The 57,671-nt window shown below is 69.3% G+C and carries 41 protein-coding genes (2 of these 41 only partly in view); 10 read left to right on the top strand and 31 right to left on the bottom strand.

Annotated elements, in window-relative coordinates; translation table 11 throughout:
- Both ABZW60_RS39040 and ABZW60_RS39035 read right to left on the bottom strand, forming a co-directional pair.
- Nucleotides 1–955 carry the 5' portion of a LacI family DNA-binding transcriptional regulator gene (locus ABZW60_RS39040; protein WP_355485715.1) on the bottom strand. 20 nt of this gene lie to the left of the window's left edge, so the window shows 955 of its 975 coding nt (coding positions 1–955); it begins with the start codon at nucleotides 953–955; the stop codon falls past the left edge of the window.
- A gap of 46 nt (nucleotides 956–1,001) precedes the next feature.
- A complete protein-coding gene (locus ABZW60_RS39035; RefSeq protein WP_355485699.1) occupies nucleotides 1,002–2,390 on the bottom strand; it encodes a glycoside hydrolase family 28 protein in 1,389 nt (462 codons plus the stop codon).
- A gap of 147 nt (nucleotides 2,391–2,537) precedes the next feature.
- Here ABZW60_RS39035 and ABZW60_RS39030 point away from each other — a divergent pair, with 147 nt between their 5' ends.
- Genes ABZW60_RS39030 through ABZW60_RS39020 form a run of 3 tightly spaced genes read left to right on the top strand, consistent with a single transcriptional unit; the run spans nucleotide 2,538 to nucleotide 6,744 of the window.
- On the top strand, nucleotides 2,538–3,965 hold the full coding sequence (locus ABZW60_RS39030; protein ID WP_355485698.1) for a glycoside hydrolase family 28 protein: 1,428 nt from the start codon (nucleotides 2,538–2,540) through the stop codon (nucleotides 3,963–3,965).
- Between the two features lie 11 nt (nucleotides 3,966–3,976).
- A complete protein-coding gene (locus tag ABZW60_RS39025) occupies nucleotides 3,977–5,452 on the top strand; it encodes a glycoside hydrolase family 28 protein (protein WP_355485697.1) in 1,476 nt (491 codons plus the stop codon).
- Nucleotides 5,449–6,744 carry a glycoside hydrolase family 28 protein gene (locus ABZW60_RS39020; RefSeq protein ID WP_355485696.1) on the top strand — a complete coding sequence of 432 codons (1,296 nt, stop codon included), beginning with the start codon at nucleotides 5,449–5,451 and terminating at the stop codon, nucleotides 6,742–6,744. The genes ABZW60_RS39025 and ABZW60_RS39020 overlap by 4 nt, the downstream gene beginning before the upstream one ends.
- 3 nt (nucleotides 6,745–6,747) lie before the next feature.
- Here the strand turns inward: ABZW60_RS39020 and ABZW60_RS39015 are convergent, their stop codons facing one another.
- A complete protein-coding gene (locus ABZW60_RS39015) occupies nucleotides 6,748–7,935 on the bottom strand; it encodes a hypothetical protein (protein ID WP_355485695.1) in 1,188 nt (395 codons plus the stop codon).
- 51 nt (nucleotides 7,936–7,986) lie between these two features.
- Entirely contained in the window at nucleotides 7,987–10,416 is a 2,430-nt protein-coding gene (locus ABZW60_RS39010; protein WP_355485694.1) for a pectinesterase family protein, read from the bottom strand.
- 180 nt (nucleotides 10,417–10,596) lie between these two features.
- Here ABZW60_RS39010 and ABZW60_RS39005 point away from each other — a divergent pair, with 180 nt between their 5' ends.
- Nucleotides 10,597–11,616 (top strand): LacI family DNA-binding transcriptional regulator, encoded by a 1,020-nt coding sequence (locus tag ABZW60_RS39005; RefSeq protein ID WP_355485693.1) that lies wholly within the window; start codon nucleotides 10,597–10,599, stop codon nucleotides 11,614–11,616.
- Between the two features lie 12 nt (nucleotides 11,617–11,628).
- Here ABZW60_RS39005 and ABZW60_RS39000 read toward each other — a convergent pair whose 3' ends face one another.
- Both ABZW60_RS39000 and ABZW60_RS38995 read right to left on the bottom strand, forming a co-directional pair.
- Nucleotides 11,629–14,352, bottom strand: coding sequence for a glycoside hydrolase family 78 protein (locus tag ABZW60_RS39000; RefSeq protein WP_355485692.1), 2,724 nt, complete (start codon nucleotides 14,350–14,352; stop codon nucleotides 11,629–11,631).
- On the bottom strand, nucleotides 14,349–16,061 hold the full coding sequence (locus tag ABZW60_RS38995; protein ID WP_355485691.1) for a hypothetical protein: 1,713 nt from the start codon (nucleotides 16,059–16,061) through the stop codon (nucleotides 14,349–14,351). The genes ABZW60_RS39000 and ABZW60_RS38995 overlap by 4 nt, the downstream gene beginning before the upstream one ends.
- 124 nt (nucleotides 16,062–16,185) lie before the next feature.
- On the opposite strand from ABZW60_RS38995, the gene ABZW60_RS38990 reads away from it, so the two are divergent.
- The 3 genes from ABZW60_RS38990 to ABZW60_RS38980 are packed head-to-tail and all read left to right on the top strand — an operon-like array spanning nucleotide 16,186 to nucleotide 20,139.
- The gene (locus tag ABZW60_RS38990; RefSeq protein WP_355485690.1) at nucleotides 16,186–17,193 is read left to right on the top strand and encodes an alcohol dehydrogenase catalytic domain-containing protein; all 1,008 of its coding nucleotides are present in this window, start codon (nucleotides 16,186–16,188) and stop codon (nucleotides 17,191–17,193) included.
- Nucleotides 17,190–18,479: a RuBisCO large subunit C-terminal-like domain-containing protein gene (locus ABZW60_RS38985; RefSeq protein WP_355485689.1), complete on the top strand. Its 1,290-nt coding sequence runs from the start codon at nucleotides 17,190–17,192 to the stop codon at nucleotides 18,477–18,479. Before ABZW60_RS38990 ends, ABZW60_RS38985 begins: the two co-directional genes overlap by 4 nt.
- Nucleotides 18,472–20,139 (top strand): four-carbon acid sugar kinase family protein, encoded by a 1,668-nt coding sequence (locus ABZW60_RS38980; RefSeq protein ID WP_355485688.1) that lies wholly within the window; start codon nucleotides 18,472–18,474, stop codon nucleotides 20,137–20,139. The genes ABZW60_RS38985 and ABZW60_RS38980 overlap by 8 nt, the downstream gene beginning before the upstream one ends.
- A 926-nt stretch (nucleotides 20,140–21,065) precedes the next feature.
- Here ABZW60_RS38980 and ABZW60_RS38975 read toward each other — a convergent pair.
- From ABZW60_RS38975 to ABZW60_RS38920, 12 genes are read right to left on the bottom strand one after another with little or no spacing between them, the layout of a single operon-like run.
- A complete protein-coding gene (locus ABZW60_RS38975) occupies nucleotides 21,066–22,193 on the bottom strand; it encodes a glycoside hydrolase family 28 protein (protein ID WP_355485687.1) in 1,128 nt (375 codons plus the stop codon).
- Complete coding sequence (locus ABZW60_RS38970) at nucleotides 22,186–24,285, bottom strand: hypothetical protein (protein WP_355485686.1); 2,100 nt, start codon at nucleotides 24,283–24,285, stop codon at nucleotides 22,186–22,188. Before ABZW60_RS38970 ends, ABZW60_RS38975 begins: the two co-directional genes overlap by 8 nt.
- Nucleotides 24,285–25,571: a DUF5605 domain-containing protein gene (locus ABZW60_RS38965; RefSeq protein ID WP_355485685.1), complete on the bottom strand. Its 1,287-nt coding sequence runs from the start codon at nucleotides 25,569–25,571 to the stop codon at nucleotides 24,285–24,287. The genes ABZW60_RS38970 and ABZW60_RS38965 overlap by 1 nt, the downstream gene beginning before the upstream one ends.
- Nucleotides 25,568–26,965, bottom strand: a complete 1,398-nt coding sequence (locus tag ABZW60_RS38960) for a DUF5060 domain-containing protein (protein WP_355485684.1) — start codon at nucleotides 26,963–26,965, stop codon at nucleotides 25,568–25,570. Before ABZW60_RS38960 ends, ABZW60_RS38965 begins: the two co-directional genes overlap by 4 nt.
- On the bottom strand, nucleotides 26,962–28,026 hold the full coding sequence (locus ABZW60_RS38955) for a sialidase family protein (RefSeq protein WP_355485683.1): 1,065 nt from the start codon (nucleotides 28,024–28,026) through the stop codon (nucleotides 26,962–26,964). The genes ABZW60_RS38960 and ABZW60_RS38955 overlap by 4 nt, the downstream gene beginning before the upstream one ends.
- Entirely contained in the window at nucleotides 28,023–29,537 is a 1,515-nt protein-coding gene (locus ABZW60_RS38950) for an extracellular solute-binding protein (RefSeq protein ID WP_355485682.1), read from the bottom strand. Before ABZW60_RS38950 ends, ABZW60_RS38955 begins: the two co-directional genes overlap by 4 nt.
- A gap of 14 nt (nucleotides 29,538–29,551) precedes the next feature.
- A complete protein-coding gene (locus tag ABZW60_RS38945) occupies nucleotides 29,552–30,559 on the bottom strand; it encodes an oligopeptide/dipeptide ABC transporter ATP-binding protein (protein WP_355485681.1) in 1,008 nt (335 codons plus the stop codon).
- Complete coding sequence (locus tag ABZW60_RS38940) at nucleotides 30,556–31,554, bottom strand: ABC transporter ATP-binding protein (protein WP_355485680.1); 999 nt, start codon at nucleotides 31,552–31,554, stop codon at nucleotides 30,556–30,558. The genes ABZW60_RS38945 and ABZW60_RS38940 overlap by 4 nt, the downstream gene beginning before the upstream one ends.
- Nucleotides 31,555–31,564: 10 nt before the next feature.
- Nucleotides 31,565–32,707 (bottom strand): ABC transporter permease, encoded by a 1,143-nt coding sequence (locus ABZW60_RS38935; RefSeq protein WP_355485679.1) that lies wholly within the window; start codon nucleotides 32,705–32,707, stop codon nucleotides 31,565–31,567.
- 6 nt (nucleotides 32,708–32,713) lie between these two features.
- Nucleotides 32,714–33,712: an ABC transporter permease gene (locus ABZW60_RS38930; RefSeq protein ID WP_355485678.1), complete on the bottom strand. Its 999-nt coding sequence runs from the start codon at nucleotides 33,710–33,712 to the stop codon at nucleotides 32,714–32,716.
- Complete coding sequence (locus ABZW60_RS38925; RefSeq protein WP_355485677.1) at nucleotides 33,712–35,694, bottom strand: ABC transporter substrate-binding protein; 1,983 nt, start codon at nucleotides 35,692–35,694, stop codon at nucleotides 33,712–33,714. The genes ABZW60_RS38930 and ABZW60_RS38925 overlap by 1 nt, the downstream gene beginning before the upstream one ends.
- Nucleotides 35,695–35,703: 9 nt before the next feature.
- The gene (locus ABZW60_RS38920) at nucleotides 35,704–38,082 is read right to left on the bottom strand and encodes an Ig-like domain-containing protein (protein ID WP_355485676.1); all 2,379 of its coding nucleotides are present in this window, start codon (nucleotides 38,080–38,082) and stop codon (nucleotides 35,704–35,706) included.
- A 212-nt stretch (nucleotides 38,083–38,294) separates the two neighbouring features.
- Between ABZW60_RS38920 and ABZW60_RS38915 the strand changes: the two genes are divergently transcribed.
- Together ABZW60_RS38915 and ABZW60_RS38910 are read left to right on the top strand one after the other, a co-directional pair.
- Complete coding sequence (locus ABZW60_RS38915; RefSeq protein WP_355485675.1) at nucleotides 38,295–40,073, top strand: beta-L-arabinofuranosidase domain-containing protein; 1,779 nt, start codon at nucleotides 38,295–38,297, stop codon at nucleotides 40,071–40,073.
- The gene (locus tag ABZW60_RS38910) at nucleotides 40,070–42,934 is read left to right on the top strand and encodes a glycoside hydrolase family 2 TIM barrel-domain containing protein (RefSeq protein WP_355485674.1); all 2,865 of its coding nucleotides are present in this window, start codon (nucleotides 40,070–40,072) and stop codon (nucleotides 42,932–42,934) included. The genes ABZW60_RS38915 and ABZW60_RS38910 overlap by 4 nt, the downstream gene beginning before the upstream one ends.
- Nucleotides 42,935–43,004: 70 nt before the next feature.
- Here the strand turns inward: ABZW60_RS38910 and ABZW60_RS38905 are convergent, their stop codons facing one another.
- From ABZW60_RS38905 to ABZW60_RS38890, 4 genes are all read right to left on the bottom strand, one after another.
- Entirely contained in the window at nucleotides 43,005–45,110 is a 2,106-nt protein-coding gene (locus ABZW60_RS38905; protein WP_355485673.1) for a DUF6351 family protein, read from the bottom strand.
- 130 nt (nucleotides 45,111–45,240) lie between these two features.
- Complete coding sequence (locus ABZW60_RS38900) at nucleotides 45,241–46,794, bottom strand: FAD-dependent oxidoreductase (protein WP_355485672.1); 1,554 nt, start codon at nucleotides 46,792–46,794, stop codon at nucleotides 45,241–45,243.
- A 4-nt stretch (nucleotides 46,795–46,798) separates the two neighbouring features.
- A complete protein-coding gene (locus ABZW60_RS38895) occupies nucleotides 46,799–47,833 on the bottom strand; it encodes a LacI family DNA-binding transcriptional regulator (protein ID WP_355485671.1) in 1,035 nt (344 codons plus the stop codon).
- 36 nt (nucleotides 47,834–47,869) lie between these two features.
- Nucleotides 47,870–48,856: a methyltransferase domain-containing protein gene (locus ABZW60_RS38890; RefSeq protein ID WP_355485670.1), complete on the bottom strand. Its 987-nt coding sequence runs from the start codon at nucleotides 48,854–48,856 to the stop codon at nucleotides 47,870–47,872.
- 298 nt (nucleotides 48,857–49,154) lie between these two features.
- On the opposite strand from ABZW60_RS38890, the gene ABZW60_RS38885 reads away from it, so the two are divergent.
- Nucleotides 49,155–50,171, top strand: a complete 1,017-nt coding sequence (locus ABZW60_RS38885; protein ID WP_355485669.1) for an alpha/beta hydrolase family protein — start codon at nucleotides 49,155–49,157, stop codon at nucleotides 50,169–50,171.
- Here the strand turns inward: ABZW60_RS38885 and ABZW60_RS38880 are convergent.
- From ABZW60_RS38880 to atpB, 9 genes are all read right to left on the bottom strand, one after another.
- The gene (locus ABZW60_RS38880) at nucleotides 50,162–50,593 is read right to left on the bottom strand and encodes a DUF2550 domain-containing protein (protein WP_355485668.1); all 432 of its coding nucleotides are present in this window, start codon (nucleotides 50,591–50,593) and stop codon (nucleotides 50,162–50,164) included. The genes ABZW60_RS38885 and ABZW60_RS38880 overlap by 10 nt on opposite strands.
- An 88-nt stretch (nucleotides 50,594–50,681) precedes the next feature.
- Nucleotides 50,682–51,083 carry a F0F1 ATP synthase subunit epsilon gene (locus tag ABZW60_RS38875; RefSeq protein ID WP_355485667.1) on the bottom strand — a complete coding sequence of 134 codons (402 nt, stop codon included), beginning with the start codon at nucleotides 51,081–51,083 and terminating at the stop codon, nucleotides 50,682–50,684.
- A 1-nt stretch (nucleotide 51,084) separates the two neighbouring features.
- Complete coding sequence (atpD, locus tag ABZW60_RS38870) at nucleotides 51,085–52,539, bottom strand: F0F1 ATP synthase subunit beta (protein WP_355485666.1); 1,455 nt, start codon at nucleotides 52,537–52,539, stop codon at nucleotides 51,085–51,087.
- Between the two features lie 5 nt (nucleotides 52,540–52,544).
- Nucleotides 52,545–53,456 (bottom strand): F0F1 ATP synthase subunit gamma, encoded by a 912-nt coding sequence (locus ABZW60_RS38865; RefSeq protein ID WP_355485665.1) that lies wholly within the window; start codon nucleotides 53,454–53,456, stop codon nucleotides 52,545–52,547.
- A gap of 6 nt (nucleotides 53,457–53,462) precedes the next feature.
- Nucleotides 53,463–55,100: a F0F1 ATP synthase subunit alpha gene (gene atpA, locus ABZW60_RS38860; protein ID WP_355485664.1), complete on the bottom strand. Its 1,638-nt coding sequence runs from the start codon at nucleotides 55,098–55,100 to the stop codon at nucleotides 53,463–53,465.
- Nucleotides 55,101–55,190: 90 nt separating this feature from the next.
- Entirely contained in the window at nucleotides 55,191–55,988 is a 798-nt protein-coding gene (locus ABZW60_RS38855; protein WP_355485663.1) for a F0F1 ATP synthase subunit delta, read from the bottom strand.
- Entirely contained in the window at nucleotides 55,988–56,560 is a 573-nt protein-coding gene (locus ABZW60_RS38850; protein ID WP_355485662.1) for a F0F1 ATP synthase subunit B, read from the bottom strand. The genes ABZW60_RS38855 and ABZW60_RS38850 overlap by 1 nt, the downstream gene beginning before the upstream one ends.
- Before the next feature lie 34 nt (nucleotides 56,561–56,594).
- On the bottom strand, nucleotides 56,595–56,819 hold the full coding sequence (atpE, locus tag ABZW60_RS38845) for an ATP synthase F0 subunit C (protein WP_130448646.1): 225 nt from the start codon (nucleotides 56,817–56,819) through the stop codon (nucleotides 56,595–56,597).
- Nucleotides 56,820–56,904: 85 nt separating this feature from the next.
- On the bottom strand, nucleotides 56,905–57,671 hold the 3' portion of the coding sequence (atpB, locus tag ABZW60_RS38840; protein WP_355485661.1) for a F0F1 ATP synthase subunit A. The gene runs 16 nt beyond the window's last position; 767 of the gene's 783 nt are visible here — the last part of the coding sequence; its start codon lies beyond the right edge, outside the window; it ends in the stop codon at nucleotides 56,905–56,907.

Below are 57,671 nucleotides of genomic sequence, written 5' to 3'. Positions count from 1 at the left end.
GCCGGGCGGTCCCGGTGCTGGCCCGCATCACGAGCTCGGGCGTCAGGAGATCCGGTGCCGGCCAGGCGTCGCCGCCGAGCCGCTTGGTGAGCTGCTGCCAGGCCAGCTCGCCCAGCCTGGCCCGCTCGTTGCGCAGCGAGGTCAACGGCGGCCGCGAGTACGCCGCGATCGGAATGTCGTCGTACGACGCGACCGACAGCTCCGACGGGACCTCGACGCCGTTGTCGTACATCCAGCTCAGCAGCCCGATACCGACCAGGTCGTTGAACGTGATGACCGCGGTCGCCCGGCTGTGCAGGACAGCGGGACCGGCGTCGTACCCGTGGTTGCCGGACCAGCCACCGTCGACCTCGTCCAGCGTCACGTCGAGAGCCCGCGCCGTACGACGCAGCGTGCGGCGCCGCTCGCCGTCGGACCAGGACGACGCGGGGCCGCCGACGTACAGCACGCGGCGGTGACCCAGGCCGGTGAGGTGCTCGAGCAGCAGCCGGGAGGCGACGCGGTAGTCGATCGCGACCACGCCCGCGTTCTTGACGTTGCGGTTGATGCAGACCACCGGCACCGGTTGCGCCAGCGCCTTCTCCAGCCCGGCGCGGGTGAGCCGCGAACTGCAGAGCACCAGTGCGCCGGAGTAGTCGACCAGCTCGTCGACGAGTCGCAACTCCTCGGCCGGGTCCTCGCCGCTCTCACCGATCAGCAGGCGGTAGCCGCCCGCCCGCGCCGCGGCGTTCAGCCCCTTCAGCACCTCGGAGAAGAACGGGTTCGCCAGGTCGGGCACCGTCACGCCGACCGTCAGCGGGCGGCCGAGCTTGAACTCCTGCGCCCGCTTGTCGGCGCGGTACCCCAGCTGGCCGGCGACGGCGCGCACATGGGCGACCACCTCGGGCGAGATCAGGTCGGAACCGTTCAGCGCGCGCGACACCGTCGAGACCGAGGTACCGGCCTCGCGTGCCACATCGATCAAGCGAACCCGTTCCGCCACTGTCTGTCCCCTGATTCCGCTATGAACCGCCGATCCGAACGTTCCGGATCGTCACGTCGTCGGCGTACTGTACGACAGCGTCCGCCGCGACCTCGTCGAACCGGCTGTCGGTGATCACCACCGAGGAGATGTGCTTCGTCTCCGCCCCCACGATGCGGTACGCGCGCTCGGCGCGGGCCACCCGGACCCGGTCGAAGCGGATGCCGCGCACGTCGGGGAACAACGACTGGTCGCCACCTCCCTGGTAGCTGAAAGTGATTTCCAAAGGACGATACATCCAGGCCCGCGAATCCACGTCGCTGACATCGACATTGTGGACGTACCCGCCGCGGGTCGAGGTGGACTTCACGCACAGCAGCCATTGCAGGTAGGCCTCGTCCGCCGCCGGGTCGCCCGGCGCGCGCAGCCGGCGGACGAACACGTCCTCGACGCCGCCGCTCATCTCGCTACCGACAGCGACCGCGGCGCCACCGCTGAGGAACGTGCAGTCCTCGACGATGATCCCGCGCGACGGCAGGCCGAGCCGGCGGCCGTCGGCGTCCCGGCCGGACTTGATCGCGATGCAGTCGTCATGGGTCGCGAACGTGCTGTCGCGGATCAGGACGTCGGTGCAGGACTCCGGGTTGCAGCCGTCGCCGTTCGGACCGAGGTTGTTCACGGTGACGCCGCGGACGGTGACGTTGCGGCACTCCAGCGGGTGGATCGTCCACATCGGCGAGTCCTTCACCGTCACGCCCTCGATCAGCACGTTCGTGCAGCGGAACGGCTGGATGAAGCTCGGGCGGAGATAGTGCCCCTCGCCGAAGACGCGCTGCTCGACCGGGACCTGCTCGTTGTTCATCCGCTCGAGCTCGGCCCAGTCGGCGCGCTGGTTCGGCAGGCCGGTGTGCCAGCCGTACTGCCCGCTGCCGATCAGGTACCACCAGTGCTCGTTGTCACCGGCCCCGTCGAGCACACCCTTGCCGGTGATGCCGATGTCGGTCTGCCCCTCGGCGCGGATCAGCGACGAGTAGTTGTACACCTCGACGCTCTGCCACCGGGTCCGCACCACCGGCAGGTACGCCGCCGGGTCCGTGCTGAAGCGCAGCGTCGCCCCTTCCTCGAGGTGCAGGTCGACGTGACTGAGCAGGTTGATCGCACCGGTCTGCCACACGCCGGGCGGTACGACGACGTGCCCGCCGCCCGCCTGATGACACGCGGAGACGGCAGCGGCGATCCCGGCCGTCGCGTCGTCCGGCGTGGCGCCGTACGCGGTGATCGGGAACCAGGCATCGCGGAACCGCGGCGGCCGGATCCGCGACCGGATCAGGCCTTCGGTGCTCAGATCGGCGGCCGCGGGAAGTCCGATGCCTGCGGCAACGACTCCTCCCAGGGACAGGCCGAGCAGCTGACGACGGGTGGGGCGCATGGGCGGAACCTTCCTCAGGGGCGGGGTGAGGTAAAGCTTTGCCCGCAAGTATCCAAGAGATTCCGCCACGGTCAAGCCCAGGCGTTGACACCCTCGCGGTCTCCGGGCACGATCGGTTGCAATCGTTTGCATTCTAGGAGGCCGCGGATGACCGCCCCTGTTCGTCGCCGTACCGTCCTGTTCGCCGGCGGAGCCGCTCTGACCGGCGGATCCGTGGTCGGCGGATCCCTGATCGGCGGCGGCACCGCCCCGGCCGCCGCCGCGCTCGCCCCGGAGGCGGCCGCCGACGCGCAGATCGCCGCCATCCTCGGCCGGATCCGCCCGCCGCGGTTCCCCGACCGCCGGTACGACGTGACCGACTTCGGCGCCGTCGGCGACGACGCCACCGACTGCACGGCCGCGATCCGGACAGCGATCGAGACCTGCCACCGCGACGGCGGCGGCCACGTCGTCGTGCCGGCCGGCGACTACCGCACCGGCGCCGTCCACCTGCTGAGTCGCGTCGACCTGCATCTGGCGGCCGGTGCACGCCTGGCGTTCAGCCAGGACCCGGCCGCGTACCTCCCGGTCGTGCCGACGCGTTACGAGGGGACGGAGTGCTACAACTACTCCGCCTTCGTCTACGCCTACGGTCAGCGCGACATCGCGGTCACCGGCGCCGGCGTGCTGGACGGCCGCGCCGACGCGACGCACTGGTGGGACTGGACCGGCGGTCCGCCGCCTAACGAGGGACCGGACAAGACACTGCTGATCCAGATGGCCGAGGCCGGTGTCCCGGTCGAGCAGCGGGTGTTCGGCGCCGGCCACAACCTGCGGCCGAACCTGCTGCAGTTCAACCGCTGCGAGAACGTGCTGCTCGAGGGCATCACGGTCAAGGACTCGCCGATGTGGAACCTGCACCCGGTGCTCTGCCGCAACGTGACGATCCGCGGCGTGACCGTCGACAGCCCGGACGGGCCGAACAACGACGGCATCGACCCGGAGTCCTGCACCGACGTGCTGATCGAGAACTGCACGATCTCCACCGGCGACGACTGCATCGCGTTCAAGTCCGGTAAGGACGCCGACGGCCGGCGCGTGAACGTCCCGGCCCGGTACGCCGTCGTCCGGAACTGCGAGATGGCCGACGGGAACGGCGGCGTGACGGCCGGCAGTGAGACCAGCGGCGGCGTGCTGGACCTCTTCGTCCGGGACTGCCGGATGAGCAGCCCGCACCTCGAACGCGCGATCCGGATCAAGAGCAACCCGAACCGCGGCGGCACGATCGCGAACATCGACGTCCGCCGGGTCGAGGTCGGCCAGGCCGCCGACTCGGCCATCGAGATCGTGCTCAACTACGCCAACGTGACCACCGGCGGCTATCCGCCGGACGTGCACGGCATCACGATCAGCCGGCTCACCGTGGCGTCCGCGCCGCGCGCCCTGAACCTGCTCGGCCTCACCGACGACCCGCTGCGCGACATCCGCCTGCACCAGTGCCGCTTCGACGCGATCACCGAGGACAACGTGATCGAGAACGTCGAAGGCCTGCGCCTGGACCAGGTCTGGATCAACGGCACCCGCGTCGACAACTGAAGGAGCCTCCCATGAACGATCTGAACCGAAAAACCTTCCTCCGCCTCGGCGCCGCCGCGGCGGCATCAGCCGCCGCCGTCGCCGCAGGCGCCGCGCCCGCGGCGGCCACCGCCGGTAGTGGCATGGGGAGCGGTGCCGGCGCAGCCGGGAGTGTGGGGGCGCTCGACGCGTCCGGCATCGCCGCCGACCCCGGCCCCGGCTGGGGCCAGGTCGGAGAGATCCTGCGCAACACCAAGCCACCACGATTCCCGGCGCGCGACTTCTCCATCACCAGCTTCGGCGCCGTTCCGGGCGGTGTCACGCTCGCTACGGACGCCATCGCGAAGGCGATCGACGCCTGTCACCGAGCCGGCGGCGGCCGCGTCGTCGTACCGGCCGGCACCTTCCTCACCGGCGCGATCCACCTGAAGTCCAACGTCAACCTGCACGTCTCCGCCGGTGCCACGCTGCTCTTCAGCACCGACCCCGGCGACTACCTGCCCGTCGTCCTGACCCGCTTCGAGGGTCAGGAGTGCATGAACTACTCGCCGTTCATCTACGCCCGCGACTGCGAGAACATCGCCGTCACCGGCAGCGGCACCCTCGACGGCGGCGCGACCTGGGACAACTGGTGGTCCTGGGTCACGCCTTCCGGCCCGGACGCCCAGGCGCTGCAGCAGATGGCGGCGGACGGCGTACCGGTCGCGGACCGCGTGTTCGGCGACGGTCACCACCTGCGCGCCGCGTTCATCGAGACGCAGTCCTGCCGCAACGTGCTGATCGAGGGCCTGACGATCCTGCGGTCGCCGTTCTGGGAGATCCACCCGGTGCTGTCCCGCAACGTCACCGTCCGCGGCCTGACCATCGACAGCCGCGGCCCGAACAACGACGGCGTCAACCCGGAGAGTTCGCAGTACGTCCACATCCAGGACTGCACGCTGAACTGCGGCGACGACTGCATCGCGATCAAGTCCGGCAAGGGCGCCGACGGCCTACGGATCAACGTGCCGTCGGAGAACATCCTGATCGAGAACTGCACGCTGAACATCCGGTACGGCGCGATCACGATCGGCAGCGAGATGACCGGCGGCGTCCGGAACGTGTTCGTCCGCAACTGCACGATCGGCAGCCCGAACCTGTACTTCGGGCTCTACATCAAGACCAACTCGGTGCGCGGCGGCTTCGCCGAGAACATCTACCTGCGCGACCTGGAGATCTCGAACCTGACCAAGGAAGTCGTGTCCTGCAACTTCTACCGCAGCGAGGGCGACGTCGGCCCGCTGACGCCGCGGGTGCGCAACGTCGAGCTGCGCAACGTGAACGTCGGCCACGCCCGGAACGCGTTCTCGATCTTCGGGTACCCGCGCTCGCCGATCCAGGACTTCCGGCTGATCGACTGCACGTACACCAGCATCGACGCCGCCAGCTCGATCCAGGACACGGAGCTCACGTTCCAGAACTTCACTGTCAACGGTCAGCTGATCACCGATCCGGCCCAGCTCACGTGACCGCTCCGGACACCGTTCACCCGGCCGGCTGGCCGGACGCCGACCGCATTCTGGCCGGCGTCCGGCCGCCGGCCTTTCCCGCCGTCGACTTCCCGATCACCTCGTACGGCGCGGTCGAGGCGAACGCCGGCCCCGGGATCACTGCCGCGATCGCCGCCTGCCACGCGTCCGGCGGTGGGCGCGTCGTCGTACCGCCCGGCCGCTGGCACACCACCGGGATCCGCCTGCTGTCGTCCGTCGAGCTGCACGTCAGCGACGGCGCCACGCTGTTGTTCAGCACCGACCCGGCCGACTACCTCCCGCTCGTCGAGACGCGGTACGAAGGTCTCGACGTCCTCAACCACGCGCCGATGATCTACGCGAACGGCTGCACCGACATCGCGATCACCGGCACCGGCACGCTCGACGGCCAGGGCTCGTGGGACAGCTGGTGGCAATGGTTCCACGAGTGTGACGACGAGTTCCGGACACTCCGCGAACAGAGCTGGTACGGCGTACCGCTCGAGGACAGGGTGCGCGGCACCCGCCTGCGGTCGTCGTTCGTGCAGCCTTACGACTGCACCAACGTGCTGATCGAGGGCGTGACCGTGGTGCGCTCACCGTTCTGGCAGATCCACCCGGTGCTCTGCCGCAACGTGACGATCCGCGACCTGGTGATCGACTCGCAAGGGCCGAACAACGACGGTATCGACCTCGAGTCGTGCCGCTCGGTGGTCGTCTCAGGCTGCGTGATCGACGCCGGCGACGACTGCATCGCGCTCAAGTCCGGGCGCGAGGCGGACGGGCTGCGCGTGGACGTGCCGACCGAGGACGTGCTGATCGAGGACTGCGAGCTGCGGGTCAAGTACGGCGCGATCACGCTCGGGTCCGACCTGACCGGCGGCGTCCGCAACGTCTACGTCCGTAACTGCCGGATCGGCGGACCGTACTTCGCGCTGTACATCAAGACCAACGCGGTCCGCGGCGGCTTCGTGGAGAACGTCTACCTGCGCGACATCACCGTCACCGACGTCGCGAAGGAAGTCGTCCAGTGCAACTTCCATCGCGGCGAGGGAGAGGCCGGTCCACTCACGCCGTCGGTGAGGAACGTCGAGCTCCGCGGCGTGCAGGTGGAGCACGCGCGCAACGCGCTGCTGCTGCGCGGCTACCGGCACGCGCGGATCGAGGACTTCCGGCTGGTGGACTGCGCGTTCACCGTCGACCAGCCCAGCACCGTGCAGCACACGGCGCTGAGCTTCGACAACGTCACGGTCAACGGCCGTCCGGTGAAGGACGTCCACCAGATCCGCTGACCGCTACGGCAGGTGCGCGCAGTGGACGTCCAGGTCCCACAGGATCACCGACAACGCGTACGGGCTGATCGTGTGGTCGCCGTGGGTCGCGTCCTCCAGCAGCTCCCAGTGGCCGTTGGACTCGTTGCTCACCGCATCGGTCCCGATCACGGCGATCCGCTGCCGCACCGCCGCCTCGTACGACCGGTGGCCGACGCCGTTGAAGCAGCACTCGTCGAACCGGTTGAGGATCTGCATCTGCCGCCGGTGCGGCCCGACGGCGGCGAGCGCGTAGAAGTCGGGGAAGTCGGCCAGCCCGTAGAACCCGGGCTGCATGTCCAGCCGCTGCTCCCAGTCGCCGCGGGTCGGGCTCGGCTTCGGCGACCCCGGCCGGACGAAGAACGGCAGCGAGCCGGCCGTCGGGTACGACCGGGTGATCCGCGTGTCCAGCGCCGGGTACACGCTCGTCGCCCAGCCGCCGCCGGACAGCCCGATCATCTGCACCGACGACGGCCGGTACGTCGCCTGCACGTAGTTCATCGCGACCGCCGGCGGCGTGAGGAACAGCGCGAGCGGTGAGTAGGTGGCCGAGGCCCACTGCGGCAGGTCGTTGTGCGACGGCTGCAGTTGCTTGGTCGGGTCGGCCGGGTCCTGCAGGGTCTTCGGGTTCCAGTGGTAGAACGGCATCGCGAACAGCAGTACGGTGTACCCGTGGTCGAGCAGACCCTGCGCGACCCGCTGCATCGTGTCCAGGCCCTCACCGTGGCCGTTGTGGTAGAACGCGACCCGCCGGTGCGTGCTCTGCGTCGGCTCGAGCAGGAACACGGTCGCGACGTACCCGAACTCCATCGCCACGTCGAGCTTGTCGTAGCGCCGCACGCCGGTGAACGCCGGCAGCTCGGGCGGGACGCCGACGTCGCGCCGTACAGCCGGCAGCCCGGTCGGCAGGACGCCGGTGTCCTTCCACACCTGCGCGACCAGCCGCGGCCGCAGCGCGTCCGCGTCGGCGGCGGTGTGGATCTTCATCAGCTCCTCGACGTCCACGCCGACGACGACCTGCGGCAGCGTCTTGTACGTCGCCGCGTGGGCGGCCGCGATCTCAGCATTCACCGGTGCGACGGGGCGCGGCGCCGGGTGCGGCTGCACACCGCCCGCGGGGACCTCCGTCGCGGCCGCCGTCAGCGGCCATCCGGTCGCGCTGCCGGCAGTCACGGCGAGAGCACCTCCGAGAATGGCCCGACGGTTGACGTTCTTCATCATGGATCACCTTTCGAGGCGGGGAACGACCGGGTGCCATCCGCCGAACACGAACGACGGGTCGCGCAGCTGCGCTGCCTCCTCGTCGCCGAGCTGCCGGGAGCAGGCCAGTCGGGTGCTGGTGTCGAGCGGCTGACCGGCCAGGTCGGTGCTGTGGTACTCCCAGAACCGGATCTGGCCTGCGGCCGCGCAGTCGTTGGGGCTGGTGATCTGCCAGCCGGTCTTCTTCACGTGGCCGTCCATCGCGGAGTCGATGAACACGGCCTGGCTGGTCGGGAACCGGCTCAGCTCGGCGCGAGCCAGGAACACGCTGTCGTCGGGCACACCCGGCGCGCGGGTCAGCCGCACGCGCACGAAGATGTTGCCGGGCCCGTTGTCGATGTTGCGGACCTGGTTGTAGTAGCCCTCGTGGAGCGCCTTCAGCTCGGAGTCCTGCAGGAAGACGCCGCCGGTCCCCCACACGAAGTCCACGTCGCCCTCGACGTAGCTGTTCGTCACGAACGCCTGGCCTTGCAGGCGCAGGCTGTCCTGGTACCCGAGGATGCGGACCCGGGCGAGCACGATCCGGCTCCCGTTCCCGAAGAACGCCTCGGCCTGCGAGCCGCGGTACGGCGTCAGGTTCTGCACGGTCACGTCGGTCATCGTGAAGTCGTCGGCGAAGACGGCCATCGCGGACCGCCAGCAGTTGAACCGGTCGGACTGCGGGATGACGCGGCGCTGGCAGTACGACTGCTCCATCGGGACGCTGCCCATCGCGGAGTCGCCGTTCAGCAGGTTGTTGTTGGGGTACCCGATGACGGTCTTGCCGGCGCCCGCGCCGCGGATCGTGATGCCGGGCTTGGTCGGCGGCACCCAGACGAGCTCCCGGTACAAGCCCGGTGCGACGTCAATTGTCGACTTGTGGCCTTCGGCAACGAAATCGACGGCGCTCTGCACCGTACAGAAGTCCTTGCCGCGCCCGACGGTCAGCTGGCCGTCGCTCCTCGGATCCTGCCGCGTCCGGAACCGCCAGTCGGTGATGCCGGCGTTTCCGACGACGAAGCCGGGGTCCACGGTCACGTAGTACACCTGGCCGGCGTCCAGCCGCTGGTGCGGATACACGGTCACCGTGCGCCCGTCGACCACGACCGCCTGGTACATCCAGCGGTGCACCTGGTCGAAGTCCGTCCGCGCGCCACCGACCGTGCGCTGGAACGACGCGAGGTCCGTCAGGCTGATGGTGTCGACGACGTCGCCGTTCGCCTTGTGGATCTGCAGCTTTCCGCTCACGCCGAGCCGCACCGGTCCCTGGAAGCTCATGCTCAACGCCGTGTCCGAGCAGGTCGCGTCCTCCGGCCCCTGCGGCGACAGCCTCACAGCACCGGCCGCCCCGGTAGCCCACCCGGTGAGCCCCTTCAGCACAGCCGTCAGCTTCGCGGCCGCAACCTGGTGCCCCTGCACATTCGGATGCGTACTCCCGTTGAAGTCTCCGGCCCCGAGCCACCCGGTCGTGTCGACGTACACGATCCGCCGGTCCTTCATCGCGGCAACCGCCGCCTTGATGTCGTCCGCGTGCGTCCCGTTGAAGGGGCGCAGGGCGACGATCAGCGTCTTCGGATCGGCCGCCCGGATCTGCCGCAGATAGGCGACATACCCCGCGGTGAACTCCGCGCTGCCGTACGCCGCGTCGTTCGTGCCGAAGTTGACGACGGCGGCACCCGGCTCGGGGTCCGTTGTGGGGAAGCCGGCCAGATTCAGGCCGAACGAGTCGGCGGCGGTCCCGACGTTGCCGTGCCCCGGCTGCAGGATGCCCTGCTTGCCGAAGCCGACCTGGGTGATGTCGGCGCCGAACGCCTCGCCGACCAGGTGCGGGTACGCCTTGGTGCCGTCCGCGCAGTCGGTGCCGAGCTCGGCGCACAGGGCCATCACGCCCTGGGTGATCGAGTCGCCGTAGAACTCGATCCGGTGCTCGGCCGTGGTCGGCAACGGGATCAGCTTGGCGTCGGGGGCGAGCTCGATCTTCTCCAGCACGACGCCGGTCTGCAGCGGGACGTTCCAGCGGTTCTCGTACTCGTCGACGTCCTTGACCAGGATCTCGGCGGTGTGCGCGACCGTCGGGTCCAGGTCGTCGGCGAACACCTTCTGGTCCGCGTCGACCTTGTGCAGCGCGGGCGCCCCGCCGTCGATCGCGACGTACAGCTGCGCGGGGACCGTGATCGACGCGGTGTCGAACAAGGCCCCGAGGTGTGAGCCGGTGAAGCGGAAGCGGACCGAGGAGCCCGAGTTCACCGTGATCGCGACGTCGTCGTCGCGGCCCCAGTGACCGTCGAGCTCGATCCGCGGGTCGAACGGGCCGTAGGTCGCCGGGTTCGCGGCGGCTGCCGGTCCGGCGGACACGGTCAGCAGTCCGGCTCCGGCGAGCACGACCAGACACAGGCTCAACAGACGATTGCGCACGGCGATCTCCTCGCGCGGACCGCCGCAACAGAGGCCCGGGGCGGTGGGCGGGTAATCCTTTTCCTCGCAACCGTGACAGTGCCGCGCGGTGACGTCAAGGGTTCACCGCGGGAAATCGGGAAAAGGTTTACATCGCGCTTCCGGCAGCGATCTGCGCTGTGCTCATGGTCCAATGGGGCGGTGAGAAAGCCCGTTGCGAACCGCGCAGCTCGTGCGACGATCCATGACGTGGCGCGGCTGGCCGAGGTGTCCACGGCGACCGTGTCGCGGGTGCTGAGCGGCGGCAAGCCGGTGTCGCCGGAGGTCGCCGACCGGGTCCGGGTGGCCGCCCAGGACGTCGGCTACCGGCCGAATCCGGCGGCCCAGACACTGCTGCGCGGCAGCAGCCGGACGGTCGGCGTCGTCGTACCGGACCTCGGCAATCCGTACTTCGCGGAGATCCTCAAAGGCATCGCCGCCGAGGCCGCCGCGGACGAGCACCACACGCTGGTCGCCGGCACCGAGGAAGACCCGGAGCAGGAGTACCGCTCCGCGATCGAGCTCGCGCGCTGGGTCGACGGCCTGCTGCTCTGCGCGCCGCGGATGAGCACGCCGCGCCTGCGCGAGGTCGCGGAGGCGGCCCGCCGCCTGGTGCTGATCAACCGGGTGCTGCGGCACTCCGCCGTCGGGTCGGTCGTGGTCGACTACCACCTCGGCGTCCGCGCACTGTGCGAGCATCTCGCGTCGCTCGGGCACAAGCGGATCGTGTACCTGCAGGGTCCGACCGCCGCGTGGTCGGACCAGCAACGGCAACGCGGCTTCCGCTCACCGGAGGCGTCCGGGCTCACGATCATCCGGGTGGAGTGCGGTTCGACCCTCGTCGACGGGCGGGAGGCGGTCGACGAGGCGCTGACGTATCAGCCGACCGCGATCATCTGCTTCAACGACCACGTCGCCGTCGGCGTCCTCAGCCGGCTGCGCGAGCTCGGCCTGTCCGTCCCTGCCGACATCTCGGTCGCCGGGATCGACGACGCCCCGATGAGCGCCCACACCGATCCCGGCCTGACGACGTACGCCGTCTCCACCGTCGAGCTGGGCCGCCAGGCCTGGGAACGCTTCACCCCTAGAGTCACCACCGCCACCACCCACCTCCAAGGCGAACTGGTCGTCCGAGGCTCCACCGCCCATCCCCCACGCCGGGGGGCCAGAACGAGCCGCTGACCTCTCCAGGCGTCAGGCGGGGGTGGTGAAGTGGAAGGTGCCGGGGGTTACTCGGCAGGTGGTGGTCTCGGCGGTGGTTTCCAGGACGGTGAGGCCTTCGGCTTCGGTCAGTGGGTGGCCGGACTCCTGCGCGGCGGCGGGGTCCGCGGTGGGGATGTGGATGGTCGCGTCGGCGCCAGGTGGGACGGTGACGTCGAGCGTTAGGGTGCCGTCGGCGATCTCCCAGCGGGTCGAGACCCGGCCGGAGGGAATGTCGTACGACGCCTCGGCCCACGTCAGCCGGCCGCCGGGGCGCGGCTTGATGACGAGGTCGCGGAAGCCGACCGACTCAGGCGCCTGGCTGATTCCGGCGACGTCGCCGTACAGCCATTCGCCGACCGAGCCGAGCGAGTAGTGGTTGAACGAGTTCATCGCCACCGGCCCGAACCCGGTCTCTTCCGTCCACCCGTCCCAGCGCTCCCAGATCGTCGTCGCGCCGTGCTTGATCGAGTACCCCCACGACGGGTACCGGTCGTCGTGCAGCAGGTCGTACGCCAACTCGGCGTATCCGTACCTGGTCAGGATCGGGCACAACAACGCGACCCCGGCGAACCCGGTCGTCAGCGATCGCCCACGCAGCTCGAGGTCCGCGACCAGGTGCTTGACCGCGACCTGCTCGGCCTCCTCCGGCAGCAAGCCGAACGCGAGCGCCAGCAGGTACCCGGTCTGGGTCTCGCCGCGAATCTTGCCGTCGGCATCGACGAACTCCGCGACGAACGCCGCCGCGATCTTCGTCCACAGCTCGCGGTACGCCGCGGCCTCGTCCGCCAGCCCGAGCACCTCGGCGGTCGCGGCCGTGAACTCCACGCTGCGCGCGAAGTAGGCCGTCGCGAGAACGTCGCGATCGGTCCGCACACCGACCTGCAGCCAGTCGCCGTAGTGACCACTCGTGCGATGCCGCCAGATCAGATCGGGATTGGCGCGATGGACGTACTCGACCCAGCGCCGCATCACCGGCCACGCGGTCCGGAGCACGCGCTCGTCGCCGTAGAACCGGTACAGCGTCCAGGGCACGATCGTCGCCGCGTCGGCCCAGGCCGGCGTACCGTGCCGGCCGGTGATGACGTGCGGGATCACGTCGGGAATCGCGCCTTCGTCGGTCTGCGCGACCGCGAGATCCGCGAACCAGTTCTCGAAGAACGTGAGCACATCGGCCTGGTACGCCGCGGTGGGCAGGAAGATCTGCGCGTCCGCGGTCCACCCGAGGCGCTCGTCACGCTGCGGGCAGTCGGTCGGGACGCTGACGAAGTTGCCGCGCTGTCCCCAGCGGATGTTGCTGAGCAGCTGGTTGACGCCGGGATCCGAACACTCGAACCGCCCGGCGACCGGTGTGTCCGAGTGCAGCACCCGACCGGTCACGTCCTCGACGGTCAGCTCCCCCGGATACCCGTCGATCTCGACGTACCGGAAGCCGTGCACGGTGAAGATCGGCTCGAAGAACTCCTCGGCCGCGCCGGAGCTGACGAAGTAGTCCGTGGCGTCGGCCGTTCGCAGGTTGGCGGTGTACAGCTCGCCGTCGGCCTGGAGCATCTCGCCGTGCCGCAGCCGGATCCGGTCCCCGGCGTCGGCGCCGCGCACCCGCAACCGCACACGACCGGCCAGATTCTGCCCGAGGTCGACGATGAAGCGCCCGGGCGCGAGTGCGGTCACCGCGACCGCCGGCACGTCCTCGGTCACGCGCACCGGGTCGGTCGTAGCCGCGATCAGTGTCGACACGTCACCACCGAGATCACCGGCCGGCGCCCATTCGCTCGCGTCGTACCCCGCGCCGGTCCAGTCACCCAGCTCGAACCTGGCGTCGTGCGACTCGCCCATCAGCAGGTCGGCGAACCGGATCGGTCCGACATGCTCGACCCAGCGGCCGTCGGTCGCGATCACGGTCCGCGACCCGTCGGCGTGATCGACGACGAGTTGTGCGAGCAGTTGCGGCTTCTTGCCGTAGTGGTGCGCGTGGCTCCGCGTGTCCCATCCAACGTACCCGGACCACCAGCCCTCGCCGAGGACGGCGCCGATCACGTTCTCACCGGCGCGCAGCAGCTCCGTCACGTCGTACGTCTGGTAGGCGACGCGCCGGCGGTAGTCGGTCCACCCCGGCGTCAGCTCGTCGTCGCCGATCCGCTGACCGTTGGCGTGGAACTGGTACAGCCCGTGGGCGGTCGCGTAGAGCCGGGCCCTGGTGATCGGCTGGGTGAGCTCGAACGAGCGGCGGTAGTAGCGCGGCGGCGCGATGGTCGCCTGCCGAACCGTCCGCGGCTCCGCGCGATCCACCGGCGGCTCGAAGTACGGATCAGTCTCGTAGTCGTGCTCGATCCAGTGCGCCTCCCACTCGTCGTCGTGGAAGAGCCCGGTCGCGAACGTCGCCTCGGCCGACAACACCGCTCCGGCCGTGTCCCGTACGTCGACCTGCCACACGTAGTCGGTCTGCGACGTCAGTGGCGCACCGCCGTGGTCGACGTACGTCGTCGGCTCGCTCCGCCACCCGCTGTCCCAGACCTGTGCGCCGTCGCGCAACACCCGCACGCGGAACGCGTCCTGCCGGTCGCCGCGCGCCGGCGACGTCAGCCGCCAGCTCAGCCGCGGTCGCGCCGTACCGATCCCGAGCGGGTCGACCCGGTGCTCGCAGCGCAGGTCGTACGCCGTCAGCCCAGCTAGCTCTGCCACGCGTGGCGGGTCGGACAGCACCCAGTTCTTCGTCACCAGGACCACTCCGTCTCGGGTCGGTGCAGCTCGTACTCACGCAGGCCGCCGGCGTGTTCCGGGCGGTCTCCGTACATCGGGCGGGACGTGCCGGGCGGGTCGATCGCGATCACGTCGTCGCCGCGCCAGGTGGTCCGGAACTCGTTGCCGGCCGCAAGCTCTGTGGTGGTCTGCTCGACCATCGGGAACGTCACGACGACCCGCTCCCCCGGCTGCGGCTTCGGGATCGACAGGTAGCCGTCCGGCGCCCAGATCCGCTCGGCACCGGTCCACTCGTCGTCTCCGCGGCGCAGCTTGAGCCGCGCATACCCGGCCCAGTCGGGGATGCGCACGCGGAGCTCCTCCATCGGCTCGTTGATGTGCAGCTCGACCTTGCCCTCGACCGGCAGATGGCTGATCACGTCGACCGCATGGTGCCCGCGGGTCAGCAGCAGGTTGACCCGGCGCACCCGGTTGTCGCCGGTGACGATGCTGTTCCACGCCCAGAAGAGTCCACGGACGCCGGAGCCGACGCAGCAGGCTTGCACGTCGTTGGTGTGGCCGCGCCCCAGCGGCACGTCGGAGACGTAGTCGTTCGGAGCGCCGTACCCGCAGAACGCGCCGAGGACGCGCTCGCCGACGTTCACGTACGTCCGCCAGCCGGGCTCGTCCTGCGAGCGGTCCGGCGCGGACTCGACCCAGCTCACGTCCTGCAGCTGCGACGCGGCGAGGTGGTTGCGGACGAAGCGCTCGACGACCGGCCAGTACGTCGTGAGCCCGTTGCCGGCCAGAGTCGTGCCCAGGCCGATGAGGTCGACGAGTGAACAGGTCTCATGCTCGTACTGCTGGTCGGCGAGGTCACCCGGCGTCCAGCCGAACCTGGTCGCCTCGCCGAGAACCCAGTCGTAGCTGCGCCGCACGAACTCGGTCAGCCCGTGGTCACCCGTGTGCCGGGCCAGCCGGGCCAGACCCTCGAGCGTCCCGACCCGTGTGTGGAAGTGACCGCTGCGGTAGGCGCGGGCCGGGTTGAAGCTCCCGTCCGCGTTGAACACACCGCTCTTCTCAACGATCAGCCGGGCGAACCACTCGCACAGCTCGAGCGCGTCGGTGTTACCCGTAGCCTGGTGGTAGCGCAGCAGCGGCATGATCAGACGGCCGGAGAAGGACGCCGGGTCCGGCGCGAGGTGCAGGTCGATCGCGTTCGACGACGGCCAGCCGTCCTTCGTGTACTCCGAGGCCGGGTAGAACCAGACGTCGCGCTCCTTGATCGCGATGCGCTTCAGCGCGGCCACCTGACGGTCCGCGGCCCGCCGGGCCTGTGGATCGTCGGCGGCGACCACGGCGGTCGTCATCGCGAGCAGGGTGGCGCGCTGGTCGATCAGATTCGCATTCGGCAGCCAGTGGCCCTTGGGGTGGATCTGGCGGTAGGTGAGACCGTCGTCGGCCAGCAGGGCGAACAGCCGCTGCCGGTAGCGGTCGGCGATCGTGTCCCACCGCGGGTCCCAGTCCTTGCCGCCGGTCATCTGCCGGGTGAGCAGGATCGCGTCGGTGAGCCGGCCGTGACTGGAGCCGTAGTCCCAGTCGCCGTGGTCCATACGGGCCGGGCGGGCCAGCAGGTTCGCACTGAAGAACGGGATGCCGTCCAGGTCGTCGTCGGCCAGGCCGGTCACCGCGTTCATCGCCAGCGCGGCCCGGTCCTCGAGCAGCAGTGTCACGGGGATCGTCGCCATGAGGTAAACCTTTGCCTCCGCGGCCGCCGAAGTCAACCGGCTATCCACAGGCTGGCCGATCCGCCTTGTTTTCTTGGCGTTTGCTGGCGGAGACTGGGCGGACCCGAGCGAAAGGAGAGGCCTCGTGCGAGCAGCCGTTCTGGAGGCACCGCGGCAGGTTTCGGTGACCGACGTGCCGGATCCCGAGACAGGCGGCGACGTGCTGCTCAGGATGCGCGCGGTCGGGCTGTGCGGCTCGGATCTGCACACCTGGAGCGGGCGCCATCCGTTCCGCAAACCGCCTGTGGTGCTGGGCCATGAGGGTGCCGGCGAGGTTGTCAGGTCAGGCGACCCACGCTTCCGGGCGGGCGACCGCGTCGCAGTGCTTCCGGCCCTGTCCTGCTGGGATTGCACGCGGTGCGAGAGCGGGAATCCCCATCTCTGCAAGCACAAACGCGTTCCCGGCCTGGGCTGGCCGGGGATGCTGAGTGAGTACTTCGCGGCGCCCGGGCGCGTGCTGGTGCCGCTGCACGACCAGATCGGGTACGGCGAGGGCGCGATGATCGAGCCGGTCGCGGTCGGGTGGCGCTCGACCTCGGCGGTGCGGGCCGGTGACGCCGTCGCCGTGCTCGGCGGCGGTGCGATCGGGAGCCTCGCGGCGGCGATCAGCCTGCATCGCGGTGCGCGGACCGTGCTGGTGAGCGATATCAAGCAGCACAACCGCGAGTTCCTGGTCGCGCAAGGGGTCGAGTTCGTGGTGGATCCGCTCGCATCGGACCTGACGGCGATCGGGCTCGAGGCGAGTGGTGGCGACGGGTTCGACGTGGTCGTCGTGGCGTCCGGGCATCCGGGGTGCCTGGCGGAGGCGCTGGCGTTGTGCAGACCGCGTGGGCAGGTGGTGCTGCTGCCCATGTTCGGCGGCGCGTTGACGGTTGATCTGAATCCGGTGGTTCTCAAGGAGGTCACAGTGCAGGGCTCGACGATCTACACACCGGCCGATTTCGCGGCGGCCGCACGTCTCGTCAACACGCGGACTCTCGACGTCCGTCCGTACATCTCCGACGTCGTGCCACTCGGCCGTACACCGGAAACTCTGGCGGCGATCGACAGCGGCGCCGCCCACCTCAAGACGCAGATCGACCCGACCCGATGAGCGCCCACGAGGTCGTCGCCACCTACCTGATCGAGACCTACCTCCCCCTGTCCCAAGCCGCCGAAGCCATCGCCGGCGAACAGTCCACAGGCACCTTCACAGCCGTCGCCCGCGAAACCCCCGAGCTCCGCGAACGCTTCGCCGCCCGAGTCGTGTCGATCGAAGAACTTCCCCCCACCGGCAACCCCGACCTCCCCGGAGCAACCCACCCAACACCAACCGTCGCCACCACCGCAGGAGCTTCACCGGAGGTCAAGCGGAGCGCGCGAGTGCGGGTGGCCTTCGGGCTCGACAACTTCGGGCCTTCCTTGCCCAACTTGCTGGCCGCGGTGGCGGGGAACCTGTTCGAGCTTCGGCAACTGGCCGGGATACGACTGCTCGACCTCGATCTCCCGGCACCCTTCGCCGAGCGCTATCCAGGACCGCGGTTCGGCGTCCGTGGGACGCGCGAGCTGCTCGACCGGCCGGACGGCGTCCTCCTCGGCACGATCGTGAAACCGAGCATCGGCCTGCCGCCGGAAGAGCTCCGCCTGGTCGTCCGCGAGCTCGCCGAAGCGGGGATCGACTTCATCAAGGACGACGAGCTGATGGGCAACCCGCCGCACTCCCCGCTCGCCGACCGCGTGGCAGTCGTCACCGAGGAGCTCGACAAGGTCGCCGCGCGGACGGGTCGCCGCCCCATGTACGCGTTCAACATCACCGACGACCTCGACCGCATGGCCGCCAACCACGACCTGGTCCGGGCATCCGGCGGCACCTGCGTCATGGTGTGCGTCAACCTCGTCGGCTTCACCGGCCTCGCCTGGCTGCGCGAACGCTGCGCCCTGCCCATCCACGGCCACCGCGCGATGACCGGCGTCTACACCCGCGCACCACAGCTCGGCATCGACTACGTCGCCTGGTCCAAGCTCGCGCGCCTGGCCGGCGCCGATCACCTGCACACCAACGGCCTGTCCAACAAGTTCTACGAGACCGACGAGGAGGTCCTACGCTCCATCACGGCCGTCCGCACACCACTGCTAGGAGGCTACGAGACCCTGCCCGTACTCTCCTCCGGCCAGACCCCCGGGCTGGCCCCCGAGACATACCGCCGCACCAACACCACCGACCTCCTCGTACTAGCAGGCGGCGGCATCCACGGCCACCCAAGCGGACCAAGCGCCGGTGTAGCCGCCATGCGCGCAGCCTGGTCAGCCACCACATCCGGCACCAACCTGACCACAGCCGCCAGCCAGCATCCCGCACTCCAACAGGCCCTACAAAAGTTCGGCCACGGCCGTGGTTGAGGCAGCCTTCTACGGCGACGACTTCACCGGCTCTACGGATGCGATGGTGCAGTTCGCTCGGGCCGGGCTGCGGTCGGTGTTGCTCGTGACGTTGCCGTCGGCACGTGAGCTGCGGGAGCTGGCCGAGCGGTACGACGTGATCGGTGTCGCGGGCATCGCGCGGTCGTTGCCGCCGGACGAGCAGGAGGCTGAGCTGCGCCCGGTGCTGAATGCCCTGCAGGACCTCGGGCCGCGCGTGCTGCAGTACAAGGTCTGCTCGACCGCCGACTCCTCCCCCACCCGCGGCAGCATCGGTCGTGCGTTGGAGATCGGGCGGGAGGTCTGTGGTCCCGCCGTCGTTCCCATCCTCATCGCGCAACCGGAGCTTGGCCGCTACACCGTCTTCAGCCACCACTTCGCCGCCGAAGCCGGCACGATCCACCGCCTCGACCGCCAACCCACCATGTCCACCCATCCCGCCACCCCCATGCACGAATCCGACCTCCGCCGACACCTCTCCCACCAAACCTCCCTCCCGATAACCGCCCTCCACCTGACCGCCTACCCCGCCCACCCAACCAGCCTGCCGACGCCCGATGACGCCGCCGCGGTCCTACTCGACGCCTTGACCGACGAGGACCTACGAACGCTCGGACAGGCGATCGTGGCAGCCCTGACACCGGGAGAGGTCCGCTTCGCCATCGGCTCAGGCGGCCTGTCCCAAGCCATCGGCTCGGCCCTTCGACCTGCTCGCAGATCAGTTGGTCCCGCCTCGCCAAACGCGAACGAAACAGGCACCGCCGCCTCCCAAGACCTGAGCCGGACGGCAGATACCCCCTCGCCACACACAAGCGCGGCGCATGGTCCAGCCTCACCAAATGCGAACGGAACAGGCACCACCACCTCCCACGACCCGAGCCAGGCGGCAGATACGCCCACGCCACACGCGAGCGCGGTGGATGGTTCACCAAGCGGGAACGGCAGCGCTGCCACCGCCTCGCCCGCCGCGAGCGGCCCGGCCGGCACACCCACACCACACGTCACCGCGGTGGATCGCCCGGCCTCGTCAAGCGGGAACGGCACGGCTCCTGCCGCTTCGCCCGCCGCGAGCGGCCCGGCCGGTACGCCCACACCACACGTCAGCGCGCTGGATCGCCCGGCCTCGCCACACGCGAGCGGGGTGGCTGCTGACGCCTCGCCAAACCTGAGCGCGGCGGTCTTGGTGGTTTCGGGCAGTCAGTCCTCGCGTACTGCGGAGCAGATTGAGTGGGCGCGGCGCGCGGGGTGGGTGGTGTTGCCGCTGGTGGATGGTGTGGTGGGGAGGGCGGTTGGTGCGTTCGCGGATGGGGCGGAGGGGGTTGTTGTGCACACGAATGAGCTTGGTCGTGAGGATCTCGAGCAGGTGCCGGCTGGTCTTGCTGAGGTTGTGCATGGAGTTGTCGCGGCGACGGCCGTGCGCCGGGTAGTTGTCGCAGGTGGGGATACATCCGGCCAGGTGTTGCGGCAGCTTGGCATCAGTGCCCTCGAGCTGGCAGGTCCAACTCAGCCGATCGCACCCGGAGTGCATCTGTGTCGTACGTCGGCTGCTGCGCCGGAGCTTGACGGTCTGCAGGTGTTGCTGAAGCCGGGACAGCTCGGCGAGGCCGACCTTTTCACGCAGTACCAAAGCAGTTCAGCGTGACAGACCCGACCCGCGCCCGCAGGCTGTCGCGCAACCCACCGTGCGCGGTACCGGGACAACTCGGCGCGGCCGTCCTGCGCACGCAGTACCAGAGCAGGTCAGCGTGACAGACCCGAGCCGCGCCCGTGGGCTGTCGCGGAACCCACGGCGCCCGGTACCGGAACAACTCGGCGCGGCCGACCTGCGCACGCAGTACCAAAGCAGGTCAGCGTGACAGACCCGACCCGCGCCCGCGGGTTGTCGTGAACTCCACGGTACGCGCGGAGCAGCTTGGTGAGGCCGGGCCGTTTACGCGGCTTCGGAGCAGGCTGGTGATGGACTCGACCCGTGCCTGCGAGCTGGCGCCGAGTTGCGCGGTTCGCGGTGGTGGTGCGGCTTGGTGAGGTCGGGCTGTTTTGGGTGGTTCGGAATAGGTCTGGGTGAAGGACTCGACTGAGCGCCTGCGAGCTGTCGTGGAGCTCCGTGGTTCGCGATGGTGGGGCAGCTTGGTGAGGCCGGGCTGGTAAGGCGGTTCGGAGCAGGTGGGTTACGCGGCTTCGGAGCAGGCCGGGTGAAGGACTCGACCGAGCGCCCGCGAGCTGTCGCGCAACTCCGCGGCTCGCTTTGGCGGGGCAAGTTGGTGTGTGCGGGCTGTTTACGCGGGTTCGGTGCAGGCGGGTGAAGTACTCGACCCGCGCCTGCGGGGCTGGCGCGAACTCCGCGGTTCGCGGTACCGGGAGAGCTCGGTGAGCCCGGGCTGTTCACGCAGTACCAGAGCAGGTCAGCGCTGAGGATCCGATCGGCACCTGCAGGCTGGCTCGGTGTTTCGTGGTGGTGGGGTGGGTTGGTGAGGTTAGGCGGGTTCGGAGGAGATCTGGGTGGAGGGCTCGGCTGGTGGCTGCCGGCTGGTGCGGGGGTCGGTGGGGCGTGGTGGTGAGGTGGGCTGGTTAGGCGGGTTCTGGGGAGGTGAGGGTGAAGGATTGGATTGGGGCCTGTGGGGTGTCGAGGAGTTCTATGGATCGGGGAGCGGAGCGGACTGTCAGGTTCTTGATGGTGATGTTGCGTACTACGGGGGTGTGGCCGCCGAAGTGTTCTGGTTCTGCGTGGCGGGTGGTGATGAGGATCGCGGAGGTGGTGACTGACTCGACTGTGAGGTTCTCGACGGTGATGTGTTCGATCAGGCCGCCGCGGGACGAGTTGGTCTTGATTCGTAAGGCGTGGTCGACGGCTGGGCCGGTGACGTGCAGGTCGCGGGCGTGGATGTTGTGGACTCCGCCGGACGCTTCGCTCCCGATTGTCAGGGCGCCGTGGCCTGCGACGAACCGGCAGGACTCGACGAGGATGTTCCGGGACGGGCGGCCCACACGGCGGCCGTCGTCGTCGCGGCCGGATTTGATCGCGATGCAGTCGTCACCGGTGTCGAACGAGCAGCCGCTGATGACGACATCCGTGCAGGAGTCCGGGTTGCAGCCGTCGTTGTTCGGGCCGTGCGAGTCGACGGTGACGCCACGCACGAGGACCTCGCTGCAGTAGACCGGATGCACCACCCACATCGGGGCGTTGACGATCCGTACGTCCTCGATGCGCACGCGCCGGCAGCTGTGTGGCTGGACGAAGCTGGGGCGGAAACCATGACCGGGTTCGAAGACGCGGTCCGCCACCGGCACGCCGTCGTCGACCATGCGCAGCAGACGTTCCCAGTCCGTGCGCGGTCGGGTGCTGCGCCACCAGTTGTCCGTGCTCGCGCCACCGTCGAGGGTCCCGGTGCCGGTGATCGCGACGTCCGTTTCGTCGTACGCGTAGATGAGAGGTGAGTGACTGAAGCACTCGATTCCCTGCCAGCGGGTGCGGACGATCGGGTACGCCGTCGGGTCGGTGCTGAACCGCAGCGTCGCCCCGGCGGACACGTGCAGCTCGACGTTGCTGCGCAGCCGGATCGCGCCGGTCACGAATTCACCGGCGGGTACGACGACGCGCCCGCCGGTGAGCGCGCACGCGTCGATCGCCTTCGCGATGGCGGCCGTACAGTCCGCGTCGGCAGCGGCCCCGAACTCGGTGATCAGGTAGTCAGTCATCGGCCGGCGGCAGGGCTTGGACGCGGAGGGCGTTGGCGAGCGGCACGGCGATGACCCAGCTGGGGTTCCAGGTGTTGGCGTGGCCGCGGCGCTGCCAGTGTGTCTGGAAGACGGCTTCGCCTTGTTCGCCGGGGAGAGGGAAGTTCCAGTCGTTGGGGCTGGTGGCGACGGTCTGCGTGAGGGCCTGGAGCGTCGTTCGCGCCGCTTCGACGTACGACGGGCGGTTGGCGGTGAGTCCGAAGGACAGGAGTTCGTACGTCGGGAAGAAGGTGTCGAGGTGGTGATTCTGGACGCTGACAGTCGGCCAGCCGATCGCGTTGAAGCCCGCCGCGTGCAGGGGCGAGTCCTCGTCCTGTTCCGGGGACCAGACGTAGACCCAGGTCAGGAGCCAGTCGGCGGCTACCTCGCACCAGGTCGCGTAAGTGGGATCGCCGGTGCGGCGGAAGAGTTCGTAGGCGGCCATGAAGTAGTACATGCCGGCTTCTTTGTCCTCGCACGCCGCGTCCAGAGTCGAGCGCGAGAACGGGCGGTCGAAGGTCCGCGCGTGCTGGTCGTGGTACCGCGAGAGCCAGACGGTTGCCTCCGACAACAGCTCGGGGTCGCCGAGGACCTCCGAGGCCTTCAGAGCAGCCAGCACGCACGGGATCCCGGCCGACGAGACTGTCGTCGCCGCCGGGGAGCCGTCCAACCGCCACCCCACCGGGAATGTACCGTCAGCCAGCTGGGCGCCGGATCCGGCCGGGGTACGGAGGAAGGTCATGGACTCGGTCAGAGCATTCAACCAGGACGGCGGGACGGGTTCGTCGTGAGTCCGGAACAGGGTGATGACGTCGGCCAGGTCGGCGATCGTCTCGCCGTACGCGCGGCTGGAGATCATCGGCCGGTTGCCGGTGCGGAAGCTCGTCCAGCGTCGGGTCGTCACCTGGTAAGCGTTGTGGCGCAGGCCGGGAGTCGGCGTCGGGCTGCCCGACAGGTAGAACTCGACAGCCGCGCGGCACCGGTCGATTCGCAGGCGGTCCCGCGTGGTGAAGCCGATCTGGGCGTCACACCAGGCGAGCTTGAGCGCCTGGCCCGTCCACCCGTACAGGAAGTGCCGGGACTTCCGCGGACCGTTGCCGGGAATCTCGCTGAACTTGGTGTAGCCGGCCACCGTCCCGGACTGGAACCACCGGTTGTCCAGAGCAACCGTCTTCAGCCGGACCAGCTCGTCGGGCGCCAGACCGTCGGCACCGGAGCCGGTGAAGAGCGTGCGTGCTGTGTGGACGAGTTGCCGGAAGGCGTGACCGCGGACATCCTGAGGGCCCCAGTCGAGGACCAGGTGTTGCGTGTAGGTCTCCCCCGGCCGCAGCGTCAGGTAGCCGTCGTCGGTGGCCTCGGTCTCGGCTTTGCTGACGTACCGGATGTCCTGCTTGCCGTCGAACATCAGTACGCCGCTGAGCGCCGCGATCACCGGCCCGTCCTGGCGGATCGCGCCGAGCGAGCCGTAGCGGACCTGACCATCTCCGGAGCGCCGGGCCTGCGGGCGCGAGAGGACGGACAGCCAGCGGCGTTCGCGGCCCTCACGCCATTCGAGGTTCACGCCGGGGATCGGCAGCCGGTCCTCCTCGGCGAGGAAACCGCCGCCGGGCGTCGGGCCGATCCGCGGTACGGCGCGCGCCGGGTCGGCGGACGGGTTGTCGTTGTAGATCAGGCCGGGGACGGTGAGCTGGCTGTCCTTGACCCGGCCCAGGTCGAGCAGCAGCCCGACGGCGAGGTCGGCGAGGCGGCGCTTGCTGGTGTTGCGCCAGCGGAGCTCGAGATTCAACCGGTCGGCGTCGTCGAAGGACAGGCGCGCTTCGACGGCGAGTGGTCCGGTCCGGCAGCCTGCTCGGTGCTCGCCCGGGCGCCGCGAGATCCACCAGCCGTCGGGCGCCGGTGTGCCGGCGGTCTGGAGCAGGCTCGGCTGCCAGGGGCGGCTGGCTGAGCAGGTGAGCAGGCCGGCCAGGGGGCGTTCGAGGTAGGTCGGGCCGTCGGTCAGGCCGAGCTGCAGGACGACGCCGTCGGGCGTGCGGCGGAGCTCGGCTTGGCGGGGGCCTGAGGTGAGCGGTGGCATCAGGAGGTCCGGCGGATCTGGATTGCCTGGTACTGCGTGCCGGGCAGGCGGACGGTGAGTGTGCCGGTGACGGTTTCGCGGGTGCGGCGTACGGAGTGGTTCCAGACGTCCAGTACGTCGACGTCGTAGACGCCGTCGGGGAGGGAGAAGGTGCGGTCGGGGAACTGGTGCTCGCCGAGGTACTGCAGGTAGTACGAGCCCGGCACCGCCAGGGTCGGCGCGTCGCGGTAGTCGTCGATGGGCTCCACGCCGTCCGGCATTTCGTCGAGCACCTCACGCAACAGCCGCAGCCGCTGCGCGACAACGCCAGTGGGCCGGCTGCCACCGGCGGACCACGGCACGGTGCCGCCAGACGACTGCTCGGCGCCGCCAGACGACTGCTCGGCGCCGCCAGACGACTGCTCGGCGCCGCCAGACGACTGCTCGGCGCCGCCAGACGACTGCTGGGGGTCGGCGGTTGGTTGTGGGGCGACGTACCACTCGGCGTGGGTGACGTGGGCGCCGCGGACCGTGCCTTCCCAGATGCGGGTGAGCATCTCCTCGGGGCGGAGGCTGGTGTCCGGGGTGGTGCCGTTGCCTTCGTGGCCGCAGGCGTCTACGAAGACGGGTTTGGCGTGGTCGCGGCGGAGGGCCGAGACGCCGCGGAGGTTCTCGAGGCGGACGCTGAGGTGGGTCAGCCAGGGCGGTCCGGGGTCGGTTGCCTCGTGCATCGAGATCAGGTGGTGGCTGGGATCGAGCTCGGCGATCAGCTCGGCCAACCGCCGGACGTCCGCGGCAACCGGCGTAGGCGACAGGCACCACGTGATGTTGCGGTAGGCGGACAGCCGGTTCACCGTGGCGCGGATGGTGGGCTCGTCGAGCGGCAGGATCACGTCGGCGACGATGCCGGCCGTCAGCAGATCCCGGACCTGGTCCTCGAGAGCCTTCGAGAATGCGAGGCGGACCCGGTTGAAGGGCGATGCCGCGATCGCGGGACGGGCCGCGGCCCATTGGTCGGGGCGGCCGAACCACGACGTCGTCAGCGGGTGGTACGGCGTGCCGTCCGCCCACCGCAGCGTCGTCCCGGCCCGCCGGACAGGTCCGTGCGACGTCGCGGGCGTGCACGTGAACCTGCCGCCGTCGTACGTCCACTCGCCTTCCAGGTCCGGGCTGAACCGGACGAGCCAGCTCTCCCCCGACTGGAACGACTCGGCGTAAGCGGTGGCGCCGGACGGGTGGCGGAACTGCACGCCGGTCGGTCCGGAGACTGGTAGTTCGAGCACGTCCCAGCGTGCTACTGACGTCATCGGGTGCCTCTCAGGGCGAGGTACGGGGTGGCGGGCAGCGGGATGCGGCTCGGGCCGGCGTAGTCGGCCAGTGGGGTGATGGTCATCGCGCGGGTGTCGATCAGGTCGAAGTGGAACGGCGATCCGTCCGGCAGGTCGAGCTCGACCGCCGACGGCTGCCGGTCGCCGAGGTAGTGCAGCACGCACCGGTCGGTGTCGACCTCGCCGTCGGACTGGCGCGGCAGTCCGGCGAACACGGCGCGGAGGAAGTCGATGCGCTCCGGGCTGTCGCCGTACAGCCGGCCGCCGATCGAGATCCACGCCCGGGTCTCCCGGTCGACGAACGACTCGCCGTGACCGACGTACCCGCCGAGCGCCATACCCTGCCAGAACCGGTGCACCATCTCGTCCGCGGTCAGGTTGCCCCAGCGGCGGCCGGCGTTGCCCTCGTAGCCGATCTCGTCGATCACCACCGGCTTCGGGCAGTCCCGCCACGCGGCGACCTCGGCGCCGTCCCAGTGCTGCACGCTCTGGTGGGTGATCCACGGCTTGCCGAAGTCGTACGGCGTGAAGACCTCGTACATCTTGGTGCCGTTGTGGATCGACCGCAGCCGCTGGTACGGGTCGTAGCGCTGCACCAACTGCAGCAGCCGGTCCCAGTCCGCGATCGTCTTCTCGTGGTTGAAGTCGTACTCGTTCGACAGCGACCACCAGACGTTGCGGTACGCCGCCAGTCGCGCGACGACGTACCGCAGGTACGCCGCGTCCTGGGCCGGTGTCATCCGGTCGAAGCCCCACACGCCACGGTCGTACGGGTGGAACAGGATCAGGTCCGCCTCGATGCCCAGGGCCAGCAGGTCGGCGACGCGGCTCTCGAAGTGCTGGAAGAACACCGGGTCGTACCGGTCGACGTCGACGGCGCCGGGTGTCGAGCCCGCGAACGGGGTGCGCTCCGGGCGCATCCCGTCCGTAGGCAGCAGGCACATCCGGACCTTGTCGAACGGGGCCTCGCGCAACGACTCCAGGGTGAGCTCCTGAAGCTCCTTGGACTCGTACGTCCAGTGGTAGCAGGTCGTACCGATGCAGTCGTAGCGCGTGCCGTCGGTGTAGGAGAAGTGGTGCTTGCCCAGGACAGTGACGGGCCCGTGGTTTCCCTGGCCCGGTGTAGTGCAAGTGAACGTGCCCTGGTGCCCGTCCAGCTCGGGGGCGGAGCTGGAGGTGATGTACGACCACTCCCCCTCACGGTCCGGGGAGAACCGCGCGCGGAAGACACCGTCGCCGTCGTAGAAACCGTCGACGGTCACCATCCGGTTCCGGAACTGGTAGGTGACCTGGAACTCGACCTCCGCGAACGGGTTGCCCTCAGCAGGCCCGGTCAGGGTGAGCTCGTGCAAGCCCCACTTCTCGATACTCATGGCAATCGGTCTCCTGCCTGGATCCACTCGGGCGCCAGGATCACGTGCTTGATGGTCTTGCGCAGGTACGAGTACGCGACGTGCAGCCGGCCGTCGCGGGTCTGCAGCAGCGTCGGGTACGAGTAGCCGAACTCGTTGTCGCGGTACTCCTCGTCCTGCACCTGGAGGTTGCGCCAGTACGGCCAGGTGGCGCCGTCGTCCTCGGACAACGCCAGCGTCAGCGGGGTCCGCAGGGTCTTCCGGCGGACGCCGCCCTTGCCGTCGTCGACCCAGCGGAACTGGTCGCGGTCGGCGCACGAGTCGTTGAACACCATGACGAGCCGGCCGTCGGTGAGCCGGAGCACCTGGATCGCCGAGTTGTTGTTCGGCAGCGTGGTGCGCTCCGGCGCGGTCCAGGTGCGGCCGTTGTCCTTGGACACCGACCGGTGGATGCGGTCGGCGGCGCGGCTGCGGTAGTAGCCGACGAGTTCGCCCGGTGAGAGCTCGGCGACGCTCATCTGCACCTGCCCGACCGCGTCCGGCACCTCCACGGTCGACCACGTCGAGCCCTGGTCGGTGCTGAGTTTCAGCACCGTGCGTTCGGCGGTCTTGTCACAGTCGTACGCCGGCAGCAGCCAGTCGCCGTTGCTCAGCACGACGATCGGGTTCCGGATGAACGAACCGAGGTGGTCGAACAGCACCTCGCTCCGCTCCCAGGACAGCCCGCCGTCGGTCGAGACGCGACGGATCACGCGCGACGTCGACTGGTCGTGCGGCTCGTTCGACGTGTGCAGCAACCAGACGTGGTTCTCAGGAGTGACGAACAACAACGGGTTCTGTTCGGAGCGGCGCGGATCGGACGACAGTTGCTCGGGCGGCAACCAGGTGTCGGTGCCGGCCGGGAGGCGGGAGAGCACGATGTTCGTGTCCGGCTCGCCCTCCCCCGGCCCGTTGAACCACGCGCACAACAGGTCGCCGGACGCGGTCTCGACCAGCGTCACGGCGTGGCTGTCGCCGGGGTGGATGGTGGGCAGGAGGGCCGCACCCTCGCGGATGCGGCCGTCGAACCTGGGGTCGTTCACCATGTGAGCCCGCGGGCGACCTGCGCCTTGATGTAGTCCGGGATGTCCTGCGTCTCGGTGACGAGCAGCGACGAGTCGACGTCCATGCCGTCCTTGAGCACGTGCTGCCGGAACACCTTGTACAGCGGGATGTCCCAGTACTCGGTGTTCTGGTAGTTCTTGATCACCGCGTTCTCGCCCCAGTACACGGCCGACGTGTCGACCGCCGCGAGCTCCGGGATCGCCGTACCGAACGCGTTCACGACGGCGTCGGTCTTCAGCACCGCCTTCATGCCGTACGACGAGATCCGGGTCTGCATCTCCTCCGACACCAGGTACTTGATCACGTCCAGCGCCTGGTCCTTGTGCTGCGACTGCGGCGGGATGAACGCGGCCCGGGTGTCCGGCTGGTAGATCGTCTGCGAGCCGCGGGACAGCACCGGCATCGAGGTGACGCCGATCTTGACGCTCTTGGCCCACTCGGCGAACTGCGCGGCGTCGTCCTCCTCGACGTAGTACGGGCTGAGGGCGTACGCGTTCAGCTTCGACAGGTTGTTCACCGCCATCGCGAGATGCCCGGGGAAGCTCATGTCGCCCTTGAAGAAGTCGTCCACCGTGGTGAAGTTGTTCCGCGGGATCATCAGGAACCGGTACATGTTGTTCGCGACGGTCTTCCACTCCGCGCTGGTCAGGTTGACCTTCACGTCCTCCGGCGCCGGCTGCTCGCTGGAACCGGGCACGAACGGGTAGAGCCCGAGCTGGTTCATCGCGAGGTAGTTGTCCGGGTGCTGCATGTAGCCCTTGTAGTGGTGGATCCCGTCCTGCCGGGTGAGCTTCTGCGCGAGCTTGTAGACGTCGTCGTACGTCGACCCGGCCGTCGGGTACCGGACGCCGAACTTGTCGAAGACCAGCTTGTTGTAGAACAGCAGGCTCTCGTCGATCCACAGCGGGACGCCGTACAGGCCGCCGTCGGAGCGGGACTTGATCTGCTCGACCGAGCCGATGTTGAGCTTGGTCAGGTCGATACCGGCCTGCTGGACGAGCCCGGTGATGTCCTGGGTCCAGCCCAGCGGCTCGAGGTCCCGGTCGATCCGCAGCCGCGGGTCCTCCAGGATCAGGTCCGGCACCCGGCCGGCCTTGGCCATGTCCTCGTACCGGATCGGGTAGTCCCAGGTGGCGTACTTGAGCTTGATGTTCGGGAACTTGGCCTGGATCGCGTCACCGAACACGGTGTCGAAGTACCGGGTCGCCTCGCGGCCGTTGTCGTTGCCGCCGAGCTCGAAGGGCTTGAAGTTGGCGGCGAAGACGAACAGCTCGTCGTCGGCGACCGAGAACGGCACGTTGTACTTGTTCGGGATGTCGACGACACCGGCCGCGGACTGAGCGGCTGACCGGGCGCCCGCGCGGGGTACGGCGGTGGTGGAGCTCGCCGCGGCCGGCGTGGTCTGCAGTGCGCCGCCGAATGCGGCAAGTCCACCGATCAGTGCGCCGTTTCGTAACAGGCCACGGCGGGACATGTTTCCTTCAGACATGGAGATGACCTTTCCTACGGGGCGGTGGTGGCCGTGAGGACACCCTTCAGGTCGAGCTGCTCGGCCAGGTGGCACGCGACTTTGCGGCCACCGATCTCGCGCAGCTGCGGGACTTCGGTCTTGCACCGCGCCTCGGCGTACCCGCACCGCGGGTGGAACGGGCAGCCGGCCGGCACCTTCGACGGGTCCGCGATCTCGCCGCGCAGCTTGATGCGCTCGCGGAGCCCGCGGGAGGCGGGATCGGGATCCGGTACGGCGCTCAGCAGCGCCTCGGTGTAGGGGTGCAGAGGTTTGGTGTAGAGCTCCTCGGTCGACGCGCTCTCGACGAGCTTGCCGACGTACATCACCGCGACGTCGTCGGCGACGTGCTCGACGATGCCGAGGTCGTGGGACACGAACAGGTAGGTGAGGCCCGACTCCTCCTGCAGGTCGCGCAGCAGGTTGAGGATCTGGGCCCGGACCGAGACGTCGAGCGCGCTGACCGCCTCGTCCGCGACCACCAGCCGCGGCTCGGTGGCGAGCGCCCGCGCGATCACGACCCGCTGCCGCTCGCCGCCGCTGAACGCGTGCGGGTAGCGGTGCGCGTACTCGGCCCGCAGCCCGACGCGGCGCAGCAGCGCGGCGACCTTGTCGTCGATCTCGTCGCGCGAACCGGCGGCCTGGACCCGCAGCGGCTCGGCGATGATGTCGCGCAGCGTCTTGCGCGGGTCGAGCGAGGAGTGCGGGTCCTGGAAGATCAGGCGGACCTGCCCGCGGTACGGCTTCAGCTGCTTCTCGGTCAGCGGCGCCAGGTCGACGCCGTCGAACATGATGCTGCCCGAGGTCGGCTCGTACGCGCGGACGATGCAGCGGCCGAGGGTGGTCTTGCCGCAGCCGGACTCCCCCACGAGCCCGAGCGTCCGGCCGGCCTTGATCGACAGGTCGACACCGTCGACCGCCTTCACGAACCCGCGATTCCGCCCGAGGAACCCGCCGTGCAGCGGGAAGTGCATGGTCAGCCCGTTGGTCTCCAGCAGATTCATCGCTTCTCCTCGCCGTACAGCAGGCAGGCCACGTCGATCTCGTCGCTGCGGACCCGGACCGGCACGGTCGTGTCGCACTTCCCGGCCATGAACGCGTCACAGCGCGGATGGAACCGGCACCCGGACGGCCGCTCGTACGGCGGCGGCACGGTCCCGCGGACCGCGACCAGCCGGTCCTGCCCGCGCTGGCCGAGCCGCGGCACCGAGCGCACGAGAGCCTGCGTGTACGGGTGCTTGGGGTTGCTCAGCACGGCGGACGCCGGGCCCTGCTCGACCACCTCGCCGAGGTACATCACCGCGACCTCGTCGGCGACCTGGGCGGCGACGCCGAGGTCGTGCGTGATCAGCATGATCGCCATCCCGAACTCCTGCTGCAGGTCCTGCAGCAGGTCCAGGATCTGCGCCTGGGTGGTGACGTCGAGCGCGGTCGTCGGCTCGTCCGCGATCAGCAGCCGCGGCCGGCAGGACAAAGCCATCGCGATCATCGCGCGCTGCCGCATACCGCCGCTGAGCTGGAACGGGTACGAGTCCACGCGGCGCTGCGGGTTCGGGATGCCGACCCGGCCGAGCATCTCGATCGCCCGCTCCCGGGCGACCTGCTTGCCGACGTTCTCGTGCAGCCGGATCGCCTCGACGATCTGGTCGCCGATCGTGTGCACCAGGCTGAGCGAGGCCATCGGCTCCTGGAACACCATCGCGATATCGGCCCAGCGGACCTGCCGCAGCCGCTTGTCCTTCGCGGCCAGCAGGTCGAGCGGCTCGCTGTCCGGCGCGTCGTCGTACAGCAGGATCTCGCCGCCGACGATCCGGGCCGGCTTCTCCACCAGCCGCAGGATCGACCGGGCGGTGACGCTCTTGCCGCATCCGGACTCGCCGACCACGGCCAGCGTCCGGCCGCGCGGCACCGACAGGCTGACCCCGTCGACGGCCTTCACGACCCCGTCGCCGAGCTCGAAGTGAGTCCTCAACGAGCGCACTTCCAGGAGAGGTTGCATCACAGAGTCCTCACTTGTAGGGATCCGCGGCGTCGCGGAGACCGTCGCCGACGAAGTTCATGGCCAGGACGACGACCACGACCGCGAGGCCCGGGGTCAGCAGCCACGGCGCGGTGGCGACCGCGCGGATGTTCTGCGCGCCCTCGAGCAGCACACCCCAGCTGACCGCGGGCGGCTGCAGGCCGAGGCCGAGGAACGACAGGCTCGTCTCGGCGAGGATCATCCGCGGCACCGCCATCGAGATCGACGCGATGATGTGACTCGCGAACGACGGCACCATGTGGCCGAAGATGATCCCGGTCCGGCCGACGCCGTCGAGCCGCGCCGCCATCACGAAGTCCTCCTCGCGCAGGCTGAGGAACCGGCCGCGGACGTCCCGCGCGAGTCCGGTCCAGCCGATCAGCGAGAGGATCACCGTGATCGCGAAGTATCTGGTCAGCGGCCCCCAACTGCCCGGCAGTGCCGCCGACAACGCCATCCACAGCGGCAGCGTCGGGACCGACATGATGAACTCGATGATCCGCTGGATGATGTTGTCGACCGTGCCGCCCATGTAGCCGGAGATGCCGCCGATCAGCATGCCGAGCACGAAGCTGGCGAACACCCCGACGAGCCCGATCGACAGCGACACCCGGGCGCCGTGGATCAGCCGGGACAGCAGGTCGCGGCCGGACTGGTCGGCGCCGACCAGGAAGAACGGCTCGCCGGCCGTCGTCGGACCGATCAGGTGGATGTTCGACTTGATCGGGCCCAGGATCGAGTACTCGTCGCCGCGCACGAACCACCCGACGTCGACGATCTTCGACTTGTCGACGGTGAAGGTCTGCTCGAACGTCTCCTGGTTGCGCGTCGACGAGTACCCGTACACGAACATGCCGTGCTCGGCGTCGACGTGGATCCGCTGCGGTGGGGCGTACGGCAGCGAGGTGTGCGCGGTGTCGGCGCTGGACGGCGCGAAGAAGCCCGCGAAGATCGCGACGAAGTAGATCGGCACCAGCACGATCAGCCCGATCAGCGCCAGCCGGTGCCGGCGGAACTGCCGCCACATCAGCCGCCACTGCGGCAGCGCGCCGTGGTCGCGAAGGCTCTTCACCACCTCCGCCGGCGTCTCGTGCCCCGTGTCGGGGGCGATCGCCTCGGTCTGCTGGACCATTCAGATCTATCCCTTCTGGAACCGGGTGCGGATCCGCGGATCCCACCAGGCCAGTGCGAGGTCGCTGAGCATCGTGCCGATCACCGTCAGCGTGCTGAGGATCAGCACGAAGCTGCCGACCAGGTACATGTCCTGGCTCTTCACCGCGCCGAGCAGCAGCGGACCGCTGGTCGGCAGGCTCATCACGACCGACACGATCGTCTCGCCGCTGATCAGGCCGGGCAGCAGCCAGCCGACCGTGCTGAAGAACGGGCTGAGCGACATCCGGACCGGGTACTTGAGCAGCAGCTTCCACTCCGGCAGGCCCTTCGCCCGGGCGGTCGCGACGTACGGCTTGTGCAACTCGTCGAGCAGGTTCGCCCGGGTGATCCGGATCAGGCCCGCCGTCCCGGCGACCCCGACCACCACGATCGGGATCCACAGGTGGGACACCAGGTCGAGCAGCTTGCCCAGGTTCCAGGCCGCGTCCGCGTACTCCGGTGAGAACAGCCCGCCGACGCTCTGGCCGAAGTACCGGAACCCGATGTACATCATCACCAGCGCGAGCATGAACTCCGGGACGGCCATCCCGATGAAGCCGAGGAACGACGCCACGTAGTCGCCGCCGGAGTACTGCCGCAGGGCGCTGTAGATGCCGATCGGGAACGCGATCGCCCAGACGAACAGCAGACTCGCGATCGACAGCACCATCGAGAGCAGCACCCGGTTGCCGATCAGGCTGGCCACCGACTGGTTCCAGGCGAACGACTGGCCGAGGTCACCGTGCAGCACCACCCCGGAGATCCAGGTGAAGTACTGCACGATGAACGGCTTGTCGAGCCCGTAGTGCCGCTTCAGCTCGGCGATCTGCGAGTCCGGGATGTCCTGGCCGCGGGCCTCCGCGTTCGCGATCACCGTGGTGGTGTAGTCGCCCGGCGGCAGCTTGATGACCACGAAGGTGACGAACGAGATCGCCGCCAGCGTGATCGCCATCCAGCCCAGCCGCCGGGCCACGAACCGCAGCATTACTGGCCGATCGCGAACTGCTCGGGGTGGACGATGCCCGGGGCCACCGACTCGCTCATCGTGTCCGGCACGTTGTGGAAGTCGTTCTTCACCACGCCGTACGTGTTCGGGACCGAGCTGATGCCGATGTAGTAGAACTGGTCGGCCGCGATCTGCAGGATCTGCTTGCCCAGGTCGAGCGTCTTCGCCGGGTCCGGCTCCTGCCGGGCCTGGGTGAACAGCTCCATCTGCTTCTGGATCTCGGCCGGCGGCTTCACGCCCTCCTCGCCCTTCGACTGGTACCACTGCGCCCAGCCGATGCCGTAGCGCGCGCTGCCGTCGTTGGTCGGCACCCAGTAGTGGTCACCGCCGGTGCCGGTCGGCAACACGAACGTGCCGCAGGTCCAGGTGCCGGCGTCGTGGTCGTTGGCCTTGACCCGCTCCTTGTAGAGGTCCTCGCTGACCGCCTGCGTGCGCAGCTCGATACCGACCGCGGCCCAGCGTTTCTTGACGAACTCGATCGCCTCGACGTGGTCCGGGAACGACTCGCTGACCAGGACGGCGACCGAGACCGGTTTCCCGTCCGCGCCGAGCCGCTTGCCGGCCGGCGACTTCTTGGTCAGCCCGGCCGCGTCCAGGTGCTGGTTCGCCTTGGCGGCGTCGAACTCCAGGAACTGCGTGGCCAGCTGCTCGTTGTAGTACGGCGAGTCCTTCGGCGGCGCGCCCTGCCAGGGCTCGCCCTGACCGGCGTACACCGCGTCGATGACCTCCTTGCGGTTGATCGCGTGCGAGAGACCGGCCCGGAACTCCTTGTTCGCGAACAGCGCCCGCTTGACCGGGTCCTTGTGCGTCAGGTTGAGGCCGAGCACCATCGTGTTGGTGAGCTGGGTCGGCACCTCGAAGATCTTGTAGCCGCCCTTCTCCCGGTTCTGCGCGACGACCGGCTTGTTCTGCGGCGTCCCGAAGTTCCGGTACTGCATGCCGAACTCGCCGTTCATCACCTTGAGCAGCTCAACCTGGGCGTCCTGGACGACCTCGACCCGGCAGTTGTCGATGTACGGCAACTGGCGGCCCTGGTCGTCGACCTTCCAGTAGTACGGGTTGCGGGTCAGGGTGACCGCCGAGCCCTTGCCGAGCGCGGTGGTCACCTTCCACGGCGCCAGCGTCGGCTGCTCCGGGTTGGTCCACGGGTTCTGCTTCTGCGCGAACAGGTCGGTCCAGCTGCCGACGCCGGCCTTCTTCGCCAGCGCGTTCGCGTTCTTGTTGTATTTGAGGTGGAACTGCTGGAAGTAGTGCTTCGGCAGCAGCATCCCGTACGCGCCTTCACGCTCGAAGATGCCGTCGGCGATCTGCACCAGCAGCGACGGCTGCGGCGAGCTGTAGGTCATCTTGATGGTGCGCTCGTCGACCTTCTCGACCTTCGCGATCTTGCCGGTGTCCGGCGAGGTGAACGCGTCGTAGAGTCCGTCCGGGTGCAGGCCCTCGTCGCACTGCACCTCGAGGATCGTGAAGATCAGGTCGTCGGCCGTACACGGCTTGCCGTCGGACCACTTCAGGCCGTCGCGGAGCGTGAAGGTGTAGACCTTGCTCTCGGCATCGACCGTGAACTCGCAGGTGTTCGCCTCGATCTCGTCGTACCCAGGCTTGCCGACCTTGTCCGGCTTCCACCGCAGCAGCGGCTCGTAGCGCATCGCGTACCACAGCCACTGGGTGTCCTCCTGGGTCAGCATCGCCGACCGCCAGGTCCCGCCGTACTGCGCCTTGCCGGCCAGCGGCTTGATCACCGGCGGGTTCTTCGGGAGCCGGTCCGCCAGCGGCGGCAGGGAGCCCTTGTCCACCAGGGCTTTCAGCATCGGCGATTCCTTCTCGCCGGCCGCGGCGGCCTGGGCGCCGGCACCGGCCGGCTTGGTGTTGAAGAAGCCGCACCCCGGGACGGTCGCGACGGCCAGGAGGCCGAGACCGCCCTGCAACAGCCGGCGTCGATCGATCGTTCTCTCAGACATCGTCCTACCTCACTGCTGCTCGAGCGTGATGTTGCTGAACTGCGCGGTCCCGTAGTCGACGAGGCCGTTGTCGTCCAGAAGGCCGCCGTCGATGGCGAACCCGATGTAGAAGGAGCGGCTCGGCATCACGAGCTTCTCGTAGCCGAAGCGGTCCCACTTGACCTGATCCGTGGAGATGAACGCCTCGAACTCGACGTCCCGGAACTGCGGGCGCTCGCGCCGGAGCAGCCGCAGCCAGTACACCTTCGTGGGATCCAGGTAGCTGCCGTCCCACGGCCACGGTCCGACACTGGGCACCGAGCCGTGGGTCTGGATCCGGATCGCCTGTGCCTTCATGCCGCCGTCGTCGGTGGCCGTCGGCGCGGCGCTCGCGTTGTCGTTGACCGTGCCGTACCCGCCCGCGACACCGAAGCCGATGCCGCCGTACATGAACGGCGCGGACGGGTCGAGCGAGTCGCGGATCATCAGGCCCGCGGTGAGTCCGTTGGCGATCTTGCTGATGTTGTCCAGCCGGGCGCCGATCTGCGAGACGGCGCCCGCGCCGCCCACCTGGAGCTTGCGGTACACGTAGTGGAAGTTGCTGTTCCGCCCGTAGATCCGGCCGGATCCCTTGATCGTCAGGACCCCGCTCTCCAGGCTCCCGGACCCCGGCACCGGTGGCTTCCCGACCGACGCCGACGTCCAGCCGGTCGTGCCGACCTGCTTGTTGACGTGCAACTGGACAGCGGTCGACTGCGTCGCCGAGCCGTTCTTGTCGGTGGCCCGCGCGGTGACCCAGTAGGAGCCGTCGGCAACGTTCTTCCACTGCACCTGGTACGGCGCCTGCGTGGCGCTGCCGATGACCTGGTCGCCGACGAAGAACTCGACCTTGGCCAGCTGCCCGCCCTTCGCGGCGGACGCGTCGGCCGCGATCGTCACGGTCGGCGCGGTCCGGCCCGCGAACGTCTGGTTCTGCGCCGGGGCGGTGATCCGCACGGCCGGGTTGCCGACCGGGTCCGGGACCAGCGAGTTGAGGTAGTTCTCCAGGTAGGTGTAGCCGTTCGGCGCGATCTTCTGCGCGTCCGACGGGTCGTTCGGGTCGAGGCCGTTCGCCTTCTCCCACCAGTCCGGGATGCCGTCGTGGTCGGAGTCCACCGGCGCCTCGGTCCGGGCCAGGTCCGGGTACCCACCGACCTGCTTCTGCGAGTTGATCAGCCGGCCGGTGCCGTTGCGCACCTCGTCGACGACCCGGGCGTCGGCGGCGTCGCGCCGCGGGAGGATCGCGCCGGCTCCGGCGAGCACCGCCTCGTACGCCTTGTTCGCCGCCTGCACCGTGCCGCGGCCCGGGATCGGCTGCGGTTCGGTCAGCTCGACGATGCCGCCGATCGGGTACCGGATGCCGCGCCGGTTGTGCGCGGTGACGTCGGGGTGGCCCTCGACCTGGTTACCGGCGACGTACCACTGGCCGCCGCGGTTCGCGCTCACCACGACCGGTGCGACCTCGTCGAGCGTGGTCGGGCCCGGCTTGTAGAAGTTGTTCATGATGTTGATGCCGTTGGCCCACTCGCCGCCGTACACCGACGTGTAGCCGTGGTCGTAGATCACGTTGTTGTAGTGGTCGACCTCGAGGTTGATGCCCTCGGTGTAGCCGAAGCGCGGCTGCCGGCCACCTTGGTGCGCGACCAGGTTGTGGTGGTACGTGTTCCGCTCGCCGCCCCAGATACCGCCGTACCCGTGCCGGTTCTTCGGGTGCGCCGACAGCGCGAGCCCTTCGGAGACGATGCACCACTGCACGGTGACGTCGTAGTTCCCGTACGGCGACAGGCACTCGTCGACCGCCCAGCTGAACGAGCAGTGGTCGATGATCAGGTTGCGGATCCCCGGGCTCACCGACCCGGGCACGTTGGTGTTGAAGGCGTCGTCGGCGACCGCGTTCTCGTCGCCGAGCCGGAACCGCAGGTAGCGCATCACGATGTCGTGCGCGCCGCCGCTGATGTTGGTGCCGTAGCCGGCGATGCAGATCCCGCCGCCGGGCGCGGTCTGTCCGGCGATCGTCAGGTTGCTCCCGGCGATCTTCAGGCCCGACTGCAGCTGGATCGTGCCGGAGACCCGGAACACGATCGTCCGGTTCGAGCCGGAGACCGCGTCCCGGAAGGAACCGGGTCCGGAATCGGCCAGCGTGGTCACCTCGTACACGGAGCCACCACGGCCGCCCTTGGACCACATCCCGGCGCCCTCGGCGCCCGGGAAGGCCGGCAGCCGGTCGTCGTTCGCGGTGGTGGCAGCGGTCGTCCTCGCGGTCGCGGTCGGCGTGATGCCGAGCGACGCGACGCCGATGGCGGCCGCGGTGGTCCCGACGAATCCACGCCGGGACCAGCCCGCTGGATGCGGAGGAGAAATTTCGGTCATCGTCCATGCCTCACTTTCGGCAGGGGGCGGCAGGTTGAATATCTAGTCAACTCCGAATGGAACGACGGCCCTCATGGTCACGGAGGTTACGAAGGCGTGTCAAGAGCGTGACGCCGGAAAGTTGCAATCGTTTGCAGGCAGAGATTTTCTCGACCGCAATCGTTTGCACGAACTCTTGCCGGAACGACCGCGCCGGTGGTTACCTAGCCTCCATGCCTTTGCGCCCACTCCCTCTCGGCAGCACCAAGATCAGCGGCGGGTTCTGGCTGGAGCGGCAACGGATCAACCGCGACGCCACGATCCCGGCTGCCGCGCGGCGGCTGGAGGAGGCCGGGACGCTCCGGAACTTCCGCCGCACCGCCAGGCAGGAACCGGACACCGACGCGAGCGCCGGGCCGGCCTTCGCGGGCAAGCTGTTCGCCGACACCGACGTCTACAAGTGGCTGGAAGCGGTCGCCTGGGAGCAGGCACGCGAACCGTCGACCGAGCTCGCCGACTGGCAATCGAGTGCCGGTGCCCTGGTCGCCGCGGCACAGGACTCGGACGGGTACCTCAACACCCACACCCATCTGGCCCTCGACGGTCGGCGGTACGGCGACCTCGAGAAGGGGCACGAGCTGTACTGCGCGGGACATCTGTTCCAGGCGGCGGTGGCGCAGGTGCGGGCGACCGGGGATCGCACCCTGCTCGACGTCGCGTGCCGGTTCGCCGATCACCTGTGCAAGACGTTCGGCCCCGGCCGGCTGGAGGGTGTCGACGGGCATCCGCTGATCGAGATGGCCCTCGTCGAGCTCTACCGCGAGACCGGCACGGCGGCGTACCTGGAGCTGGCGACGTACTTCGTCGAGGCCCGCGGGCACGGGACGCTCACTCCCCCGGGCCACCACGGTCCGGCGTACTTCCAGGATCACCTGCCGGTGCGCGAGACCCGGACGATCGCCGGGCACGCGGTCCGCGCGCTCTACCTGGCGTCCGGTGCGACCGACGTGGCGGTGGAGACCGGCGACGGCGAGCTGCTCGATGCGTTGCGGGCGATGTGGGCGACCATGGTCGAGAGCCAGACGTACCTGACCGGCGGGCTCGGTTCCCGCTGGTACGGCGAGGCGTTCGGCGACCCGTTCGAGCTGCCGCCGGATACCGCGTACTGCGAGACGTGCGCGGCGATCGCGAGCGTCCAATGGAGCTGGCGGCTGTTGCTCGCGACCGGTGAGAGCAAGTACGCCGACCTGATCGAGCGGACCCTCTACAACGCGGTGATCTCCGGGGTGTCGCTCGGCGGCGACCGGTTCTTCTACGTGAACACCTTGAAGGTGCGGCACAACGCCTTCGCCGACGACCAGCGATCAGCGGTCGGCGGCCGGCAGCCCTGGTTCGGTACGGCGTGCTGCCCGCCGAACGTCATGCGCACCCTGTCCGCGCTGGATCAGCTCGTTGCGACCTCGGACGACAACGGGGTGCAGGTGCACCTGTACGCGCCGGCCTCGGTGAGTGCCGGCCAGATCGGCTTCGACGTCGAGACCGAGTACCCGTGGCACGGCACCGTCCGGGTGCGGATCACGTCGACGCCGGACACGCCCTGGACCCTCGGGCTGCGGATCCCCGCGTGGGCGGACAGCCACAGCTTGACGGTGAACGGACACGAAGGGCCGCTGCGGCGTGTGTGGGCCGTGGGCGACGAGGTCGTGCTGGAGTTGCCGGTCGCGGCCCGTCGTACGACACCGGACGAGCGGATCGACTCCGTGCGCGGCTGCGTCGCCATCGAGCGCGGCCCGTTGGTGTACTGCTTCGAGCAGCAGGACGCCGGTGTCGTCCTGGACGCGACGGCCGTGGTCGCGGGCGAGCTGATCGAGCGGGAACGGCCTGAGCTGCTCGGCGGCGTGACGACGATCGAGGTGCCGGCGCGCGGGGGCCCGCTGACCGCGATCCCCTACTACGCCTGGGCGAACCGGACGGTCGGACCGATGACGGTATGGATCCGGGAGGACGCGTGAACTACTGGGAGGATCCCGGTCCCGGGTACGGCGTGCTTCCGCCGCGGGCCGCCGTACGGTCGGATGCGCCGCGGCTCAGCCTGAACGGGCAGTGGCGGTTCCGCTGGACGCCGTCGGTGCCGCCGACGGGCTTCGAGGCGCCGGACTTCGACGATGCCGACTGGGACTGGCTGCCCGTGCCGTCGTCGTGGCCGATGCACGGGCACGGCAGTCCGGCGTACACGAACCAGAAGTATCCGTTCCCGGTCGACCCGCCGTACGTGCCGGACGAGAACCCGACCGGGGACCATCGGCTGGAATTCGAGCTGCCGGAGTCGTGGAGCGGTTCGACCGTGCTGCGCTTCGACGGGGTGGACTCGTGCGCGCGGGTCTGGCTGAACGGGGTCGAGCTCGGGGTGACGCGCGGGTCGCGGCTGCCGGCCGAGTTCGCGGTCGGCGGCGTCCTGCGGCCGGGACGGAACGTGCTCGCGGTACGGGTGCACCAGTGGTCCTCCGGGTCGTACCTCGAGGACCAGGACATGTGGTGGCTGCCCGGGATCTTCCGGGACGTCACGCTGATCTCGCGGCCGGTGGACGCGGACGTGTTCGTGCACGCCGACTACGTTGACGGCGCCGGCGTCCTGCGGGTCGACACAGCGCCGGGTGCGACTGTGCGGATCCCGGAGCTGGACGTCGCCGCGCCGTGCGGCGAGACGGTCACGGTTCCCGGGGTCGAGCCGTGGTCGGCCGAGGTGCCGCGGTTGTACGACGCGGTCGTGGAGCTGCCGGGTGAGCGGGTGTCGCTGCGGATCGGTTTCCGCACGGTGGAGATCGTCGACGGCGTCCTGCGGGTCAACGGCCGGCGGATCGTGTTCCACGGGGTCAACCGGCACGAGCACGATCCGGTGTTCGGCCGCGTCGTACCGGTCGAGCGGCTGCGCGCCGAGCTGCTGGTGATGAAACGGCACAACATCAACGCGATCCGGACCAGTCACTATCCGCCGGACTCGCGGCTGCTGGAGTTGTGCGACGAGCTCGGGTTCTGGGTGATGGACGAGTGCGACTACGAGTCGCACGGGTTCTTCCTGCTCGACTGGCGCGGGAACCCGGCCGATGACCCGCGGTTCCTGGACGCGTCGCTGGACCGGATGCGGCGCACGGTCGAGCGGGACAAGAACCACCCGTGCGTGGTGATGTGGTCGCTCGGCAACGAGGCCGGCGTCGGGTCGAACCTGACCGCGATGGCCGCCTGGACCCGCGACCGGGATCCGTCCCGGCCGGTGCACTACGAGGGCGACCTGACCTGCGCCGACGTCGACGTGTACAGCCGGATGTACGCGTCGCACGCCGAGGTCGAGGCGATCGGGAAACGCGCCGAGAAGCCGCTGGACGATCCGGAGCTGGACGCCCGGCGGCGGGCGATGCCGTTCGTGCTCTGCGAATATTCGCATGCCGGCGGCAACGGTCCCGGCGGGCTGCCGGAGTACGAGGAGCTCTTCGACCGGTACGAGCGGTGTCAGGGCGGGTTCCTGTGGGAATGGATGGAGCACGGGATCCTGCGGGCCGACGGATCGTACGGTTACGGCGGCGACTTCGGTGAGGATCTGCACGACGGGACTTATGTGCTCGACGGTCTCGTGTTCCCTGACCTGACACCGCAGCCGGTGCTGGCGGAGGTCCACAAGGTCTACGAGCCGGTCCGTCTGACGATCGCCGACGACGTGCTCACCGTCGCCAACCGGTACGACGTACTCGACACCTCGCACTTGTCGTTCCACTGGGACCTGGCCGACGAAGGCCTCGTCGTGGACCGCGGCACGCTGGACGTCCCCGTGATCGCGTCCGGCGAATCCGCCACGATCAAACTCCCCACCCTGCCGACCCACAACCGAGAACACTGGCTAACACTCCGGGCAGTCCTCACGGACGACGCCCCGTGGGCTAGGGCAGGCCACGAACTAACCTTCACGCAGGCCCCGGCACCCGGCGTCAGCCCGACCTCGCTCACGCCGGGCCTGGGTGGCCGGCAGTTGCCGAATGCGGGCGCCTGCGCGCCCGCCGCGCAGGCGGGCGGTGGTGAGCTGAAGGTGGGGCCGGGGGTGTTTGATCTGGCGACCGGACGGCTGGTGCGGCTGCGCGGATGGGTGGTTGAGCATGTTCCGTTGGAGTTGTGGCGGGCGCCTACTCAGCACGACGCGCGGACCTGGGATGCGACGACGCTGGATCGGAAGAGCCGGTGGGCGAATGCCGGGCTGGATCGGCTGCAGTACCGGACGGTCGGCGTCGAGCAGACGGGCGACGCGCTGATGGTCTCCACGATGGTCGGCGCGGCCGCCACGGACGCTCGGGTGTTGACCACCTACACCTGGCGGACCGACGGCGAGCGGCTGACGGCGGAGGTCGACGTCAAGCCGTTGGGCGAGTGGACCGCGCCGTGGGCGCGGCTGGGCGTGACGTTCGGTCTGCCGGGCGGGCTGCACACGATGACCTGGTTCGGGCTGGGCCCGGGGCAGGCGTACCCGGACTCGCGGTCGGCGGCGCGGATCGGCCGCTACACCAGCACGATCGACGACCTCCAGGTGCCGTACCTGTACCCGCAGGAGAACGGCGCCCGCGGCGACGTCCGCTGGGCCGAGCTGTCCGGCGCGGCCGGCAAGCTCCGCCTGACCGGTGACCCACACGTCGCGCTGACGGTACGCCGCTGGACAACCGCCGAGCTGGCCGCGGCCGAGCACCCCGAGGACCTGCGGCCAGGCGACCGCGTCTGGCTCACGCTGGACGCCCTGCAACACGGCCTAGGCAGCCCCACCAGCGGCGCACCGATCCTCCCGCCGCACGACCTGCAGCCCCAGCCGCACAGCTTCCGCCTCACCCTGAGCTGAGCACCGCTGGCGGGTTGTTTCACCGCTGGCCCGCTACATCCCGCCAGCGGTGAAACAGCCCGCTACCGCTTCAGAAACTGATCCACGTCCCAGCCAACGGCTGCTGACCGATGCCCAGCTTCGACCAGTCGCAGACCCCGTCGGGGAAGATCGCCCGCAGCTTCTGCCACTGCGCGTCGGTGAACCGCGGGTACTGCGACCGTACGGGCGTCCGCAGCTCGCACTTGATCACGTCCGCCGCCACCCCGGCCCCGGCCACCTCCCGCGGGAACGACGCCGACGGGAACAGCTTCTCGCAGCGCGACGCCGGGTCGCGGTTCAACGGCTGCGCGACGAACTCCGTGGACGACGGAACCCGGCATCCCTCGACCAGCCCGGACGGCCGCGCCGCGACGATCTTGTCGATCCGCGGCCGCGACGTGGTGTCGGCGGTCAGCTGGGTCAGCCAGCGGTCCATCTCGTCGACGGCGTGCTGCAGCATCGGGCTCGCGGTGCTGAACAGCCCGTACGTCGCGTCCTCGAGCAGGCTGACCTGGTTGGCCGCCGTACCGTTCGCCTTCTGCAGCCGGGCGCGCATCGAGAACGTGTGATACCGGACATGGATGTCGCCGTACGACTGGGTGTCGTAGTGCGCCCGGTAGTCGATGATCGGCACGTCCTTCAGCCCGCCCCCGCCGTTCGTCAGCCGCCCGGTCCGGTACGCCGCGCGCACCGCCTGCGGATCCGCCGCGGTCCGCGACGGCACCAGGTTGGCGTCCGCGTCGAACCCGCCGACGTGCTCGTTCAGGTCGAGGAACTGCGCGGGCGTGATCCCCCCGGACTTCAGCACCTTCAGCCCGTACTGCACGCCGACGTTGTCGAGCGGCCGCCGCGCGAACCCGCTCGACGGGTCCGCGCCGTACGCGTTGATCGTGTGGTCGAAGACGTCGCAGCGCGCACCCTGCGCATTCGTCACCGGGTCGTAGCGCTGCTCGGCGGGGAGATGGGTGCAGTTGCTCCGCGGGTCGATCCGGTTCGCACTCACCGCCATACTCGGCAGCGTCGCGTACGTCTGGAAGCCGGCCACCCGGCGCTTCTGCTCCTGCGTCCACGCGAGACCGGACGTGCCGAAGTACGAGTCCAGCAGCCACGAGTCGCTGATGAACGAGACCGTGCCGAACCCGACCTCCGGGAACGAGCAGCCGACGACGATACCGTCGAAGATGCCCGGGTAGTTGTCGGTGATCTGGTGCGCCTGGTACGAGCCGCCCGAGCAGCCGAAGCCGATCGTGAAGTCGGGCCGGCCGTAGTGCTCGACGAACAACTCCTTCGTCGTCATCGCGGACTCGGCCGCGGTCAGGTCGTTACAGTTCTGGCCGAAGACGTTCAGCGACGAGGACAGCAGCGCGTACCCGCGACCGAGCAGGAACGCGTCGGTGACGCCGCCGGTCGTCGTGCCGGAGCGGTACCACCCGCCGGCGCAGCCGCCGCCGAGCGTGAAGACCGCCCGCCCGTTCCAGCTCGACGACCGCCGGGTCGGGGTCGGCGCGGCCTCGCCCAGCGGGTCGTGCAGCATGCTGGTCTGGACCACGGCCCGGTTCGCGCTGCCGGTCTCCATCCGCACGATGAACGGGTCACCGGCGTCGGTCTTCGCGAGATCCGCCGGGTACGCCGTGGCGCCGGCAGGCCACTTCACGAACTGGCCGGCGGCGGTCCGGTAGAAGTAGTCGACCCGTGGCGCGACCGTGCAGTCCGCGTCCAGCGGGGCGCCGAGCGTGCCGCCGATCACCGGGATCGTGAACTTCGCGGTCTCGCACAGGAACGGCTGCTCGTGCGGCCCCGAGAACACCGGCCCCTGCCGGGGATGGTTCCGCACGTCCAGCGTCGTACGACGTCCGTCGGCCTCGGCGCGCAGAACGTTCGAGCCGGGCAGCAACCCTTTGACCAGTCCGGTCACGCCGGTGCCGTCCGGGGCGAACGCCGACGACACGTCCGCGCCGTTCAGCGTCACCCGGACCGGCTCGTCCGCGTCGGGGACCGCGACGTGGACGAGCGCGTCGCCACCGGTCACCATGTCCGGGCGGCCGGACAGGATCTCCAGCTTGACGTCCCGCGACGCCACGGCCGGAACCACCGGAACCACGAGGGCAGCGGCCATCAGCGCCGCGGCGAGCCGGACCGCTCGGGAACGAATCACGAGTCCTCCTAGCGGTCCCCAGATCCACTGTGAGTACCGGCGCCGAGTCACCGACGGCCGACACCCAGCCTCCGCTGTCCGCACCGGAACCGTCAACCGCTGTCGGCGCGCCCGACCCCGCATCGGCGGTTCAGTCGCGATGGGTGCGGATCTCTTCCGGCCAGGCGATCCGGGTGCCCAGCTTGTCGGTGAGGAGTCGCTGGTAGTCGGCCAGGTGGGTGGGGTCGTTGCGGACCTTGCGTGGTGACAGGCCTTCGGTCAGGCAGAAACCGACCAGTGCGCCGACCGCCTCGCCGATACTCCACTCGACCGGATGGAGGCGGTAACAACCGTTGGTGACGTGCGTGGTCCCGATGTTCTTGTTCGCCGGGAGCAGGTTGCCGACGCGGACCGGGATCAGCGCGCCGAGCGGGATCTGGAACGGGTACGCCTCGATGTCGACGTAGCTGCGGCCCGCCGTACTCGGATGCAGGTCGATCCGGTACCGGCCGAGCCCGACGGTGTCCGCGAACACCTCACTGCCCGCGCCGGCCGGCCGTGCCTCGACGCCGACATGCTGCTCCAGCACCGTGAACTCGGACTGGATCCGGCGGGCTTCCCGGATGTACGGCGTCTTGGCGAGGCCGTCCGCCGTGCCGGTGACGTCCGGGCGCAGCCGCAGTCCGGGGTAGCCGCCCTCGGTCTGCATCCAGTACAGGAACGACAGCGACAGGTCCCGGCTCGCGGCGAGGGCCTTGTCCCGATCCGGTCCGCCGAGCAGCGGCTGCTCCCAGTAGTCGAGCTGCGGCCAGTTCACCACCGTGACGTCCGGGATCACCTTGTCGACAAAGTTGCTGCTGGCAAGGATCTGCCGGTAGCGCCAGAGCGAGAACGGCGCCTGCTTCGACGGGTTCGCGTCCAGCAGCTTCCACTCCCGCTGCTCCAGCGTCACCGGGACGACGTCGGTCCAGGACAACTGCGATCCCGGCCAGAACGGCGCGACCGTGTCCCGCCAGTGCTCGTACCCGGCCGGCCGGTCGATCGTGTGGTCCTCCCCCGCCCGGTGCTCCAGCGCGAAACACCACGAGAACGCCTGCTGATCCAGCGGATTCGCGACCTCCGGCGCGTGCAGCTCGCCGGTCTGGTCACGGCCCTCCGCGCCGATCACGTGCTCCACGTCCGCCAGCTCCAGCAGGTCGCCGAGCTCGGTGGCATCCACGACGTACGCCGCAGTCACCGTCAGCTCGGCCCCGGCGCCCCGCAGCGTCACGGCCTCGATCTCGTCGCCGTTCGAGGCGGCCGCGACCGGCTCGTGCTCCATCAAGACAGTCAACTGTCCGGAGGCACGCCACGGTGCGAGCATCTCCTCCAGCACAGCTGCGGCGACCCGCGGCTCGTGGCAGAAACGGCTGACGACCCCGAGGCCCGGATCGAGCAGCGGGTCGCCGGCCGCCTCGGATGTCAGCGGGTAGTTGCGGCGGTAGTAGTCCCGGATCCGGCGGCGGAGTTCGGCGTACCCGCTGGGGGCGTACTGCTCGATCCACGGGTGCTCGTCCGGCGGCACGAGCTGGCTGGTGAGCTGACCGCCCAGCCAGTCGGTCGATTCGGTCAGGACCACGCGGCGCCCCAACCGCACCGCGGTGAGCGCGGCCGCGACCCCGCCGAGTCCGCCGCCGACCACCAGCACATCGGTTTCGAGTTCCACCGGTTCACTCCCTCGTACTTGTGTCAGCCGGCGGGTCGGCGACGGTTTCGCCGGCCACCAGCTCACAGGCCACCAGTTGGCTGACGGGTTCCGCGTCCGGGTTCTCGACCCGTGCCACGAGTGCGTCGATCGCGATCCGGCCGATCTCCTTGCGCGGAATCACCAGGCAGTCCCAGCGGTGCCCGGGCTCGTCGCCGGACCCCTCCAGGACCGCCACCGACACGTCCGCCGGAACGCTCAGCCCGCGCTCGGCCAGCCGGCGTCGCAGGTCCTCGGCCTGGGCGATGTTCTCGGCGACGACCGCGGTCTCGGGGCCTGCCGCCAGCTCGTCGAGCCACTCGTCCGTCAGCCCGGGCTCGCCGCGGAACCCGGGCGAGCGGTCCTGCAGGCCGAGGCGTTCGACGGCGGCGCGATAGCCGGCGCGGCGATCGACGTACGCCTCCTGCTCGATGTCGGAGCGCAGGTAGGCGAGGTGACGATGCCCGCGGCCGGCCAGCGACGTGACGATCCGGTCGGCCGCCGACACGTAGTCCGGCACGATGCACGGGATCTCCGCGCCCGGCACCTCGCGGCGGCCGATGTGCACGAACAGGTAGCCGTCGTGCCACAGCCGGGCCAGCTCCTCGCGATCGGTCGCGGCGCCGAGCAGGACGGTGCCGTCGGCGAGGTTCAGCCGATTGGTGCCGTCGCGGTAGATCCGGCGCCGCCCGTCGCTCGTGCCCGTCGAGGTGAACAGCACCAGGTCGTACCCGATCTCCTCGGCGCGCTCCTCGATCCCGAGCAGGAACTCGAAGTAGAAGTCCTCGCGGGCGTGCGGGAACACAGCCTCGAAGGTGTGCACGCCGAGCAGCCGGTTGCGCTTGTTCCGCAGGTTCCGCGCGGCGGCGTTCGGCACGTACCCGAGCTCCTTGACCGCGGCCAGGATCCGGTCCCGGGTCTCCACCGGGATCCGGTCGACGTCCCCACTGACCACCCGCGACACCGCAGACTGCGAAACCCCGGCCAGCCGGGCGACGTCGGACTGCCTCGGAGCCGTCATCCTCACCTCTGTTCATACGTATGAGCAGCCAGGAACCTACGCGATCTCTTCCGGAGAAGCAACGACGATCACCGGATGTTGCCCGGCGACCGCGATCTCGTGGCGCGCGTGGAGCCGCCACCCGCGGGCAAGGTGGTCCGCCTGGTCCGGCATCAGGATGGCGACCAGCAGCCCGTCGAGTGTCCGTCGCCAGGTGCGGAGGTGCGGCGCGAGGTCACCGATGTGGACGCGCCGGTTCCAGGGTGGGTTGGTGATGATGCGGTCGGTGGGCGTCCTGAGGTGCTTGCTGTCCTTGCACGTCCAGGTCATGTCCCGGCCGGCGGCGTTGGTCCGGGCCGCGTGGATCGCTGCCGGATCGCGGTCAACACCGAAGAATCGCGCGGACGGTTCCAGCAGTTGTGCTTCGAGCAGCACCGTTCCGGCACCGCAGAACGGATCGAGTACGGCGTGCCCGGGCGTCAGGTCCGCGAGGCGTGCCATCGCGGCCGCGACCGGCGGATGCAGACTGCCCGGCACCGTCCGCTGCCGCCACGCCCGCCGGTGCAGCGGTACGTCGTACGGCCGCATCCCGACCCAGAGCGTCTTGCCGTCCAGCACGACCCGCCACTCGACCCGCTGATCCGGCGGGACCTGTCCGTGCCGTCGCGAGTGGTACCGCCCGCCGCCCAGCCGCGCGATCCGCTCCCCCACCAGATCCTCGACGTCGAACCGGTTGAAGTTCCGCACGCCCTGGAACGACGCCGAGACCGCGAACGCGCCACGCTCCGCCGGCACCGACCGCACCGCCGCCTGCACCGCGCCGTCCAGCCCCGACCTCGCGCGTCCGGGGTCCGGGACGGCTCCGCACACCACGAACAGATCGTCGGCCACCCGCGGCGGCCGGTCCACCAGGTCCGGTGACGCCTCGACGACCACCTGCCGCTTGGACACCTCGACCACCCGGTGCCCCGCCGCCGCAACCTCCTCGGCGGCCAGCCACTCCAACCCCGCAACAACCCGCACCAGAACCAGTGCAGAAGACATGAAGAATCTCCCGGTAGGCACCCGGGAGCGACCAGCCGGCCACTCCCGCCTCACCGGTCAAGGGCGAACGCCGCACAAGGACCAGCGGGAGCTAGGCCAGTCGGAAGAAGAAGCTCTTCATACCGGCGATGATGGCAAACCGGCGCGCACCGTGCCCACCGAATTACCGACCGTTCGCCGCAGATCCCGGACCACCGATCGACCGGGCGGACCGCGGTCTTGAGCCGCCGGCGTGGATGGTTTCGACTCGGGTCGTCGCTGTGAGCAGGAATCCGTACCCGCCCTCCGGAGGTTGCTCGTGCCCGTCGATCTGTCCCGTCTCGGCCGGCGCGCGCTGCTGGTCAGCGCCCTGGTCCTCGCACTCTCCCCTCTCACTCCCACCCAGGCGGCCCCACCGGCCCAGACATCCGGCGCGATCGCGACGACCCAGGCTGCGCCACGCGGCGCCGAAGTCGTCGCCGTCCGGCAGGTCGCGGACAGGTTGACCGACCTGACCGTGCGTTCCGAGGCGCTCGGCGGCCGCACCGTCAACGTCCGGCTGCTGACACCGGACGGCTGGAATCCCGCCGACCGCCGCCAGCACTGGCCGACGTTCTGGCTCCTGCACGGCTGCTGCGGGGACTACACCTCCTGGTCCGGCACGGACATCGCCACGATCCCGAGCCTGCGCAAGGTCCTTGTCGTGATGCCCGAAGCCGGCTGGAACGGCTGGTACAGCGACTGGTGGAACTACGGCGCGGGCGGCGACCCGGCCTGGGAGACCTTCCACACCGTCGAACTGGCGCACCTGCTCGAACACGGCTGGGGCGCGAGCTCGAACCGCGTCGTCGCCGGCCTCTCGATGGGCGGCCAGGGCGCGCTCCTGTACGCCGCCCGCCACCCCGGCATGTTCCGCGCGGCCGCGGCGTACTCCGGCTCGGCCCACCCGCTGCTGAACGACGAGTCGATCAACCGGATCAAGGGCTTCTTCGCCGGCCAGGGCAACGACCCGCTCCGGGTCTGGGGAGACCCCGTCGCCCAGCGCGGGATCTGGGAGGCGCACGATCCGTACTACCTGGCGCACCGGCTCAAGTCGCTACCGGTGTACCTGTCCTGCGGCGACGGCACGGCCGGCCCGCTCGACCCGCCCGGGAAGACGGACGCGCTGGAGGCGGACTTCAACCGCCAGAACCACGCCCTGGCCGCCGAACTCGAACGGGTCGGCGCGAAACACCTGACCACGAACTTCTACGGACCGGGGACCCATGCGTGGGCCTACTGGCAGCGCGAGCTGCACGCCTCGCTGCCGATGCTGCTGCAGGCCCTTCAGAGATAGGTCTGCGTGCTCGGTGGCGCCGACTCCATCCACGCCAGGACGCCGGTCAGGGCTTCCTCGGTCATGGCGAAGTGGACGGTGCGGTCGCGGAGCTCGGCGTCGACGATGACGTGGCCGGCATAGGTGACCAGCGGTTCGTTGCCCATCGGGCGGCGGGTGGTGACACCTTCGAGCTGGCGGCGGTTGACGACGAGCTTCGGCCACCAGGCCAGGCTGAAGACCCGGAACCACTGCAGGTCGTCGCCGACGTAGCGGGCCAGGCCGAGCGCCCAGCCGCGGCCGTGCTCCTTCTGCGCGAGTTGCAGGCTGCAATCAAAAGTTCCGCCGTCCCTGGACAACCAGCGACGGCGGAACGCGACAAGCACGATGAACAGCACGGCGGCAAGCAGACAGACCCCGACGACATCGAGGACTATCCGCATACCTTGCGACCCCATTTCCGGTGCCCGACCCCGGGCACCCCGGAGAACCGTACTGCTGTGACTCGATATTCGATTATGGCAGGTGCGATCAGGACGTCTGTTCGGCGGCCCGAACTCTGGCCTCGGCGAGTCGCACCTCGTCGGCGTCGGCGTCGGCCAGACCGGCCGCCAGCGCCTGCTCGAGCTCGCGGCGAGCCTCTTCCAGGTCGATGTCGTGACCCATCTCGGCGTTCTCGGCCAGGATCGAGACCCGGTCGTTGGCCACCGAGATGAACCCGTCCGGCGCGGCCGCGACGAAGTACTCGTCGTCGACGGTCCGCACCTGGACGGTGCCGCCCTGCAACAGGCCCAGCAGCGGCGCATGGCCGGGCAGGATGCCGACGTCACCGTCCGTGGTCCGGGCGATCACGATCTTGGCCTGGCCCTGCCACACGGTCCGCTCGGCCGCGACCAGCGCGACCTCGAGGTGCTTGGCAGAATCGTCGGCCATCTCAGTTTTCCTTCTGCAGCTCGGCCCACTTGCGCTCGACGTCCTCGAGCGAACCGACGTTGAAGAACGCCTGCTCGGCGATGTGGTCGCACTCGCCCTCGGTGATCTTCTTGAAGGACTCGATGGTGTCCTTCAGCGGCACGGTGGAGCCCGGGATGTTGGTGAACTTCTCCGCCATGTAGGTGTTCTGCGAGAGGAACTGCTCGATCCGGCGCGCCCGCGCGACGGTGATCTTGTCCTCTTCGGAGAGCTCGTCGACACCGAGGATGGCGATGATGTCCTGCAGTTCCTTGTTCTTCTGCAGGATCTGCTTCACCCGGACGGCCACGTCGTAGTGCTCCTGGCCGATGTACTGCGGGTCGAGGATCCGCGACGTCGAGGTCAGCGGGTCGACGGCCGGGTACAGACCACGCGACGCGATGTCACGCGAGAGCTCGGTGGTCGCGTCCAGGTGCGCGAACGTGGTGGCCGGCGCCGGGTCGGTGTAGTCGTCGGCGGGCACGTAGATCGCCTGCATCGAGGTGATCGAGTGACCGCGGGTCGACGTGATCCGCTCCTGCAGCACGCCCATCTCGTCGGCCAGGTTCGGCTGGTAACCGACGGCGCTCGGCATCCGGCCGAGCAGCGTGGAGACCTCGGAACCGGCCTGCGTGAACCGGAAGATGTTGTCGATGAACAGCAGCACGTCCTGCTGCTTGACGTCGCGGAAGTACTCCGCCATCGTCAGCGCCGACAGCGCGACCCGCAGGCGCGTGCCCGGCGGCTCGTCCATCTGGCCGAACACCAGCGCGGTGTCCTTGAAGACGCCGGCCTCTTCCATCTCGTTGATGAGGTCGTTGCCCTCACGGGTCCGCTCGCCCACGCCGGCGAACACCGACGTACCACCGAAGTTGTGGGCGATCCGGTAGATCATCTCCTGGATCAGAACGGTCTTGCCGACACCCGCACCGCCGAACAGGCCGATCTTTCCACCCTGCACGTACGGCGTGAGCAGGTCGAGCACCTTGATGCCGGTCTCCAGCATCTCGGTCTTCGACTCGAGCTGGTCGAAGGCCGGCGCCTTGCGGTGGATCGGCCAGCGCTCGGCGATCTCGAACTCGGACTCGTCCTGGTTCAGGCACTTGCCGGTCACGGACCACACGCGGCCCTTGGTGACGTCACCGACCGGGACGGAGATCGCCGCGCCGGTGTCGCGCACCTCGGCGCCGCGGACCAGGCCGTCGGTCGGCTTCATCGAGATCGCCCGGACGATGTTGTCGCCGACGTGCAGCGCCACCTCGAGGGTGATCGTCTGGGTGGTGTCGCCCAGGGTGATGTCCACCTCGAGCGCGTTGTAGATGTCGGGCATCGCGTCGGCCGCGAACTCGACGTCGACGACCGGGCCGATCACCCGGGCGACGCGACCGACGCCGGTGGCGCCCGCCTCGTTGTTCTTCTCGGTAACCGTGGCAGTCATCTCTCTCACTCGCTCCCGGCGTTCGCGTCGGCCAGCGCGCTGGCGCCACCGACGATCTCGCTGATTTCCTGGGTAATTTGCGCCTGGCGGGCCTGGTTCAGGTCCCGGGTCAGGCTCTCGATCAGGTCCTGCGCGTTGTCCGTCGCGGACTTCATCGCACGCTGCCGGTTGGCCAGCTCGGAGGCGGCCGCCTGCAGCATGCACCAGTGGATCCGGCTGGCGACGTACTTCGGCAGCAGCCCGTCGAGCACGTCCTCCGCGGAGGGCTCGAACTCGTACAGCGGCAGCACGTCGTCCGGCGCCGGCGCCTCCTCGCCCTCGACGACCTCCAGCGGCAGCAGCCGGATCACGTCGGCCCGCTGGGTCAGCATCGACACGAACCGGGTGAAGACGATGTGGATCTCGTCCACGCCGCCCTCCTCGGTCGGGGTCAGGAAGGCCTCGATCAGCGCGTCGGCGATCTCCCGGGCCCGGGCGAAGCTCGGGTTGTCGGAGTCACCGGACCACGACTGCGCGACCTCGCGCTGGCGGAAGGTGTAGTACGCGATGCCCTTGCGGCCGCTGAGGTAAGGAACGATCTCCTTCTCGTCCTCGCGCAGCAGCTGGTTCAGCCGCTCCCCTTCGCGGATCACGTTGGACGAGTACGCCCCGGCCTGACCGCGGTCCGAGGTGATCAGCAGCACCGCGGCACGCCGCGGGTTCTCCTTCTCGGTGGTCAGCGGGTGGTCGACGTTCGAGAACGTCGCCACCGCCGACACGGCACGGGTGAGCTCACGCGCGTACGGACCGGCCGCCGCGGCGCGTTGCTGCGCCTTGACGATCCGGGACGCCGCGATGAGCTCCATCGCGCGGGTGAGCTTCTTGATCGTCGTGACCGAGGCCTTCCGGTCGCGAAGCTCCCGCAGGTTGGCTGGCACGGTGGATCAGCCCCGCTTCTGCTTGACGATCTGCTCCTGGTCGACGTCCGCCTCGTCCATCGCCTCGGCCTGCGCCTCGGTGCCGAGCAGCGTGCCCTCGGAGGTCTGGAACGTCGGCTTGAACGCCGTCAGCGCGTCCGTGACGGCCTGCGCCTCGTCGTCGCCGAACAGCCCGGACTCGCGGATCGCGTCGAGCACCTTGCTCTCCCGGCGCAGGTAGTCCAGGAAGTCCCGCTCGAAGCGCAGAACGTCGTTCACCGGGACGTCGTCGAACTTGCCCGTCGTGCCGGACCAGATGGAGACGATCTGCTCCTCCACCGGGTACGGCGAGTACTGCGGCTGGCGGAGCAGCTGCACGAGCCGCTGACCGCGGTCCAGCTGACGGCGCGAGGTGGCGTCCAGGTCGGAGGCGAACATCGCGAACGCCTCCATCGCACGGAACTGCGCGAGGTCGATCTTCAGCGAGCCGGACACGTTCTTCATGCCCTTGACCTGCGCGGCGCCACCGACCCGGGACACCGAGATACCGACGTCGATGGCCGGCCGGATGTTCGCGTTGAACAGGTCGGACTGCAGGAAGATCTGCCCGTCGGTGATCGAGATGACGTTGGTCGGGATGAACGCCGAGACGTCGTTGGCCTTGGTCTCGATGATCGGCAGACCGGTCATCGAGCCGGCGCCGAGCTCGTCGGACAGCTTCGCGCAACGCTCGAGCAGACGGCTGTGCAGGTAGAAGACGTCACCCGGGTACGCCTCGCGGCCCGGCGGGCGGCGCAGCAGCAGCGACATCGCGCGGTACGCCTCGGCCTGCTTGGTCAGGTCGTCGAAGACGATCAGGACGTGCTTGCCCTGGTACATCCAGTGCTGGCCGATCGCCGAGCCGGTGTACGGCGCGACGTACTTGAAGCCGGCCGGGTCGGACGCCGGGGACGCGACGATGGTGGTGTACTCCATCGCGCCGGCCTCTTCGAGCGCACCGCGCACGGACGCGATCGTCGAGCCCTTCTGGCCGATCGCGACGTAGATGCAGCGGACCTGCTTCTTCGGGTCGCCGGACTCCCAGTTCGCCTTCTGGTTGATGATCGTGTCGACCGCGATCGCCGTCTTACCGGTCTTGCGGTCGCCGATGATCAGCTCGCGCTGACCGCGGCCGACCGGGATCATGCCGTCGATGGCCTTGATACCGGTCTGCAGCGGCTCGCGGACCTCCTGGCGGTCCATCACGCCGGCCGCCTGCAGCTCCAGCGCGCGCTCGCCCTCGATGTTCTGGATCTCGCCCAGGCCGTCGATCGGCTTGCCCAGCGGGTCGACCACGCGGCCGAGGTAGCCCTCGCCGACCGGCACCGACAGGATCCGGCCGGTCCGGCGGACCTGCTGGCCTTCCTCGATGCCGTCGTACTCACCGAGGATGACGACACCGATGTCGCGGACGTCCAGGTTCAGCGCGATGCCCTGGGTGCCGTTCTCGAACTCGAGCAGCTCGTTGGTCATCGCCGAGGGCAGCCCCTCGACGTGCGCGATGCCGTCACCGGCGTCGACGACGGTGCCGACCTCTTCGGCCGTGGTGTCGGCCGGTTGGTACTCGGTGACGAACCGATCCAGGGCGTCCCGGATCTCCTCCGGCCTGATCGTGAGCTCAGCCATTGTGTTTCCTGCTTCCTTGACCCTTGCTGGCCTGTTGTGGCTCTAAAGGCTTTCCCGACCCTTAGCGCCGCTTATGTCGTTAAGGGGCGTTCAGCCCGCGATGCGCCGTTGCGCGTCGTCGAGCCTGGCCGCGATGGTTCCGTCGATCACTTCGTCGCCGATGTCCACCCGCACGCCACCGACCACGTTCGGGTCGACGATGACGTTCAGCTGGATGTCCCGGCCGTACTGCCGTCCGAGCGCCGCCGCGAGCCGGGTGCGCTCCGCCTCGGTCAGGTCGGTGGCGACCCGCACGGTCGCGATGCTGGCGTTCCGCCGGGCCGCCGCGGCGACCTGGTAGGACCGCATCGACGCCGCGAAGCTGCGGCCCCGGCCGTCCACGGCCCGCTCGGCGAGCCGCACCGTGGTGCCGTCGGCCTTGCCCCGCAGCAGTCCGCCGAGGAGCTCCTGGCGATGCTCGACCGGGATCACCCGGTCGCCCAGCTTGTCGGCCAGGCCGCGCTCGGCCGCGACCACGCGGTCCAGCCGGAACAGCTCGTCCTCGACCTCGTCCAGCTTCCGCCGGGTGTCGGCGTAGGCCACCTCGGCCTCGACGCTGAGCCGGTCCAGGGCGTCACCGAGGTCGCGTCCGCTGACCCAGCGACCGGACACCGCGGCGGACAGGATCTCCAGCGCCTGGGCGGAGATCTTGCCGCCGAACAGCTGCCCGACGAGCCCGGTCTTGGTCTCGGCCGACCGCGCCGGGTCGGTCAGGGCGCGCCGGAGCGCGCCGTTGCCGTCCAGCAGCTTCGCGATCGAGAACAGCTCGCTGCCCAGGCCCTCGGCCGGGGCCGCACCCGCCAGGGCCTGCTCGGCCCGGGCGAGTGACTCGTTCGACGCGCCGCGCATCAGCTGTCCGTTCCGACAGCCTGACGAGCGGACTCCGAGGATTCCAGCTCGGCCAGGAACCGCTCGACGGTCCGGCGCTGCCGGGCCTCGTCCTCGAGCGACTCACCGACGATCCGGCCGGCCAGCGTGGTCGCCATCGTGCCCACCTCGCTGCGCAGCGAGGCAACCGCCTGCGCCCGCTCGGCGTCAATCTGGGCCCGCGCGTGCGTGACGATCCGCTCGGCCTCGGCGTTCGCCTGCTCACGCATCTCCGCGATGATCACCGCACCCTGCTCACGGGCGTCCTCGCGGATCTTCGCAGCCTCCTGCCGGGCCTCGGCCAGCTGCGCGTTGTACTTCTCCAAAGCCGCCTTCGCCTCGGCCTGGGCCGCCTTGGCCTCGTTCATCCCGCCTTCGATCGCCGCGGTCCGATCGGCATAAGCCTTCTCGAACTTCGGTACGACGACCTTGGCGAAGGCGATGGCCAAGAGGACCAGGAAGACGAAACCGAAGATGATCTCGGCGGTGTGCGGCAGCAGCGGGTTGACTTCCTCGCCGGCCGCCTCGCTGAGCGGTAGCACCAACGTCGTCATGTCTGCGTCCTGTCAGTCAGTCCGGAAAGGGTGGTCAGCTGGCCTTGAAGACGAAGGCGAGCGCGATACCGATGATCGCCAGAACCTCGGTCACGCCGAAGCCGATCCACGCGATCGACTGCAGCTTGCTCTGGGCCTCCGGCTGACGCGCGGTGCCGTTGATGACCGCAGCGAAGATCAGACCGACGCCCACGCCCGGGCCGATCGCGGCGAGGCCGTAGCCGAGGACTGCGATGTTGCCGGCAATCTCGAGAGCCATTTCAGGTGTTTCCTTTCGGTACGGATAGGGGCTATCCGGGTTTCCGTTACTACGGGTCTTGGGGGGTACTGCGGCTTCGTGGGGATCAGTGGTCGTCGGCGATGGCGCTGCCGATGTACTGCGCGGTCAGCACCACGAAGATGTAGGCCTGGATGCACTGGACGAACAACTCCAGCCCGGCGATCGCGAGGCCCATCAGGAACGTCAGGATGCCGACGCCGCCGAGGAAGATCTTCCCGGACTCGAACACCATGTACTCGCCGCCGAGCACGAACACCAGCAGCAGGATGTGGCCGGCGAACATGTTCGCGAACAGCCGCAGGCTCAGCGAGATCGGCCGGACCAGGATGTTGGAGATGAACTCGATCGGGATCATCAGCGGCATCAGCCAGGCCGGGACGCCGGCCGGCATCGTCTGGTGCTTGAAGTAGCCCCAGACGCCGTGCTTGCGGATACCGACCGCGTTGTAGATCACCCAGCTCATGATCGCGGCCACGTACGCCCAGCCGATGTGGCTGAAGGTCGGGAACTGGACCAGCGGGACGGTCGCCGCCACGTTGTTCAGCAGGATGAAGTAGAAGAGGCCGCACAGGTACGGCACGAACTTCATGTACTCCTGGCTGCCGATCGCGTCGCGCGCGATCGAGTTGCGCACGAAGTTGTACCCGAGCTCGCCGGCGAACTGCAGCTTGGTCGGGACGATCGCGGCCTTGCGGGACGCACCCCAGTAGAACCAGACGATGACGACGACCGTCAGCGCGCTGATCAGGACGGGCTTGGTGAACCAGTCCACGCCGTCGATGATCGGCGGGGTTTCGAAGCTCTGCGGACCGGGTGCGATGAACTCGGTCG

This window comes from Kribbella sp. NPDC003557, assembly GCF_040610805.1.
Lineage (GTDB): Bacteria > Actinomycetota > Actinomycetes > Propionibacteriales > Kribbellaceae > Kribbella.
This window is presented reverse-complemented; position numbering and strand designations above follow the sequence as displayed.

Excerpts from the sequence above, each read along its gene's own strand:
- atpA (WP_355485664.1), bottom strand. The coding sequence starts at position 55,100 with ATGGCTGAGCTCACGATCAGGCCGGAGGAGATCCGGGACGCCCTGGAT.
- ABZW60_RS38855 (WP_355485663.1), bottom strand. The coding sequence starts at position 55,988 with ATGCGCGGCGCGTCGAACGAGTCACTCGCCCGGGCCGAGCAGGCCCTG.
- atpE (WP_130448646.1), bottom strand. The coding sequence starts at position 56,819 with ATGGCTCTCGAGATTGCCGGCAACATCGCAGTCCTCGGCTACGGCCTC.
- ABZW60_RS38965 (WP_355485685.1), bottom strand. The coding sequence starts at position 25,571 with ATGACGTCAGTAGCACGCTGGGACGTGCTCGAACTACCAGTCTCCGGA.
- ABZW60_RS39030 (WP_355485698.1), top strand. The coding sequence starts at position 2,538 with ATGACCGCCCCTGTTCGTCGCCGTACCGTCCTGTTCGCCGGCGGAGCC.
- ABZW60_RS38875 (WP_355485667.1), bottom strand. The coding sequence starts at position 51,083 with ATGGCCGACGATTCTGCCAAGCACCTCGAGGTCGCGCTGGTCGCGGCC.
- ABZW60_RS38970 (WP_355485686.1), bottom strand. The coding sequence starts at position 24,285 with ATGCCACCGCTCACCTCAGGCCCCCGCCAAGCCGAGCTCCGCCGCACG.
- ABZW60_RS38975 (WP_355485687.1), bottom strand. The coding sequence starts at position 22,193 with ATGACTGACTACCTGATCACCGAGTTCGGGGCCGCTGCCGACGCGGAC.
- ABZW60_RS38960 (WP_355485684.1), bottom strand. The coding sequence starts at position 26,965 with ATGAGTATCGAGAAGTGGGGCTTGCACGAGCTCACCCTGACCGGGCCT.
- ABZW60_RS38935 (WP_355485679.1), bottom strand. The coding sequence starts at position 32,707 with ATGGTCCAGCAGACCGAGGCGATCGCCCCCGACACGGGGCACGAGACG.
- ABZW60_RS38890 (WP_355485670.1), bottom strand. The coding sequence starts at position 48,856 with ATGTCTTCTGCACTGGTTCTGGTGCGGGTTGTTGCGGGGTTGGAGTGG.
- ABZW60_RS38945 (WP_355485681.1), bottom strand. The coding sequence starts at position 30,559 with ATGAATCTGCTGGAGACCAACGGGCTGACCATGCACTTCCCGCTGCAC.
- ABZW60_RS38880 (WP_355485668.1), bottom strand. The coding sequence starts at position 50,593 with ATGCGGATAGTCCTCGATGTCGTCGGGGTCTGTCTGCTTGCCGCCGTG.
- ABZW60_RS39025 (WP_355485697.1), top strand. The coding sequence starts at position 3,977 with ATGAACGATCTGAACCGAAAAACCTTCCTCCGCCTCGGCGCCGCCGCG.
- ABZW60_RS38915 (WP_355485675.1), top strand. The coding sequence starts at position 38,295 with ATGCCTTTGCGCCCACTCCCTCTCGGCAGCACCAAGATCAGCGGCGGG.
- ABZW60_RS38950 (WP_355485682.1), bottom strand. The coding sequence starts at position 29,537 with ATGTCTGAAGGAAACATGTCCCGCCGTGGCCTGTTACGAAACGGCGCA.
- ABZW60_RS38995 (WP_355485691.1), bottom strand. The coding sequence starts at position 16,061 with ATGGCGACGATCCCCGTGACACTGCTGCTCGAGGACCGGGCCGCGCTG.
- ABZW60_RS38940 (WP_355485680.1), bottom strand. The coding sequence starts at position 31,554 with ATGCAACCTCTCCTGGAAGTGCGCTCGTTGAGGACTCACTTCGAGCTC.
- ABZW60_RS38920 (WP_355485676.1), bottom strand. The coding sequence starts at position 38,082 with ATGACCGAAATTTCTCCTCCGCATCCAGCGGGCTGGTCCCGGCGTGGA.
- ABZW60_RS38985 (WP_355485689.1), top strand. The coding sequence starts at position 17,190 with ATGAGCGCCCACGAGGTCGTCGCCACCTACCTGATCGAGACCTACCTC.
- ABZW60_RS39035 (WP_355485699.1), bottom strand. The coding sequence starts at position 2,390 with ATGCGCCCCACCCGTCGTCAGCTGCTCGGCCTGTCCCTGGGAGGAGTC.
- ABZW60_RS38925 (WP_355485677.1), bottom strand. The coding sequence starts at position 35,694 with ATGTCTGAGAGAACGATCGATCGACGCCGGCTGTTGCAGGGCGGTCTC.
- ABZW60_RS38930 (WP_355485678.1), bottom strand. The coding sequence starts at position 33,712 with ATGCTGCGGTTCGTGGCCCGGCGGCTGGGCTGGATGGCGATCACGCTG.
- atpD (WP_355485666.1), bottom strand. The coding sequence starts at position 52,539 with ATGACTGCCACGGTTACCGAGAAGAACAACGAGGCGGGCGCCACCGGC.
- ABZW60_RS38850 (WP_355485662.1), bottom strand. The coding sequence starts at position 56,560 with ATGACGACGTTGGTGCTACCGCTCAGCGAGGCGGCCGGCGAGGAAGTC.
- ABZW60_RS38895 (WP_355485671.1), bottom strand. The coding sequence starts at position 47,833 with ATGACGGCTCCGAGGCAGTCCGACGTCGCCCGGCTGGCCGGGGTTTCG.